We start from the raw sequence: 51,326 nt of genomic DNA, 5'->3' as shown, positions 1-51,326 counted from the left end.
CAACCCGTTACGACAGATGCCCAAAGGTCTTCCTGTCAGCCATAGCTCTCGCAGCTCTTGTCATCTACTGGCTTTGATAGACAATGAGTCCTGACCCTAAGCTTCCAAAAAATCCGCTGCACCAATTTGGGTATAAATATTTTCAATTATTGGATGTCAATCCCTCCTATCTCTTCGCCACCAACAGCTTGGCGGTGAAGTTCACCGTATCGGCCGGGCGCACTCCGTCGTCCTGGAAATTGTGCTCATAGCTCACGGTGAACTGCCAGGGGTTGCCGCCGATCGGAACCAGCTTGTTGACCCCGATGCCCAGAGGCAGGCTTGCCCAGTCCCCGTTCTCCCAGTCGTAGGTGACCAGCATCTCGGATGGCCCGACCGACCAGCCGTCGCCAAGCTGATAGTTCAGGATCGGCTGAAGAATGGAGATGTTCACGTCCGGGCGCGCATTGTCGCCTCCGACGGAAAAGATGTTCTGGTTGAACAGACCCCAGATGCCCCAGGATTTGTTGACCACTAAACCGGCTGCCGGCCCCAGCCCCCATTTCTCGGCGCTCAGCCCGCTGCTGCCGGTCGGCAACAATGCGACCGCCCCGACGCCGAAACGCCCCCATTCCCTGTCGAAGGTCACGAGGTCGAATATCGTGATGTCACCCCAACCGCTGCCGCCGTTAACCGTCTCTGTCTGGTAGGGGATTGTGATCCGGAAGATGTGATTCAAATCGCCGGTCGAGAACGGGATGGCCGAGCGGAACTGCAACAGGTTTGCCGTCGCGTCCGAGTCATTGTGGAAGTTGTAGGTGTAGTAGTTCTGGAACATGTAACTCGTGATCGCCGCGGTGGGGTCGTTCGCGGCGTTGCCGAGGCTTTGTTCAGCGTGAGTTGTGCCCGCGGCGCAGATGCACAAAGTCGCGCAGAGAGTTATCGCCTTTGTGTTGATCATGGCTGCCACCCAATCAGGAAATCAAAAAAATTTGCTTGAACTGTGCCGGAGTAAAGGTGGTCCGGCAAGAGCTTGGGCAGGCGGCGGGGTCAAAGCCTGTCGCACATAAGCAGGAAATGGCAGGGGCACGGCCCCTGCCATGCCATCTTCAGCCGAGAATTGCTGGCAGGCGCAGCCCGTGTTCGCGGGCACATTCCTTGGCAATCTCATAGCCTGCATCGGCGTGCCGCCAGACGCCCGAGGCCGGGTCGTTCCACAAGACACGCTCGAGCCGTTTGGCGGCATCTTCGGTGCCATCGGCGCAGATCACCACGCCGGCGTGCTGCGAAAAGCCCATGCCGACGCCGCCGCCATGGTGCAGCGACACCCAGGTCGCGCCCGAGGCGGTGTTGATCAGGGCGTTCAGCAGCGGCCAATCGGACACGGCATCCGAGCCGTCCAGCATCGCCTCGGTCTCGCGGTTGGGCGAGGCAACCGAGCCGCTGTCGAGGTGGTCGCGCCCGATCACCACCGGGGCCTTCAGCTCGCCATTGGCCACCATCTCGTTGAAGGCCAGCCCCGCCCGGTGCCGGTCGCCCAAACCGATCCAGCAGATCCGCGCCGGCAGACCCTGGAACGAAATCCGCTCCTGCGCCATGTCGAGCCAGTTGTGCAGATGCTCGTTCTCGGGGAACAGCTCCTTCATCTTGGCGTCGGTCTTGTAGATGTCCTCGGGGTCACCCGACAGAGCACACCAGCGGAACGGGCCGATGCCCTTGCAGAACAGCGGGCGGATATAGGCGGGAACGAAGCCGGGGAAGGCAAAGGCGTTTTCCAGCCCCTCCTCAAAGGCCATCTGGCGGATGTTGTTGCCGTAATCCACCGTGGGCACCCCAGCCTCGTGAAAGCCCACCATCGCTTCGACCTGCACCCGCATCGAGGCGCGGGCGGCTTTTTCGACCACCTTGGGCTCGGTCTGGGCGCGGGCGCGCCATTCGGCGACGGTCCAGCCCTGCGGCAGATATCCATTCACCGGATCATGGGCCGAAGTCTGGTCGGTGACGATGTCGGGGCGGATGCCGCGCTTGTAGATCTCGGGGAACACATCCGCCGCGTTGGCGATGAGTGCGACCGATTTCGCCTCGCCCGCCTGGGTCCAGCGCCGGATCATCTCCAGCGCCACGTCCAGCGAATGGGTCTTTTCGTCCACATAGCGGGTGCGCAGGCGGAAATCGGCGCGGGTCTCATCGCATTCCACGGCCAGACAGCAGGCCCCGGCCATCACGGCGGCCAGAGGCTGGGCCCCACCCATACCGCCAAGACCGCCGGTCAGAATCCATTTGCCCGTCAGGTCACCGCCGTAATGCTGGCGGCCAGCCTCGGCAAAGGTCTCATAGGTGCCCTGAACGATGCCCTGGCTGCCGATGTAGATCCACGAGCCCGCAGTCATCTGGCCGTACATCATCAGGCCCTTCCGATCGAGCTCGTTGAAATGATCCCATGTGGCCCAGTGCGGCACCAGGTTCGAGTTCGCGATCAGAACGCGCGGCGCGTCCTTGTGGGTGCGGATGATCGCCACCGGCTTGCCCGACTGGACGATCAGCGTCTCGTCCGCCTCGAGCGACTTCAGGCTGTCGACGATCAGGTCGAAATCCTTCCATGTGCGCGCCGCGCGCCCGATGCCGCCATAGACCACCAGTTCGTGCGGATTCTCGGCCACGTCTGGATGCAGGTTGTTCATCAGCATCCGCAAGGGCGCCTCGGTCAGCCAGCTCTTGGCGTTCAGTTCCGGGCCGGTGGGCGGAAAGATGTCGCGGATGTTCTTGCGCGGATCGTTCATTTCGAGGTTCCTTTTTCAGTCAATGCGCCCGACAGGGCGAGGTCGCTGAGCCGTTCCAGCATCGCTTGCAGATGTGGACGCAGGGTGGCGGCGCGGTCGTCGCGCCAGCTCCACGGCGGGGTTTCTTCCATGTAGGCGCGCTGGGCGATCTCCATCTGGATCGCGTGCCAGCCTTCGTCCGGGCGGCCATAGTGGCGCGTGGTCCAGCCGCCCTTGAAGCGGCCATTGAGGACCGAGGAAAAGCCCTCCGCCTGCTGGGCTGTGCCATGCACCGCCTGTTCCACCAGCGGGTGGCAGGTTTCGCCGTTGTTGGTGCCGGTGTTGAAGATGGGCAGCTCCCCTTCGAACAGGAAAGGGATCAGGGACCGGATCGAGTGGCAGTCGAACAGGATTGCCACGCCATGCCTGGCCCGTACCCGTTCCAGCTCTTCCTGCAACGCGGCGTGGTAGGGGGCGTGGAACTTTTCGCGCCTCTCCTCGATTTCGTCCTCGGAGGGCTCCTGCCCCTCCAGCCAGATGGGTTGCCCGTCGAAATCGGTCAGAGGCACCAGAGTCGTCGTGTTCTGCCCCGGATAGAGCGACACGCCCGCCGGATCGCGATTGGCGTCGATGACGTAGCGGTGGATGTTGGACTGAACCACCGTCACATCGGCTAAAACCCCTTGATAGAGTCTGTTAATGTGCCAATCCGTGTCCGCCAGACGATGTCCGTTGGCATTCAGGCGACCGGCGATTGCTTCTGGCACGTCGGTGCCGCCGTGCGGCTGGCCCAGAACGATCGGGCCGCCGCCGCGGTGAACGTCGAACACATGCATCAGCCCAACTCCGGCATGGGCGTGCTTGCCGCCTGCAGGATCGCACCCTCGGCCACGAGGCGCTTTGCGGTTTCGAGTTCCGGGGCCAGGTAGCGGTCTTCGGCCAGTTTCGGAATTTCCGCCCGCAGGCGGTCGATGACCCGTTGCAAGGTCGCAGAGGTTTTCAGCGGCGCGCGGAATTCGACCCCCTGCGCCGCACAGATCAACTCGATGCCGAGTATGTAGTTGAGGTTCTCGACCATCCGGCCCAGACGCCGCGCGCCATGGGCGGCCATCGAAACATGATCCTCCTGGTTGGCCGAGGTGGGCGTGCTGTCGGTGACGCAGGGATTGGCCAGATGCTTGTTCTCGCTCATCAGCGCGGCGGTGGTCACTTCGGCGATCATCATGCCCGAGTTGAGGCCCGGCTCGGGCGTCAGGAAGGGCGGCAGGTCAAAGCTCAGCGTCGGATCGACCATCAGCGCGATGCGGCGCTGGGCGATGGCGCCGATCTCGGACACGGCGAGCGCGATCATGTCGGCGGCGAAGCCCACCGGTTCGGCATGGAAATTGCCGCCTGAGACGATGATCTCGGGGTCCGACAGCACCAGCGGATTGTCGGTGGCGGCATTCGCCTCGGTAACCAGGGTCGCCGCAGCCTGACGCAGAACATCCATCGCGGCCCCGGTCACCTGCGGCTGGCAGCGGATGCAGTAGGGGTCTTGCACACGGGTATCGCCCTCGCGGTGGCTTTCGCGGATCTCGGACCCGTCCAGCAGCGCCCGCATGGCGCTTGCCGCCTCGATCTGGCCGCGATGGCCGCGCAACTCGTGGATTTCCGGCTGCAGCGGGGCCGTCGAGCCCATGATCGCGTCGGTCGAGGTGGCCGCGATGATTAGGGCATTCTGCGCCGCCCGCCAGGCTTCGAACAAGCCAGCCAGGGCAAAGGCGTTCGAGAACTGGGTGCCGTTGATGAAGGCCAGACCCTCCTTGGGGCCAAGCTGAATAGGCTCTAACCCGACGGATTTCAGGGCTTCGGCGCCCGGCAGGACGGTGCCGTTCACCTCGGCCTCGCCCTCGCCGATCACGACGGCGGTCATATGCGCCAACGGGGCCAGATCGCCGGACGCGCCGACCGAGCCCTGCGCCGGGATCACCGGGGTCACGCCGCGCGCCAGCATTTCCTGCAGCAGTTCGACCAGCTCCCACCGAATGCCAGAGGCGCCCCGACCGAAGGACAACAGTTTCAGCGACATCATCAGCCGAGTCAGACGGCGCGGCACCGCTTCGCCCACGCCGCAGCAATGGCTGAGGATCAGGTTGCGCTGCAGGTTGGACGTGTCCTCCGGCGCGATCTTGAGGCTGGCCAGCTTGCCGAACCCGGTGTTGACGCCATAGACCGCCGCCTCGCCTGAGGCGGCTTTGGCGATCCGCGCGGCGGCGGCCTCGATATGGGGCCTGCAATTGTCGTCCAGAACGATCGGGGTTTCGTTCCAGTAGATCTCGGCCAGCTCGGGCAGGGTGACCTGACCCGGAGTCAGCTTGAGAGCGCTCATTCGGTGCCTCCAAAGATGCGTTTGCAAAGGGGATTGAAGCCGATGCGATAGGACAGCTCGGCCGGGTGTTCGACATTCCAGATCGCCAGATCCGCGCGTTTGCCGGCGGCGATGGTGCCCGTGTCGTCAAGGCCCAGTGCGCGGGCGGCATTGCAAGTGACACCGGCCAGAGCCTCGAGCGGCGTCAGGCGGAACAGGGTGCAGGCCATGTTCATCGTCAGCAGCAGCGACGTGAGCGGCGATGAGCCGGGGTTGCAGTCGGTGGCCAGCGCCATCGGCACGTTGTGGCTCCGCAGCAGGTCGACCGGGGGAATCTGCGTTTCATGCAGGGTATAGAACGCGCCCGGCAGCAGGACTGCGACCGAGCCTGCCTCGGACATGGCGCGCACGCCGTCCTCGTCCAGGTATTCGATGTGATCGGCGGACAGGGCACCATAGGACGCGGCAAGTTTCGTGCCGCCCAGATTCGACAGTTGCTCTGCGTGCAGCTTGACCGGCAGGCCCAATTCCTGCGCCGCGTCGAAGACGCGGGCGATCTGGGCCGGGTCGAAGGCGATGCCCTCGCAGAAGCCGTCCACCGCATCGACGAGTCCCTGCTCATGCGCGACCCGCAGCGTCGGGATGCAGACCTCGTCGATATAGGCGTCGGCCTTGCCCTTGAACTCGGGTGGCACCGCATGGGCGCCCAGGAAAGTGGTTTTGACGCGCACAGGGCGTTCCGTTTCGATCCGGCGCGCGGCACGAAGCATCCGCAACTCGGTATCCCGGTCCAGCCCATAGCCCGACTTGACCTCGATACAGCTGACACCTTCGGCCAGCAGGGCATCTACCCGCGGCAGGGCATCCGCCAGCAGTTCCTCCTCGCCCGCTGTGCGGGTCGCGTTGACGGTCGAGAGGATGCCGCCGCCCGCGCGGGCGATTTCTTCGTAGGAGGCGCCGTTCAGGCGCATCTCGAACTCCACTGCGCGGTTCCCGCCAAAGACGACATGGGTATGCGCGTCGATCAGGCCGGGCGTGATCAGGCGCCCACCCAGATCCTCGCGGGGCCAGTCCCGGAACCGGTCGGGAAGGGCGTCTTGTGCCCCGACCCAGGTGATCTGACCGTTCTCGATGGCCGCAGCACCCTTGGCGATCATCCCGTAAGGCTCCGAACTGCCGTCCATCGTCGCGACCCGCGCAGCCGCGAGAACGAATTTTTTTGTCATGGCGATTCTTTTGGGCTCCCCTTTCGAATGGATTTTTCGTATACGGCTAATAATTAAAAGTCTACACAAAAGAAGAAGCCATGAAAATCCACGCCAAAACTGCCTTGTTAGGCTCTGTTTGGGTTCAGAATCTGAGGGTGAGCGTTTCGGAAGGACGCATCGTCGGACTGGAACAAGAGGTATCGCCGACGGCCGATGACCTGTGCGTGGACACGTTGCTGCCGGCGCTGGGCAACCTGCACAGCCATGCCTTTCAGCGCGCAATGGCGGGGATGACGGAAACGCGCGCGGCCGGAAAGCAAAGCTTCTGGACCTGGCGCAACCTGATGTATCGGTTCCTGGAACGGCTCACGCCCGAGCATGTCGAGGCCATCGCCGCGCTGGTCTACATGGAGATGCAGGAGGCAGGTTACGCCTCGGTGGGAGAGTTCCACTATATCCACCACCAGCCGGGCGGTGCTCCCTATGACCGGCTGTCCGAGTTGAGCCAGCGCATCTTTGCGGCAGCCGGGCAGACCGGGATCGGCCTGACCCACCTGCCGGTTCTCTACACCTACGGCGGCGTCAACCAGGAGCCGCTTGCCGGCGGGCAGCTGCGCTTCGGAAATGGCGTAGACCGGTTCCTCAAGCTGCATGGGGAGTGCCGCGCGGCCTTGTCCACAGCGACCGAGGATACTCTTGTCGGAATTGCCCCACACTCTCTGCGGGGAACGTCTCCTGCAGATCTGGCGGAAGTGCTGGCGCAAGTGTCCGAGGGGCCGATTCACATCCATATCTCGGAGCAGGTGAAAGAGGTTGCCGACGTCGAGGTCAGGCTGGGCAAGCGCCCGGTCGAATGGTTGCTGGACAATGTGGACTTGGATGGCCGTTGGTGCCTGATTCACGCGACTCATATGGCCGACGACGAAACAACTCGCTTGGCGCGGTCGGGTGCGGTGGCCGGCTTGTGTCCGATTACCGAGGCCAATCTGGGCGACGGGATCTTCAACGGCGCGGTCTATGTCGAAAACGGCGGGGTGTTCGGCGTGGGATCAGACTCTAATGTGAGGATTTCGCTGACCGAAGAGCTGCGCACGCTGGAATATTCGCAGCGCCTGCGCGACATGGCGCGGACCGTTCTGGTGCCGGGCGAGGGATCTGTCGGGCATACGCTTTACACCGGGGCCGCGCGCGGTGGGGCGCAGGCCCTGGGCCGCGACGCGGGGCAGATCGCGGTCGGCAAACTGGCCGATCTCGTGGCCATCGACCGCAGCCACCCGGCGCTCTGTGCGCTCAGCGATGAACAATTGCTGGACGGGCTGTGTTTCGCCGCGCCGGATTCGGTCGTCACCGACCTGTGGTCGGCGGGCCGCCACATGGTGCGCCAGGGCCGGCACGTGGCGCGGGATCGCATCATCGCGGACTATCGAAGGGCAGTGACCGATCTGCTGGACCGCTGCTGATCGCCAATGCACCAAAAAGCCCAAATTAGAGCCTGATATCTTCATGACCCAACCCAGTGAAACCACCAGCTACCGCGACATCAAGCGCATCGTGCTCGAACGGATACGCTCGGGCACATGGCAGCCCGACTCCCTGTTGCCGAACGAGCAGGAACTGGCAGCAGAGTTCTCCTGCACCCGCACGACGGTCAATCGCGCGTTGCGCGAACTGGCCGAAGAGGGGTTCCTGGAACGGCGGCGCAAGGCCGGAACCCGCGTGCTGAGCTCGCCACAGAGACAGGCACGTTTCACCATACCGCTGGTCCGGGACGAGGTCGAAGCCGCGGGCGGGCGGTATCGCTATGCGTTGGTCTCGGCCGAATTGCAGCCCGCGCCGGAATGGCTGAGCGCGCGGCTGCAACTGCTGCCCGGCCAACAGATGATGCATGTCCGCTGCATGCACTATTCGAACAACACGCCCTTTCAGTACGAGGACCGCTGGATCGTGGTCGACAGCGTGCCCGAGGTGACGCAGGCGGATTTCTCGGCCATCGGCCCCAATGACTGGCTGGTTCAGACGGTTCCTTTCACCAATGTCGAGCTGACTTTCCTCGCCAGTCGCGCCGATGCGACGTTGGCCGGGTTTCTTGACGTGCCCGAGGGTGAACCGATTTTCACCGCCGAGCGGATCACATGGCTGCAAGAGCGCCCGGTCACCATCGCAAAACTTTATTTTGCCGCAGGTTACCGGATGACGACGCAGATCTGAGGCTTTTGGGGGTGCGCCGTCGCGCGCTCTTTACCATCGCGGCAATCCGAGACAGTTTCAGGGGCAGCAACATCCGGTTGTTCCGGCCCTTTCCCTGAAGGATCGCATGATGACAAACCCGCTTTACGACCGTCTATTTGGCATCCATGCCGGCAAGGACACGCCGTTCCTGCATCTGCCGGATGGCACCGTGATCAGCCATGCCGAGTTTCTTGATACCGCCGCCCGGATCGCCAATGCGCTGACTGGGCTTGGGCTGGAGCCCGGTGACAGGGTTGCGGTGCAGGTTCAGAAATCGCCCGAGGCGCTGGCGCTCTATGCGGCCTGTGTCCAGGCGGGGCTGATCTTTCTGCCGCTCAACACGGCCTACACGGTCGATGAGCTGACCTATTTCATCGAAAACAGCGGTGCCTCTCTGGTCGTCTGCGACGGGGCCAGCGAAGCGGCGCTTGCCCCGATCGCGCAAAACGCCGAGGCGCAGCTGCTGACGCTGAACGCCGACGGATCGGGCAGCCTGATGCGCCGTGCGCTGGGCATGTTGCCGGCCTTTGCGCCGGTTGCCCGTGACGAAGAGGATCTCGCGGCTTTCCTCTACACCTCCGGCACCACGGGCCGGTCGAAAGGCGCGATGCTGACGCAGAAGAACCTGCTGTCGAATGCCGAGATGCTGGCGCGGGAATGGCGCTTTACCGAGAATGACGTTCTGCTCCACGCCCTGCCGATCTTTCACACCCACGGCCTGTTCGTGGCGACGAACGTGGTGCTGGCGACCGGCGGCAGCATGATCTTTCTGCCGAAGTTCGACCTGGACGACATACTGCGCCTCATGCCCGGGGCGACGACGATGATGGGGGTTCCAACCTTTTACACCCGCCTGCTGGACGATGAGCGGTTCACCCGCGACCTGGCCTCGCACATGCGCCTGTTCATTTCCGGCTCGGCGCCTCTGCTGGCCGAAACCCACGCGCGGTTCGAAGAACGCACCGGCCACCGTATCCTCGAGCGCTACGGCATGACGGAAACCAACATGAACACTTCGAACCCCTATGACGGCGAGCGCCGGGCGGGCACGGTGGGCTTTCCGCTGCCGGGGGTCGAACTCAAGATCACCGATCCGGAAACCGGAGAGGAGCTGCCGCAGGGCGAAATCGGCCTGATCGAGGTGCGCGGGCCGAACGTGTTCAAGGGCTATTGGCAGATGCCTGAAAAGACGGCGGCCGAACTGCGCGAAAACGGGTTCTTCATCACCGGCGATCTCGGCATGATCGACGAGGACGGCTATGTCACCATCGTCGGACGCAACAAGGATCTGATCATCTCGGGCGGTTACAACATCTATCCCAAGGAGATCGAACTGGTCCTGGATGAACAGCCCGGCGTGCTGGAAAGCGCGGTGATCGGCGTGCCGCATCCCGATTTCGGCGAAACCGTGCTGGGCATCATCGTCCCCGAAGCCGGTGAGACCCCGGATCTGGATGCGATCATGGAGGCCGTCGGCGGCAGCCTTGCCCGCTTCAAGCATCCCCGCAAGCTGATCCTGCTGGACGAGTTGCCACGCAACACGATGGGCAAGGTGCAGAAGAACGTCCTGCGCGAGGCCTACAAGGACCTGTTCCAGAAGGCGTGACGCCTAGGGTTTCAGCGGAACGCGACCCTCGTCCGTCAGCAGCCAGCAGTCGCGGCCCTCGAACACCGCTGCGGCCAGCGGCCTCCCGTATCCTGCGCCTGCATCGAGGTTGACACGGTTGCCCCGGTGCTCGGGCCGGGGCGCAGGCGTGTGGCCATGCACCACCAACCAAGGGTGCGGGCGCGGGTCGTCGAGAAACTCCTGCCGGATCCAGATCAGGTCATCCTCGGTCTGCTGGTCCAGGGGAATGCCGGGGCGGATTCCCGCATGAACGAACAGCAGATCACCCTCTTGATGGAATGTCGGCAGCGATTCCATGAAGTCCCGATGCTCCTCGGGTACTGCCGCGCGGGCCTTTTCGTGGACCTGGTAGATCCGGTCGCCCTCGGCCACCGAAACGCCGTAGGAGGCAAGGGTTTCAATACCGCCCAGCCCGTGATGCAGCCAGTGATAGCCGACCAGCAGGCGGTGGTCGTTGGCCGGATAGTCGCGCAGGAACAGGGCGAACATGCGGTCGTGGTTGCCCTTGAGCGTGATCCAGTCGCGCCCGGCACGCTTTCCCGCGACCAGAATGTCCAGCACGCCGCGGCTGTCCGGCCCCCGGTCGGTGTAATCGCCCAGGAACACCACCCGCGCGTCAGCCCCGCCATCCGCCTCGACCCGGGCGAGGGCGGCCTCGAGCATCTCGCGCTGGCCGTGGATATCGCCGATGGCGTAAATGGGGCGCGTCATGTGGTTCCTCCGGAATCGTGCCCCTGTTCTGTCGCATCAATTGGGCTGGGGAAAGGTGCGCGGTCGAGTGGCTCCATCAGCATTGCAATCTGGTCACGCAACCAGGAATGAGCCGGTGCTCTGGTCGATCGTTTGTGCCAGATCAGCATGAGTTCCGCAGGCTCGATCCTGATCGGCGGTCGGAAGATATCCAGGCCGACGCGCGGTGCCACCCGTTCGGCAAGTTGATGCGGCACGAGCGCGATCAGGTTGCTTTGCGCAACCGCGTTGTAGACGCCGGAAAAGACCGGCATGGTCATGGTCACGTTGCGTTTCCGTCCGATGGTTTCGAGGGCCGCATCCGCCATGCCCCTGTGATTTCCCTCGGGCGAGAAAAGGACGTGTTGCAGGTTGCAGAACAGATCCAACGGGATCGCATCACCGGGCTTCACACCGGCGCCCTGCAGGCGCGGATGGCCGCGCCGGGCGATACTCACGAAGTGAGAGCGGTGCAAAAAGCGGCTTTCGACCCAGTCCGGGAACTCCGTGCGGGGCAGAATCGCCATGTCGACGCCGAATTGATCCAGCGAATGAACGTAGTTGTCCGGCACCAGGTCCACCAACTGGACCCGCATGCCGGGCGCGTTACGGGACAGGTGGTCGGCCAGAGCGGGCAACAGCAACTCGGCGTAGAAATCGCTGCCGGATATCTTGAAGCGGGCGTCCGAGCGCGCGGGGTCGAACTCTCCGGGGCCGGACAACAGGCTTTCGGTCTGTTCAAGGATCTCGCGCAACGGCGTCCTGAGGCCCTGTGCGTAGTCGGTAGGGACAAGCATTCGCCCCTTGCGCACGAAAATCGGGTCGTCAAGCGCGTGGCGCAACCGGCTCAGGGCGGCCGAAACAGCGGGCTGAGACAGGCCGATGCGCTTTCCGGCAAGGGTTGTCGAGCCGGTTTCAAGAAGGGCATCCAGAACGCGCAGCAAGTTCAGGTCGAAGGTCATGAAATTCATGCCATGGATAAATATCATGAAATTTATCAATTTCCTATATTTCGCGGGCTCGTGCAAAATCCTGTCAGCATTCAGAAAACATGGAGGAGTCATGAGGGGAGTTGCACTTTGGTTCATGGCAATGGCCGTCATCGCTGCGTTGTGCGGAATGGTCTGGGGGATCCAGATGTCAGCAAGTCATGACCACACTCTTTCGCCCGCGCATGGGCATTTGAATCTGTTGGGTTGGGTCAGTTGCTCGATTTTCGCGCTCTATTACCACGCGGTGCCTGACGCGGCCGAGGGAATGCTGCCGCGTGCGCATTTCGCCTTGTCCGTTTCTTCGGTCGCCTTGCTGGCGCCGGGGATTGCGATGGCGATCCAAGGACAGGGTGAGCTTCTGGCCAAGTTCGGCTCGGTTCTGGCACTGTTGTCGATGGGTTTGTTCGGTTTGATCGTGCTGCGCGCCTCACGCGTCGCTCAGGCGAACGCGCGCCGGCAAGGGGTCGCCTAGGCGCCGAAAAGTGCATTTGGAAATGAAAACGCCGCCCGGAAGGGGCGGCGTTTCGCGTTGTCTCAAAGGCGATCAGGCCACGTCAAACTCCAGCGGCTTGATCTGCGTGAACAGCCCGGTTTCGGCCAGTTTGGCGCGGGCCTCGGCCGGAACCGGCTCGTCAACGTAAAGCAGCGCGATCGCCTCACCGCCCGCATGGGTGCGGCCGAGGGTGAAGTTCGCGATGTTCACGCCATAGTCGCCCATCGTGGTGCCCAGGGTGCCGATGATGCCCGGCACGTCCTCGTTGGTGGTATAGAGCATGTGCGCCCCGACCTCGGCGTCGATGTTGATGCCCTTGATCTGGATGAAGCGCGGCTTGCCGTCCGAAAACACCGTGCCCGCGATCGAGCGTTCGCGTTTGCCGGTCACAACGGTCACCTTGATATAGCCGTCAAATGCGCCGGACTTGTCCTGGCTGGTGGTCGAGATCTGGATGCCGCGTTCCTTGGCCACGACCGGAGCCGAAACCATGTTCACCTCGGGGTTCACCTTTTTCATGATGCCGGCGACCAGCGCGCAGTTCAGCGCGGCCAGGTTCATTTCCGCGGCGACGCCATCGTAGAGAATGTTGATCGCCTTGATCGGCTCGTCGGTCATCTGGCCGATGAAGCTGCCCAGATGGCCGGCCAGCTTGATCCACGGCCCCATCACCTTGGCCTCTTCGGCGGTCACGCTGGGCATGTTCAGGGCGTTCTCGACCGCGCCGGTCAGCAGGTAGTTCGAGATCTGCTCGGCCACCTGAATCGCCACGTTTTCCTGCGCCTCGGTGGTTGCCGCGCCCAGATGCGGAGTGCAGACCACGTTGGGCAGGTGGAACAGCGGGTTGTCCTTGGCCGGCTCCTCGCTGAACACGTCGAACGCGGCACCCGCGACATGGCCCGATTTCAGCAGTTCGGCCAGGGCCTCTTCGTCAACCAGGCCACCGCGGGCGCAGTTTATGATCCGCACGCCCGGCTTCGTCTTGGCAAGGTTCTCGCGGCTCAGGATGTTGCGGGTCTGGTCGGTCAGCGGCACGTGCAGGGTGATGAAATCCGAACGCGCCAGCAACTCGTCCAGTTCCACCTTCTCGACGGCCATCTGGTCGGCCTTTTCCTGGCTCAGATAGGGGTCGTAGGCGATGACCTTCATCTTCAGGCCCTGCGCCCGTTCGCAGACGATGCCGCCGATATTGCCGGCCCCGATCACGCCGAGCGTCTTGTTGGTCAGCTCGATCCCCATGAACTTGGACTTTTCCCACTTGCCTTCGTGGGTCGAGGCGCTGGCCTCGGGGATCTGGCGCGCCACGGCGAACATCATCGCGATGGCGTGTTCCGCGGTGGTGATCATGTTGCCGAACGGCGTGTTCATCACGATCACGCCCTTTTTCGAGGCCGCTTCCTTGTCGATGTTGTCGGTGCCGATGCCGGCGCGGCCGATGACCTTGAGCTTGTCGGCCTTCTCCAGGATCTTCTCGGTGACCTTGGTGGCCGAGCGGATGGCAAGCCCGTCATAATCGCCGATGATCTCGGCGAGCTTTTCCTTGTCCTTGCCCACGTCGGGCATGAAATCGACGTCGATGCCGCGGTCGCGGAAGATCTGGACCGCTGCTTCGCTGAGCTTGTCGGAAACGAGTACTTTCGGAGCCATGGTGTTTTCCTTTGGCGTGGTGGCGGGCGGGGCCCGCCTGATGTCATCTGATTGGAAAAGGGTCGTGGGAGGGGCGGGAAGGCTCCCGCCTCTCACCGGTCAGGCTGCTGCGGCCTGCGCCTCGATTTCGACCTGGAAGGCCCATTCGAGCCACGGCAGCATCGCCTCGATGTCCGAGGTCTCGACCGTGCCGCCGCACCAGATCCGCAGACCGGCGGGCGCATCGCGATAGGCGCCGATGTCATAGGCCACGCCTTCGGCTTCCAGCCGCTTGGCGACCGACTTGGCGAATGCGGCGCCGTCCTGGATGCGCTCGTCGGTGAATTTCAGGCACACGCTGGTGTTCGACACGGTTGCCGGGTCATGGGCCAGGAAGTCGATCCAGTCATGCAGTTCGACGAAATCCGCGACCGCCTTGGTGTTGGCATTGGCGCGGGCGATCAGGCCCTGCAGGCCGCCCACCGAGCGGGCCCAGTCGAGGGCGAAGAGGTAGTCCTCGACCGCCAGCATCGATGGGGTGTTGATGGTCGCGCCCTCGAAGATGCCCTCGATCAGCTTGCCGCCCTTGGTCAGTCGGAAGATCTTGGGAAGCGGCCAGGCGGGCGTGTAGGATTCGAGGCGTTCCACCGCGCGCGGGCTGAGGATCAGCATGCCATGGGCGGCCTCACCGCCCAGAACCTTCTGCCAGCTGAAAGTGGTCACATCCAGCTTGTCCCAGGGCAGGTCCATCGCGAAGGCGGCGCTGGTGGCGTCGCAGATGGTCAGGCCCTCGCGGTCATCGGCGATCCAGTCGCCGTTCGGAACCCGGACGCCCGAGGTGGTGCCGTTCCAGGTGAAGACGACGTCATTTTTGAAATCGACGGTGCTCAGATCGACGATTTCGCCGTATTCGGCGGTCTTGACGGTGGCGTCCAGCTTGAGCTGCTTGACCACGTCCGTGACCCAGCCGGCGCCGAAGGATTCCCATGCCAGCATCTCGACGCCGCGCGCGCCCAGCAGGTTCCACAGCGCCATTTCGACGGCGCCGGTATCCGAGGCAGGCACGATGCCGATGCGGTAGTCTGCCGGGATGCCCAGAATTTCGCGGGTGCCTTCGATCGCGGCCTTCAGCTTGTCCTTGCCGACGGCGGCCCGGTGCGAGCGGCCCAGAGCGGCGCCTGAGAGCTTTGTCAGATCGAATGTGGGGGGTTTGGCGCAGGGGCCCGAAGAAAACCGCGGATTGGCCGGCCGCGTCGCCGGTTGTTCGATGGTCATAGGTGTTACCCTTCCAGATATGCGCCCCTCGTTGGGGAGGGGTGTCCCACCGCCAGAGCTATTCTGCCGCGATGCGGCAGGCAAGCGGGAAATGGCCTGATTTCGCCGCTTTGGTGTTCAAATCCGACGCATCGTGCACATGATCGGAAACTTGTGTTCCGCGTTGCCAAAGCAAGCCGTAGGGATTGGAGTAGCGGGCGCGCTGATTGAGTATTTGGAAAAAGGTGAGGATTTTCAGTTTCTTGCAAAGGACTGGCCGCGGCAACTGACGTCAGGCGTCCGAATTGCGGGATTTCGGAATCGGATTGAAGCGGCGGCTGGCGGTTTTTCTGCGTCTGCGCTATGCGCGAGGGGCAAGACAGGAGAATTCGAATGTATGTTGCCACTCTGCTGACCAATCCCGGCACGCCTTCGCTGGAGCACTCGCTGGTCGATTCGCTTCGCAATGCCTGGGGCGGCGGCGACGCGATCTGGTTGAACCCGGACGTGGCGGCGGAATTCGAACTTGCCGCCATTCCGGCGAACCGCTGGGAGGTCTGGGCGGATCTGCAGGCCATGGGCGTGGACCTTGTCGTTCAGCCGGCCGCGGGGCGGCGCAAGAAGATGCTTCTGGCCGACATGGACAGCACCATGATCCAGCAGGAATGTATCGATGAACTGGCCGACGAGGCGGGCGTCGGTGAGCGTGTCAAGGACATCACCGCGCGGGCGATGAATGGCGAACTGGATTTCGAGGGCGCCCTGCTCGAGCGGGTCGGGTTGTTGAAGGGGCTGGATGAGGGGGTGATCGCCAAGGTCCTGGACGAGCGGATCACGCTGATGCCGGGCGGCCGGGAACTGGTGGCGACGATGCGGGCCAATGGCGCTTATGCCGCGCTGGTGTCGGGCGGGTTCACCGCGTTCACGGCCCGGGTCGCCGAAGAGCTGGGTTTTGACGAGAATCGCGCGAACACCTTGCTTGTCGAGAACGGCAAGCTGAATGGCGACGTGAAACGCCCGATTCTGGGGCGCCGGGCCAAGGTCGAGGCGCTGGAGCGGATCTCGGCACGCCTGGGCATTTCAGAGTCCGACGTGATCGCGGTCGGGGACGGCGCCAATGACCTCGACATGCTCGGCCGGGCCGGAACCGGGGTGGCGCTCCATGCCAAGCCCTCGGTCGCGGAAAAATGCGACGTGAGGGTCAATCACGGTGATCTGACGGCCTTGTTGTACTTGCAGGGCTATACACGAGACGAGTTCAAATTGGCCTGATCTTTTCCGTATCGTTGCGGCACTCCGGATTTGTGGGGGTTCACAAATTTAACATTTGTGTTAAATTGAGCCCCATGACGAATCTTCTGGCCGCCTTTTCCGCGCTTTCCGACCCAACCCGATTCTCGATCGTGGAACAGCTCATGGAGCAGGGCGAATTGCCCGCCGGTGACCTGATCGAGGGCAAGGGCATGTCCGGTGCCGCGATTTCGCGCCACCTGAAGGTGTTGCGCGAGGCGGGGCTGGTCCGGCAGCGCGCCAAGGGAACGCAGCGGCTTTATTCGGTGCAACCCGAGGGGCTGCGCGCCATAGCCGAATGGACGATTTCCAGGCGGCAGTTCTGGGAAGGCAGCCTCGACCGGCTGGATGCATTGCTGAAAAAGGAAAACACATGGCCGACCTGAGACTGGAACGCGACTTTCCCGTCAGCCCCGAAACCCTGTTTGCCTGGATCAGCGATGGGCCCCGGCTGCTGCAATGGTGGGGGCCTGAGGGGATGCATGTGCCCGAGCACGATCTGGATTTCTCGCGCACCGGCCCGTGGTTTTCAGTGATGGAAAACGGCGAAGGGCAGCGTTTCAAGGTCTCGGGCCAAGTGACCCATGTGAAACCTCCCGTCTCGGTGGGCTTCACTTGGGCTTGGCATGACGAGAACGACAAGCGCGGCGACGAAAGCCATGTGACATTCACGGTCGAAGCCACGGACAGTGGTGCGCGTCTGGTGCTGGATCACCGTGACTTGGGCGATGACGAGATCGGCAGAAGCCACGAAAAGGGCTGGACCTCGTCGCTGCGCAAGCTCGTCGCCGCTTTGGGATGACATTTCACCAGCGGAGGAAAGAAGATGCCTGAATTCATTTTTGCCTATCACGGCGGCAAGGCCCCCGAGAGCCCGGAAGAAGGCGAACAGGTCATGGCCGCGTGGCAGGCCTGGTTCGCCGACATGGGCGATGCGGTGGTGGTGCCCGGTGCGCCGGTGGGATTGTCCAAGACGGTCAGCGCCAGTGGTGTCGCCGATGACGGCGGGGCCAACCCGCTGTCCGGTTACTCGGTGGTCAAAGCCGCCGATATCGGTGCCGCCACGGAACTGGCGAAGGGTTGCCCGATGGTCGTGTCGGGCAACGGTTCGGTCGAAGTGGCCGAAATCATGGAAATGTAAGAGTCGGCAGACCGGCCGTCAGGGGAACCCGGCGGCCGGTTTGATGATGCCGCAATCGATGTTGCGGCGGTTCAGCACCGGGGCGTTCATGAATTTGCGGGTGGCCGGATGCTCGGGGTCGAGAATGCCCAGGCTCACCAGGATCGCCGCGATTGCACATTCGCTGGCACGCGTGGCCCCGTCGGCGATCTTGAGCGCAACGCCCATCCGCCTTTCGGGAATGATGGCGACGAACACCGCCTCGGCTCCGGTCTTGATGGCGGCGCGTCCGTTCATGGCGCGCATCAGTTCGGTGCAGGCGCGGCCCTCGCCAGCGACCAGTTCCGGGTGGTGCATCATCGCCGCCGTCAGCTGTTGGGCCGCCTCGCTCTGCCGGTCGGATCGATCCGCCGCCGAGGCAAACCACGCCATCGCCCGCGCCAGACCATGCAGCGACGTCGCGAAATTCGGCGCTGAGCAGCCGTCAATGCCATAGCAGGGGCTTTCCTCACCGGTGACTTCTTCGAACGCGGCCAGGCAGGCCTGTTGAACCGGATGGTCGATGTCGATGTATTCCGGCCCCGCGCCCATGTGCTGGGCCACCGAGAGAAATCCCGCATGTTTGCCGGAGCAATTGTTGTGCATCTGGCAGGGAACAGTATCGGCAAGGATCAGCGCATCGCGCGCGGCCATGTCACTGGGTTCCTGCGGGCCGCAGCGAAAGTCGTCGTCGCCAAGGCCCAGGTGATCGAGCCAGGCGGAGACCCGATCAGTGTGAATCGCCGCGCCCGAATGCGAGGCGCAGGCCAGCGCAAGGTGTTCCGAGTTCAACCCGTATCTGGCCGCCGCCCCGGACGTGATCAACGGCAACGCCTGGATCATCTTGCAGGACGAGCGCGGATAGATCGTTGCATTCGGATCGCCCCAGCTGCGCACGATCTGCCCGGTATCATCACAGATGACAGCATGCCCCAGATGCAGGCTCTCCAACAAAGACCCGCGCCATACTTCGGTCATCGGCACCGGCTGCGTCATGACGTCCCCTCGCTGAGTGCGCAAAATTCTGCCAACCGCACTTTCGCCCATGGCGAAACCTGCGATACTGTGTGTATGTCGGCAAATGACCGGGTGCGCAACATCAGACGGGTCGACAAATCCCGCAGGCGCCCGGGACAATTGAGGTTTTGGTCGAGCTAGGAGGCTGGACAAATGGGATCGAAGCTCGTCCGCGTCATCGCGGGCCTGTGCATGGCCACAATGGCCACTACCGCTACCGCACAACAGGCGACAAGCAGCAACCGGGTCGCGGCAAAGACCGATTGGAGCGTGTTCGTCGAGGACGATCCGACCGAATGCTGGAGCGTTTCGGCACCTAAGGAAACCGTCAACACGCGCGGCGGGCGCGTCGTGTCGGTTCGGCGGAGTGACATCTTGCTGTTCGTGTTCTTCCGACCCAAGGCGGGCGTGAAAGGTCAGGTTACCTTTACGGGCGGTTATCCGTTCGCACCAGGGTCGACCGTGAACCTTGCCGTCGATGGCAGCGAATTCGAGCTTTTCACCGAAGGCGAATGGGCATGGCCGGCGACCGAATCCGATGACGCCAAGATCATCGCCGCCATGAAACGTGGCACCGAGGCGGTGCTGACCGCCCGGTCTCAACGCGGAACACAGACCAAGGATACGTTTTCGCTGCTGGGGTTCACTGCAGCCGTCGAGGACGCAGAGAAGCGCTGCGCGAACAACTGATCCGAAACCCGGTTTCTCGCAAGGCCCCGACCCTGCAGGCGGGGCCTTTGTCGTTCCCGAAGGCAAGGGCGACATTTCTCAACGAAAGAATTTCGTGCCTTTTCCGAACTTTGGTGATACGATAACCACCTTGATTTCCAGTGTTTTCTGCTTCAGCGGTCCGGGGCCGCGAGGAGTGTGGCGTATGATTGAGTATGGTATAGCTGCGGGCGGCGTATCCGGCGGCGGACGGAGTTTCGGAGGGCCGAACTTTTCCGCCTGGACCGATGCGGTTGTCAGTAACCCGGTTGTTCTTGTGATCGTGATTGCGGTCTCTGTGCTGTTCATCAAGGTTGCATTCTTCCGCTGACACATCGATGTAGCGCCTTCCCGGGCGCGTGCCCAATAGCGTGATGCACCGTGCCGATCGGAAGCCTGCGCAGGCATCGCATCGGCACGCCCGCGAACGATTTTGCCCGAAATCTTTTGATCTTTGCCTGCTTTCCTATATAGAGGCGCATTCCAAGCCCGAATCCGAGTTCTGCCATGTCCGCGAAAGCGCCGATCACCCAAGATGTCGTGACCATCCCCCGCAAGCTGGCCGAGGGGAAGATCAACCTTGTCGGCCTCACCCGTGACCGCCTGCGCGAGGTGCTGATCGAACATGGCACGCCCGAGCGGCAGGCCAAGATGCGGGTGAACCAGATCTGGCAATGGATCTACCAGTGGGGCGTGCGCGACTTTGCCGAAATGACCAACCTCGCCAAGTCCTACCGCGCGCAACTGGCCGAGAATTTCGTGATCGAGATTCCCGAAGTGGTGACCCGGAAGGTTTCCGAGGACGGCACCCGCAAATATCTTGTCCGCATCGCCGGCGGGCATGAGGTCGAGGTCGTCTATATCCCCGAGGAAGATCGCGGCACGCTCTGCATCTCTTCGCAGGTGGGCTGCACGCTGACCTGTTCGTTCTGTCACACCGGCACCCAGAAACTGGTGCGTAACCTGACGACGGCCGAGATCGTCGGGCAGATCATGATGGCCCGCGACGACCTGAACGAATGGCCGGTGCCGGGTGAGCCGAAGAACGAGACGCGCCTGCTGTCGAACATCGTGCTGATGGGCATGGGCGAGCCGCTCTACAATTTCGAAAACGTGCGAGATGCGATGAAGATCGCGATGGACCCCGAGGGGATTTCCCTGTCGCGTCGCCGCATCACTCTGTCCACGTCGGGCGTGGTGCCGGAAATCGCGCGCACGGCGGAAGAGATCGGCTGCCTGCTGGCAATCTCGTTCCATGCCACCACCAACGAAACCCGCGACGTTCTGGTGCCGATCAACAAGCGCTGGAACATCGAGGAACTGCTGCAGGCGCTGGCGAACTATCCCAAGGCGTCGAACTCCGAGCGGATCACCTTTGAATACGTGATGCTGGATGGCGTGAACGACAGCGACGAGGACGCGCACCGCCTGATCGAACTGATCCGCAGCCACGACATCCCGGCCAAAATCAACCTGATCCCGTTCAACGAATGGCCCGGCGCGCCCTACAAGCGCAGCTCGAACAACCGCATCCGCGCTTTTGCCAACATCATCTACCAGGCCGGTTACGCCTCGCCCATCCGCACGCCGCGTGGCGAGGACATCATGGCCGCCTGCGGCCAGCTGAAATCGGCGACCGAGCGCGAACGCAAGTCGCGCAGGCAGATCGAGTCCGAAGCGGGGCTTTGAAAATTCAGGTGAAATCAGGCTGAGACCGGTTTAGGCTCGCATTCAATACCAACGTAGATTGAATGCGAGGTTCAGGATGTACCGGTTGTTTCTGAGGGTCGTTGCCCTGCTGATCGGCAACGCAGTCGGCTTGTTGCTTGCCGCGACTTTGCTCGACGGCTTTTCGATTGCGCCGCTCTATTTTGTCGTGGTGGTGGCCGTCTTTACCTTGGTTCAGGTGATCGCCGAGCCGCTGATTTCCAAGGTTGGTGAAAAGAGCTTGCCCGCCATCCAGGGCGGTATCGCGCTGATCGTGACTTTCGTCGGCCTGCTGATCACCGACGCGGTGACCGAAGGTCTGCAAATCGGCGGCGTGACCAACCTGTTCCTGGCGACCCTGCTGGTCTGGCTGGGCGCGCTGATCGCAGGGATCCTTTTGCCAATCTACGTGTTCAAGGAACTGCGCGAGAACCGCAAGCAGGGCTGATCGCGGGTCTCAGGTCAGGCCATCGAGGCTTGTTTCGATGGCCTGCCACAATTCCTCGACCGGCTCACACCCCACGGACAGGCGGACAAAACCCGGGTCCACGTCGTCGCCCCAACGGGCGCGGCGCTCTGCCGAGCTGTGAACGCCCCCGAGCGAGGTTGCGGGCCGGATCAGCGGGCAGGAGTTGATGAAGCGTTCGGCCCGTTCTTCGCTGTCCAGCGTGATCGACAGCAAGAAGCCGAACTTCAGGGTCTGCGCCTTGGCCAGCTCATGCGAGGGGTCGCCGGGCAGTCCCGGATAGCGGATCTCTTGCACCGCCGGATGTTCCACCAGCCGTGCGGCCAGAACGCCGGCCGAGTTGCACATGCGCTCGAACCGGACATCCAGCGTCTCCAGCCCGCGGTGAAGCAACCAGGCTTCGTGCGGGCCGGGGATCGCGCCGGAAACCTTCCGCCACTCTTCGACGGCGGCCATGAGGTCGGGATTGCGGCTGGCCACATGCCCCATCAACAGGTCGGAATGCCCGCCCATCGCCTTGGTGTCCGACGCGACGACCATGTCGATGCCCAGATCCAGAGGGCGCTGGCCCAACGGGGTCAGCGTCGTGTTGTCGGCGATGGTGATGCCACCCGTCGCCCGCACCTCTTGGGCCACGGCGCGCAGGTCGATCATGTCTAGGCCCGGGTTGGAAGGGCTTTCGACGAAAACAATGTCAAACCTGTCGAAACCGCCTTCTTCGAAGGTGACCGTAGGCCGCTGTTCAACCGTGACGCCGAGGTTCGCCAGAAAGCGTTCGGCCAGAAGCCGGGTGACGTAATACCCGTCCGATGGGATCAGTATGCGTTGTCCGGCCCTCACGGTCGCGAACAGCGCCGCCGAGATCGCCGCCATGCCCGAGGGAAAGGCCAGACACGGCGCGCCTTCGAGATGGCCGAGGACATGCTCCAGATGTTCCCAGGTCGGATTGTTGACGCGTCCATAGTTGGGGAAACCTTCGGGAGAACCGGGCAGGTGAAACATGCTGCTCTGCGTCAGCGGCAAGGCGACTGGCTCGCCCTTTTGCAGCGAATTGCCCCGCAGATGCAGCATCTCGCCCAGCAACGGCTGCTTTGCTTTGCTTTCGTCCATTCCGGCTTCTCCTCCATCCGACCCAGCCGCCATAACATTCAATCTCTGACACGAAAAGCGACCGGCCCGCCCGAATCTTTCCCCAATCCCGGCAAAACCCTGCCCTGATCAACAATCAGTTTCCAATTCGATGACAACGCCAAGGAGAATTGAACGATGGCACATGCTGATATCGGAGGGAGCGGGATCGAGGCAGGCGTTCTGGACCTGCTGCAAAGAGAGCGGGACAAGTCCCTGAGCGACCGCGAGTGGAAATTCCGGCTGGCCGGCTATGGCTATGCGATCAAGGACGTGAAAGGCGCGCGGATCGTAACCAAGCTGCCCCAAGGCCACGAACTCGGTGTTCTGCCGACCCACCTGGACTGACCCGCGAGGGGCTTGATCTGCTGTTCAGACCGACACGATGGCAGGGCCGCTCATCGCGCCGGTGAACACGCCGCCCTCGGCGGGACTCGTATCCTTGCGCATATGCTGCACCGACTCGCGGACGCGGTTCCACGATCCTTCGTCGGGGTAGACCATGACGATCAGGCCCTCCGAGGGGCTGACCCGAACCAGATAGCCATTGGTGGCACCCATGGCCTTGAGCTGGTTCAGTTTCTCCTTGGCCGTTTCAATCAGAGCCGCCTCGTTCAGGCTGTCGTCATAGGTCCAGTTGGAAACCGTTACGTACGCCATGCGCCCCTCCCTTGGATGTGGTCGGGGCTCAGTGTAGCACGAATCGCCTCATCTCCCCGGAATCTCGTCACGCGGCGGAGCCGGCTCCCAGTTTTCGATGATGTGCACCGCTTCCTGGGCAGTATCCACGAAACGGAACAGGTCCAGATCCTCTTTGGAAATGGTGCCCGCATCCGCCAATGCCTGCCAGTTTATGATGGAGTCCCAGAACTCTCGGCCAAACAGCAGAAACGGCACCCGATGCATCCGGCCGGTCTGGATCAGGGTCAGCGATTCGAACATCTCGTCCATCGTTCCGAAGCCGCCGGGAAAGATGGTGATGGCGCGGGCGCGCATCAGGAAATGCATCTTGCGGATGGCGAAATAGTGGAAGTTGAAGCTGAGTTCCGGGGTCACGAACAGGTTGGGCGCCTGTTCGTGCGGCAGCACGATGTTGAGGCCGATCGAACATCCCCCCGCCTCGTGCGCGCCGCGGTTTCCCGCCTCCATGACGCCGGGACCGCCGCCGGTGACGATCACGTTTTCCCGGCAGCCGCTTTCCTTGGACTTGTTGGTCATCAGCCGGGCGAACTCGCGGGCCTCGTCGTAGTAGCGTGACAGGTCCGCCAGCGTCTGCGTGCGGGCCCGGTGCCTTTGCGAGGGCTCCGGGATACGGGCGCCGCCGAACATGACGATGGTCGAGGTGATCTCGCGCTCGGCCATCAGCATCTCGGGCTTGAGCAATTCCAGCTGCAGGCGCACCGGGCGCAACTCGTCGCGCAGCAGGAACTCCTGGTCCGCGAAGGCCAGCTTGTAGGACGGGGATCTGGTCTGCGGGGTTTCGGGAACTTCCTGCGCTGTCGAACGGTCTGTCTGGGCATCCCGGAACGGGCTGGGTCGGTCTTCTCTCATTGCTGGGTGATCCCTGCTTGCGTGTTTTCTCAACAGCTATAGGGTTCACGAGCGGAGCGCCAGAGACGGGAAGTCGAGAATGAATTGGAAGTCGGAGATTGCGGCGGCAGCCGAGCGCATCAAAGGTCACGTGCAGGTGACGCCGGTGATAGAAACCCGTGGTTTCGGGCTGGATTTCCCATTGGAGATGAAGCTGGAGCACATGCAGCACACAGGCAGCTTCAAGGCGCGGGGCGCGTTCAACACCCTGCTGAGCTGCGATGTTCCGTCCGCGGGTGTCGTGGCGGCCTCGGGCGGGAATCACGGGGCGGCGGCGGCCTTTGCGGCACGGGCGCTCGGGCTTCCGGCCAAGATTTTCGTGCCCGAGATGGCCGGTCCCTCGAAGATTGCCTTGATCGAGGGCATCGGCGCCGACCTTACCGTCGTGCCCGGCGAATATGCCAATGCGTTGCAGCAGGCGCGCGCGCACGAAGCCGCGACAGGCGCAATGCAGATCCACGCCTATGACGCGCCGGCGACCGTTGCCGGGCAGGGCACCTGTTTCGCCGAGTGGGAGGCACAAGGGCTGCAGGCCGATACGGTTCTGATCGCGGTCGGCGGCGGGGGGCTGATCGCCGGGGCATTGGCGTGGTTGCAGGGCGCGCGCAAGGTGGTCGCGGTCGAGCCGGAAACCTCCTGCGCGCTGAACGCGGCCCTGCGCGCCGGCGCACCCGTCGATGTGCAGGTTTCGGGGATCGCCGCCAATGCGCTTGGTGCGCGGCGCATCGGCGAGATCTGTTTTGGCCTGGCGCAGGGGATCACCTCGGTTCTGGTGCCCGACGAGGCGATCGCGACCGCGCAACGGGCGCTCTGGCAGGAGCGTCGCCTGCTGGTGGAGCCCGCCGGGGCGACGGCGCTGGCGGCCTTGATGTGCGGGGCATACCGGCCGGAACCGGGTGAGAAGGTCGCCGTGCTGATCTGTGGCGGCAACATTGCCCCCGATCCCTTTGCCGGGTGAGGCAGCCGCCCCCGAATGTTGAAACTGCCGCTTGGGGTCGAATCTGCGTCGCATTGCGCATTGGCCTCCGCTTGCATATAGGCGAAACCAACGCGACGAGATTCAGCCACGGAGAAGCCCCATGTCCGACACGCAACTGGAAGCCGCCATCGAGGCCGCCTGGGAGGTCCGCGACACCATCACCCCCGCGACCACCGGGGAGCAGCGCGACGCGATCGAGGAAACGCTGAACGCGCTGGACAGCGGATCGCTGCGCGTGGCGGAAAAGATGGACGACGGCAACTGGCACGTGAACCAGTGGGCCAAGAAGGCGGTTCTGCTGGGCTTCCGCATCAAGGACATGGAGATCCAGTCGGGCGGCCCGCAGGGTGGCGGCTGGTGGGACAAGGTCGACAGCAAGTTCGCCGGCTGGGATGAAAGCCAGTGGCGGGATGCCGGGTTCCGCGCGGTGCCCAACTGCGTGGTGCGCAAGTCGGCCTATATCGCGCCGGGCGTGGTGCTGATGCCGTCCTTCGTGAACCTCGGCGCCTATGTGGACGAAGGCACCATGGTCGATACCTGGGCCACGGTCGGGTCCTGCGCGCAGATCGGCAAGAACGTCCACCTGTCGGGCGGCGTCGGCATCGGCGGCGTTCTGGAGCCCATGCAGGCCGGCCCGACCATCATCGAGGACAACTGCTTCATTGGTGCCCGCTCCGAGGTGGTCGAAGGCTGCATCATCCGCGAAGGCTCGGTTCTGGGCATGGGCGTCTATATCGGCAAATCGACCAAGATCGTCGATCGGGAAACGGGCGAGGTCTTCTATGGCGAGGTGCCGCCCTATTCGGTGGTGGTTTCGGGCTCGATGCCTTCGAAGAACGGCATCAGCCTGTATTGCGCGGTGATCGTGAAGCGGGTCGATGAGAAAACCCGTTCCAAGACCGGGATCAACGAGCTGCTGCGCGACTGATCGGGGTCTGGGCATAGAAATTTCAAGGCCGCGGGGGCAATCGCCCGCGGCCTTTTTCATTCATGGGATCGTCATTCGAATTGAACGATGACCGCCTCGAAATCCTCGTCGCCGATGACGCAGGTATGGTGGCCTTTGCCGGTCTTGTCCTCCATGTGCCAGACGTCGCCCTTCCGGATCTCGCGGGCTTCACCATCGCTGGCGGTCACCCGAACTGCCCCGGACAGGCAGACCAGTCGCTGTCGCACCGGAGTCGGATGGATCGGCTCATCCCAACCCGCGCGCAGCCTCAGAAACATCATGCGTTTCACCGGTTCCGGTTCGGAAATCTCGATCTTCTGGGCGGGCGGGGCAAAGCTGCGCTCGACAAGGTTCACGTCAATGTCCGTCCACCGGCTTTCTCCATCCGTGTCGGCAAACAATTTCTGAAATCTCATTTCGGTTTCCAATCCTTGAGCAGGGCGGAAAGGTTAGACCGGATTCCCGAAAATGCCCAATCCTTCGCATTTCGAACCGAAGGTTGGCTTTGGCCGGAAGGCGGATGCAGTTGACCGGGATGGGCCGCAGGTTTATGGCGACGCCATGGACAAGAAGAAAAAACCCTCGCGCCAGCAGGTCTATACGCTGCTGGTCCAGATCGGTCGCAAGGACGGCGACGGACTGCCCGAAGGCGCGACCGGCGCGGCGCTGATGTGCTATGCCAGCGGCGTGGACGAGGCAGAGGCCGTGCGCGAAACGGTGGCCATCCTGAAACAGGCCGACACCGCGCCGCTGGACGTGACCGGCTACGGCACGTTGGCCGAGCGCGAGGCCGCAGGGCACGAGATCAGCGAGGAAGAACGCGCGTTGATGCAGCGGGCGCTCGAGGAGAACGCGGTGATCGTGGCCCAGATGACCCCGTTCTTCGGGGACGAACGCCAGGACTGAATCCCGGTCGCGCAGGTGTCCGGGTTTCGCGCCGGAAAGAAGAACACCCCCAAGGTCGCCCAGGTTTTTTCCTTCGCGGGGTTGGCATTCGCGGCAATTCCATGAATCTGTGCGCAGCCAATCGCACCGGAACGAAAGAGACGGAACAATGACCGACGCCGCCCAACTGACCGCCGACCTGATCCGTTGCCCCTCGGTGACGCCGGAAGAAGGCGGCGCGCTGATCCTGTTGGAAAAGCTGTTGTCTGAGGCGGGGTTCGAATGCGTCCGCGTGGATCGCGGCGAGGTCAGCAACCTGTTCGCGCGCTGGGGGGCCAAGGGCCACGCGCGCAGCTTCGGTTTCAACGGGCATACCGACGTCGTTCCGGTCGGTGACGAGGCGGCATGGACGGTTGCGCCCTTCGGGGCCGAAATCCGCGATGGCGTCCTCTATGGCCGGGGAGCGACTGACATGAAGTCGGGGGTCGCGGCCTTTGCCGCCGCCGCCGTGGATTTCGTGCGCGAGACGCCGCCCGATGGTGCCGTGATCCTTGCCATCACCGGCGACGAGGAGGGCGACGCGATCGACGGCACGACGGCCCTGCTCGACTACATGGAGCAGGCCGGTGAACGCATGTCGGTCTGCCTGGTAGGAGAGCCGACCTGCCCGAACACCATGGGCGAGATGATGAAGATCGGCCGGCGCGGCTCGATGTCCGCGTGGTTTACCGTGACCGGCGTGCAGGGACACTCGGCCTATCCGCACCGCGCCAGGAACCCGCTGCCAGCAATGGCACGGCTGATGGACCGGCTGGCAAGCCATGAGCTGGACAAGGGGTCGGAACATTTCGATGCTTCGACCCTTGCGGTGGTGACCATCGACACCGGCAATCCGGCAACGAACGTCATCCCCGCCCAATGCTCGGGCGCGGTGAACATCCGGTTCAACGACCTGCATTCCGGCGCCAGCCTGACCGAGTGGCTGCAGGCCGAAGCCGACCGGGTGGCCGAGGAGTTCGGCGTCGCGATCGAGATGAAGGTCAAGGTGTCCGGCGAGAGCTTTCTGACGCCGCCGGGTCCGCTGTCCGATCTGGTCGCAAGCGCAGTCGCCGCCGAAACCGGCGTGACGCCCGAGCTGTCGACGACCGGAGGTACCTCGGATGCGCGGTTCATCAAGGACCATTGCCCGGTCGTGGAGTTCGGGCTGGTGGGCCGCACCATGCATCAGGTGGACGAGTGCGTGCCGGTCGAGCAGATCCACCAGCTCAAGGCGATCTACGGCCGGATCCTGCGGGACTTTTTCGCCTGATCCATGCGTCGCACCCTGATCATCATGGTCAAGGAACCGCGCCCGGGCCGGGTCAAGACACGGCTGGGGCGCGATATCGGTCATGTGGGTGCCGCCTGGTGGTTCCGGCACCAGACCCGTGCCCTGATCCGGCGTCTGCGCGATCCGCGCTGGCAGATCGTGCTGGCGGTGTCACCCGACCGCGAGGGGACGACGAGTCGCGTCTGGCCCGCTGACCTGCCACGGATCGCCCAGGGGCGCGGCGATCTGGGGCGGCGTATGGGCCGGGTCTTGCGGTCGGTGCCGAAAGGCCGGGTCTGCCTGATCGGCGCGGACATTCCCGGGGTCACTTCCGCCCATGTGGCGCGAGCTTTTGCGGCGCTTGGGCGCGCCGAGATGGTATTTGGTCCGGCAGAGGACGGGGGCTATTGGCTGGTCGGCGCACAGGGCCGCCATGTTCTGCCCAAGGGGCTGTTTCAGGGCGTGCGCTGGTCCACCGAACATGCCTTGGCCGATACGCTGGCCTCGGTTGCGGGCAGGCGCGTGGCCACCGTGGACCTGTTGCGCGACGTGGACAGCCTGTCCGATCTGGCGGCGACCCGCACGCCATCCTCGATGTCGTCGCTTTTGCGATGACGGGCCTTCGCGGTCGTGCTACGGCAAAATCATGACACGCATTCCGACCAAGCAGGAGATCCTCGAATGGATCTCGGCGCATCCGACCCTTACCTCCAAGCGCGACATTGCCAAGGCCTTTGGCATCAAGGGCGCAGACCGGATCGACCTCAAGCGAATCCTCAAGGAGCTCGAGGCCGAGGGGCATCTGGCGAAACGCAGGCGCAGCTATCACGACCCCGACCGCCTGCCGCCGGTCAGTGTTCTGCAGGTCAAGGCACCCAATGCCGACGGCGATCTTTTCGCCCGCCCGCTGGAGTGGCACGGCGAGGGGGTCGAGCCCATCATTCTTGTTCTTCCGCGCGCCAGCGATCCCGCGCTGGGCGAGGGGGATCGTATTCTCGCCCGGCTGACGCTGGTGCATGAAGAGGATCACAACTACGAGGCCCGGCTGATCCGGCGCATCGCCAAAAGCCAGCGCCGCGTCGTCGGCATCTTCCGCAAGGGGGCCGAAGGCGGCCGGGTCGTGCCGATCGACAAATCCGCCAACCTGGAGTGGCTGGTGCCCGATGGGGCGACCCTTGGGGCGAAGGACGGCGAGTTGGTCGAGGCCGAGCAGTCGGGGCCGAAGAACCATATGGGCCTGCCGCGTGCCCGTATCGTCGAGCGTCTGGGCGATCCATCCGCGCCCAAGGCGGTTTCGCTGATCGCCATTCATCAGCACGGTATCCCGGACGAGTTTCCCGAAGAGGTCATCGCCGAGGCCGACAAGGCAAAACCTCTGGGCCTTGCCGGGCGCGAGGATCTGCGCGATCTGCCCCTGCTGACCATCGATCCGTCGGATGCGCGCGACCATGACGATGCCTGCTATGCCCATGCCGACGATGATCCCAAGAACCCCGGCGGCCATGTGATCTGGGTCGCGATTGCCGACGTCGCCGCCTATGTGCGCCCCGGCACGGCGCTGGATCGCGAGGCGCGCAAGCGGGGCAACTCGACCTATTTCCCCGACCGCGTGGTGCCGATGCTGCCCGACCGTCTGTCTGGCGATCTGTGCTCGTTGCACGAGGGCGTTCCGCGCGCCTGCATCGCGGTGCGGATGCAGATCGACGCAGACGGCAACAAGATCGGCCATCGCTTCGTGCGGGGGCTGATGCGGTCGGCGGCCTCTCTGAACTATGCCGAGGTTCAGCAGGCGATCGACGGTCACCCGAACGACCGCACCGGCCCGTTGCTCGAGGATGTGCTCAAGCCGCTTTACGCCGCCTACGGGGCCCTGAAAAAGGCGCGCGAGGCGCGGCAGCCGCTGGATCTGGACCTGCCCGAACGCAAGATCGTTCTGAGCGATGACGGACATGTGGAAAGCGTCGCCTTCCGCGAAAGGCTGGACGCGCATCGCCTGATCGAGGAATTCATGATCCTCGCCAATGTCGCGGCAGCAGAGACGCTGATCGCCAAACGCAGCCCGCTGATCTTTCGGGTTCACGAAGAACCGGCCCCGGAAAAGATCGAATCTCTGCGGGAAACCGCGCAGGCGGCCGGGCTGAACCTTGCCAAGGGGCAGGTGCTGAAAACCCGGCACCTGAACGCGCTGCTGAACGCGGCGGCAGGCACCGAGGATGCCGAGCTGATCAATCTCAGCACGCTGCGGTCGATGGCGCAGGCCTATTACAGCCCCGAGAATTTCGGCCATTTCGGGTTGGCGCTGCGCAACTATGCCCATTTCACCTCGCCGATCCGGCGCTATGCCGACCTGATCGTGCACCGGGCGCTGATCTCGGCCCACGGTTGGGGCAAGGACGGCCTGACCGCCGATGAGATCGAGCGGCTGGAAGAGACCGCGAACCATATCTCGGACACCGAGCGGCGCTCGATGATGGCCGAACGCGATACGGTGGATCGCTATCTGGCGGCCTATCTGAGCGAACGCGTCGGCAACGAGTTCACCGGCCGCATCAGTGGCATCGCCCGTTTCGGCGCCTTCGTGAAGCTGGATGAAACCGGCGCCGACGGTTTGGTGCCGGTTCGGTCGCTGGGGCGCGAATTCTTCCATTTCGACCGCGAGGCCGGAACCCTGATGGGCTCGGATACCGGGCTTCTGATCTCGATCGGCCAGCGCGTGACCGTGCGCCTGACCGAGGCCGCGCCGGTCACCGGGGGGCTCGAACTGGAGCTGCTGTCGATCGAGGATCAGGCCCTGCCGCGCGGTCGTTCCTCCGGTGGCCGCGGGCCAAGGCGCAAGGCCGCCAGCACCAAGCGCAAGAAGGCCAAGATCAAGCGCAAGGTCGAACGCAAGCGCCGCCAGCGGTGACGCTTTGGGCACGGCGGGCGGCGAAAGACCGCGAGTCCGTACCCGGCCCGCTTTGTGATCAAGCGCATCTGCGCTATTCTGGGGCCGAGCAGACAATCGGGAAACCCGGAATGCGAACATGCGTGAGTGGCGCCGTCCTCGCCGTGATTTGGGCTACAGGCGTGTCAGCAGACACGAATCTTCAGTCATCAGAGCCTGCCGAGGCGGGCGCGTATCAGTTGGCCTCGGCCGACGTGGTCGTTTCCATGAGGCCGGTGTTGCGCCCTTCGGCTGAGGAGCAGAAAGTGGCGGCACAGGGGTCGAATGCGCGGTTCGAGGCCTGGATCAGGGCCTTCAGGGACCGGGCGCAGGAACAGGGCATTTCTCCGACCACGTTCGAGCGGGCGTTTCAGGGCGTGAGCTATGACCCCGAGGTCGTGAAGCGGGACCGCAACCAGTCGGAATTCACCAAGACGATCTGGGAATATCTCGACACTGCCGTTTCGGATGCCCGGATCAGGAACGGCAAGGCGGCGCTGGACAAGCACCGGCGCACGCTTGAGCAGATCGAGGCCAAATACGGTGTCGAGAAAGAGATCGTGGTGGCGATCTGGGGGTTGGAAAGCGCCTATGGCAGCTTCCGCGGCAGCGACAGCACGATCCGCTCTCTGGCGACACTGGCCTTTGATGCACGCCGGGCGCGGTTCTTCGAGACCCAGTTGATCGCGGCCCTGCGGATTCTTCAGGCCGGTGACGTATCGCCGGCCAGGATGCTGGGCAGTTGGGCGGGCGCAATGGGTCATACCCAGTTCATGCCGACCTCGTATCTGGAACATGCGATTGATTTCACCGGTGACGGCAAGCGAGACATCTGGTCGGATGATCCGACCGATGCGCTGGCCTCGACGGCGGCCTACCTGGCCGGCTTCGGCTGGACCAGGGGCCAGCCCTGGGGCGTCGAGGTGCGGCTGCCCAAAGGTTTCGACTATGCCTCGGCCCGGCGCGACGTGACCCGGATGCCGTCGGAATGGGCGGCGCTGGGCGTCAAGGATATGTCCGGCAACCCGGTGCCGGACCATGGGAAGGCCTCGATTCTGCTGCCCGCGGGCGGGCAGGGCGTGGCCCTGATGATCTTCGACAATTTCGAGGTTCTCGAACGCTACAATACTGCGGATGCCTATGTGATCGGCGTTGGTCATCTGGCCGACCGGCTTGCCGGGCGCGGCCCGTTCAAGGCGGACTGGCCGCGCGGGGACCGCGCGCTGACCTTCACCGAGCGCAAGGAGTTGCAACTGCGCCTGACACAGGCGGGTTATGACACGCAGAAGATCGACGGGCGGATCGGGCCTCTGACCGTGAACGCCGTGCGCGCCTATCAACTCGCCGAAGGTTTGCTGCCGGATGGGTACGCGTCACTCAAGTTGCTTGAAAAGCTGAGATAAGCAAAAACCTGGCTTGGCCGCTTGCCTGGAGGCCGCCGCGCAAAGAAGAGCGTGGCGCTTCAGGCCGTATGGTCCCGCAGACGAATTTCGGCGGCGCGGGCGTGGCCTTCCATGCCTTCGATGCGGCTGATCCTTGCGGTTCGCAAGGCCAGTTCATGGGAGGCCTCGGCATTGCAGCGCTGCCAGGTCACGGTCTTGGTGAACTTGTGCACCGACAACCCGCCGGTGTAGCGCGCAGCACCGCTCGTGGGCAGCACATGGTTGGGGCCCGAGGTCTTGTCGCCGAAGGATACAGTGGTCTCTGCGCCCAGGAACAGCGAACCATAGGCCGACAAACGGTTCAGCCACCAATCCAGGTCCTCGGCCTGCACCTGCAGATGCTCTGGCGCATAGCAGTCTGCGACCTGCGCTGCTTCTTCGCGGGTGTCGCACAGAATGACCTCGGCGCGTTCATTCCACGCGGTGCGCGCGGCCGAAGCATTGGGCTCGGGAAGCTCGTCGATCAGCGCAGGCACCCGGTCGAGAACTCCATCGGCCAATGCCTTGTCGGTCGAGACAAGCCAGACGGGGCTGTCGGCGCCGTGTTCGGCCTGGCTGACCAGATCCCAGGCCACAGTGTCGACCGAGGCGGAGTGATCGGCGATCACCAACGAATCCGTGGGACCCGCAAACATGTCGATCCCGACCTTGCCGAACAGCATCCGCTTGGCCTCGGCCACGTAGGAATTGCCGGGCCCCACCAGAATGTCCGCAGGTTGCGCGCCGAAAAGCCCCTGCGCCATCGCGGCGATGCCCTGCACGCCTCCGAGGTTCAGGATCAGGTCCGCGCCACTGAGGTCCATCGCATAGATGATGGCATCGGGAATCCCCGTTCCGGGACGGGGCGGCGAGACGGCGGTGATATGAGGAACCCCGGCAACCTTGGCCGTGGTGATCGTCATGAGCGCGCTGGCGATATGGCTGTAGCGGCCCCCGGGCACATAGCAGCCCGCGCTGGATACCGGGATCTGCTTTTGCCCCGCGATCAGGCCGGGGAGCAGCTCCACTTCGCATTCGCCCATCGTGCTCTTTTGCGCTTCGGCAAAACGGCGGATGTTCCGGTGGGCAAACTGAATATCTTCTTTCAGATCCCGGGGTACGCGATCGCAGGCGGCCTTGCGATCGGCATCCGACACCACGATGTTGCCGCTCCAGCGATCCAGCCTTTCGGCATAGTTGCGCACCGCCTCTTCGCCGACGCGCTCGATATTGGCCAGCATGATGGCAACGGTGTCCCGGATGTCTCTGTCTTCCGAGGCGGGGCGTCGTGGGGCCTTTTTCAGGTAGGTGACTGCCATGGGATCAACTCACTTCGCCAAGGTGTGGTCATGGATCGCGCGCGCCAGAACATCGACCGTGTCGATGATCGGGACGGCATCGGGCAGGGAACCCGCGATCAGGGAGAATTCCGAACAGGCCACCAGCAACAGTTCGGCTCCCCTGTCCGACAATTCTGCGGCGGCATCTGCCAGAATCCGGCGCGGTGCGGGCGTTGCGCCATCGGCCTTGATCGCCCGGATCGCTTCGAGCATCCGGCCTTCGTCGCCCGGCCAGAGCGGTGTGAGGCCGGCGCGCTCCAGAGCCGCGTCGAAGAGGCCCGCAAGGCGCACTGCCGGTGACGCGAGAATGCCGACGCAGGCACCGCGTTCCAGCCTCTGCGCCGCTTCGGCGACCGACAGATCGACCATGTTCAAAAGCGGGATGGACACCGCGGCCTCGATCACCGGCGCGTAGTGATGCGCGGTGTTGCAGGGCATCCCCAGCGCGGTTGCCCCGGCCTGCTCCAGGCGCCGCGCCATCTCGGCCAGAACCGGACCGGGATCGCGGCCGGTGCCTTCGATCAGATGTGCGATGCGCGAGGGAACCTGCGGGTTCATGTCGATCAGCAGCGGCAGATGGTCCGAGTCATCGCGGGCCTGCACTGTCGCCAGAACCCGCTGCTGCAGCAGGATCGTCGCTTCGGGCCCCATGCCACCCAGAATGCCAACCACGCGCCGGGTCATGTCGCCCCCTACAGGTTGACCCAGCGGTCGGAGTGGTCGAAGGCGAAATCATATCCCCCCAAGGCCGCCGCGCCGCCGGTGTGCAGGAACACGACACGCTCATCCTTGAAGGCGCCTTTTCGGGCCAGATCGATCAGGCCGGCCGCGCCCTTGGCGGAATAACAGGGGTCCAGCAGGATGCCTTCGAGTTCCGCGAACATCCGGATCGCCTCGATGCCGCTTTCGGTCGGGATGCCATAGCCCTCGCCCACATAGTCGGTGTTGGCCATGACGTCTTCGCGACGGACGACCCCGGCGCAGCCCAGCTTCTCGGCCGTGCGGCAGGCCAGATCGAAGACCATCTGTTCCTGTTTCGCCTGCGGCGCGCGGGTGCCGATACCCAGCACCGGGATCTGCGCGTTCATGGCGCAAAGCCCGGTCACCAGCCCGGCCTGGGTGCCGGAAGAGCCGGTGGCATGAACCACGCGGTCGATCTGCAACCCCGCATCATTGGCCTGCCCCAAAAGCTCGAAGGCGCAGTTCACATACCCCAAGGCGCCCGTCGGGTTCGACCCGCCGCCCGGGATGACATAGACGTTGCGCCCTTCGGCGCGCTTCTTTTCGGCCGCGCGCCCCATTTCGGCCACCATGTCATGGCCGCCGGGGAATTTCTGGGTGGTGGCGCCGTGCAGATGGTCGAGCAGCACGTTGCCATTGTGGTTGTAATTGGCATCGTCATAGCCGGTGCGGTCTTCCAGCAGGATATGGCAATCCAGCCCCAGCTTGGCGGCATAGGCGGCAGTCTGGCGGCCGTGGTTGGTCTGGGTCGCGCCTTGGGTCATCACCATGTCGGCGCCCTGCTCCAGCGCCTCGGCCATCAGGAATTCCAGCTTGCGCGTCTTGTTGCCGCCCGTGGACATGCCGGTGCAGTCGTCGCGCTTGATCCAGATCTCGACGCCGAGTTCCTTGGATAGCCGTTTCATCGGCTCCAGCGGAGTGGGCAAATGCGCCAGGCGAATACGGGGAAATCGGGATAGATGCATTTCGTCGTCCTTGTGTTCGTTTCCAGATTAGCAGAGCCTAACCGCGCATCCGGCTGTGTTCGGGGTCGTAAGGTGACGGTGCAATCACCGTAGCACCAACCAGTTCACCGCATAGGTCCAATTCCATGCCATTGCCTTGGTCTGCCAGGTCGGGCTCGATGAAAGCATAGGCCAGGTTCATGCCCACCCGATGCCCCCAGTCGCCCGAGGTCACGGTGCCCACCACCTTGTCGCCACGCATCAGCGACGCGCCGCCATGGGCCGGGGCGTGAGTCGCGTCGATCTTCAGCGGCACCAGTTTCCTGCGCGGACCGGCAGCCTGGCGCGCAAGCAACGCATCCTTGCCGACGAAATCGCCCTTGCCGAGCTTCACGAACCGGTCGAGACCGGTCTCAAACGGATCGAACTCGGTGAGCAGATCGGCCTTCCAGTGCAAGAAGCCCTTTTCCATCCTCATCGACTCGATCGCCCGGGCACCGAAGAGTTTCATGCCATGCGGCTCACCCGCCTTGCGCAGCGCCAGATAGGCCGCGTAGAGCGAAGCGTTCGGGACATGGATCTCATAGGCCAATTCGCCCGAGAAGCTGACACCTAAGACCGTGGCGGGCGCAAAGCCGATGAAACATTCGCGCACCGACAGCCAGGGGAAAGCCTCGGCCGACCAGTCCCCGCGGGAACAGGAGGACAGAACCTCGCGCGCCCGGGGGCCCGCCAGAACGAGGATGGTCTGATCATTCGTCAGGCTGCGGATCTGCACGTCCTCGCCGTCGCGAATGTGCTGGCTCAGCCAGTCCATGTCGTGAAATTCACTGGCCGCCGCCGAGCCGTACCAGACCCGCTCGGGGCCTCGGTCGCTTGCGGGCAGGTTCGCGACGGTCGCCTCGCACTTGATCATGCCCTGGTGGTTGAGCAGGTAGCCCAGACCGACGCGGCCCGCCCTTTTCGTCACATTCCCGCAGAACATGCGGTCGAGAAAGGCATGGCGATCGGCGCCGGTGATCTCGAACCGGTTGAAGCCGTTGACCTCGGCCAGACCGACATTCTGCTGCACGTTCTTCACCTCGGCCGCGACCACGTCGAAAGCTTCGTCAAAGTTGAAGCTCAGCGAGGGGTGGAAGTCGGGCGAGGGTTTGAAATAGTCCACCCGTTCCCAGCCGTTGACGACGGTGAATTCCGCACCCTCGGCCTGCATGACCGGCGTCAGCGGCGTGGTCTTTGCCGGACGCCCGGCGGGGCGGTGTTCGTGCAGGAAGTGAAAGCGGAATTCGTTCTGGTAATCCTCGATCGCCTTCAGCGCCGTCAGTTCGACATTGGCGTGACCGGAGAACCGGCGCGGGTCGAGACACCAGGTGTCATAGCAGGCCTCGCCATGCACGATCTGCTGCGCCAGAAGCCAGCCGTGGCCGCCGCCCTCGCCCAGCCCGGCCCGCAGGCCGATGATGCAATAGGCGTTGCGCTTGCCGGGGATCGGCCCCACCAGGGGCGCGCCGTCGATCGTATAGGTGATCGGGCCGTTGACGACCGTGTGGATCCCGACCTCCATCAGCGCGGGCATGCGGGCAAAGGCGCCTTCCAGCACATCGGTCACCCGGTCCAGATCGTCGGGGCAGAGCGCGTTGACGAAATTCGGGTCGATCCCATCCATGCCCCAGGTCTTGCAGTCTTGCTCGTAGAAGCCCAGCAGCAGCCCGTTCTTTTCCTGCCGGCAGTAATAGTCGGAGATCGGGCAGCGCAGTAGTGGCATACGGTGGCCGGCGTCACGGATCGCGGGGATTTCCTCGGTCAGGAAATACTGGTGCTCCATCGAGGCGACGGGATGGTGCACCCCCATCATCGCGCCGACCTCGTTGACGCGGTATCCGCAGGCGTTCACCACGATATCGCAATCGATATCGCCATGCTCGGTATGAACGGTCCAGGTGTCGTCCTTGTGCTGGGTCAGCCCCGTGACCGGCGTGTTGCGATAGACCTTGGCCCCGGCCTTGCGGGCGCGCCGCGCCAGCGCCTGACACAGCTGCGCCGGGTCGATATCCCCATCCAGCGGGTCCCACAGCCCCCCCAGCAGGTTTTCGGTGGAAATCAGCGGGTGGCGGCGGGCGCATTCCTGGGCGTCGATCACCTCGAAATGCACGCCCATCCCCCGCGCCATCGAGGCGAAGTGGCGATAGCCCTGCATCTGCGCTTCGGTGTTGGCCAGCCGGATACCCCCGTCGCCGTGATGATAGTTGATCGGATAGTCCGGGTCCTCGGCCAGTTCCTTGTAGAGGTTGATGGAATGGGTCTTGAGCCCGACCATCGTCTGGTTCATGCCGAAATTCGTCACCTGAGCCGCAGAATGCCATGTGGTGCCGCTGGTCAATTCGTTGCGTTCGACCAGAACAACATCGCTCCATCCCTCGCGGGTGAGGTGGTAGAGTGTCGAACATCCGGCAATGCCGCCACCGATGACCACAACCTTGGTACGGGATTTCATGGAATGCGCCCTCAATTGACGTGCCCCGAGATAAGGGGGCGGTTTGCGTGTTGGTGCAACGACGCAAGGCGTTCTTGCAAAAATTCGAAAAACGGATACGAATTTCTGAAAACAAGCAGCGCATTGCCACTTTGGGCCGCCTCTCGACAGGGGCGTTCCGCGCAGCCTCAATCGATGAGCGTGAAACTGTCGGCCAGCCACGGCGTGTGCTGGTGAAAGGGCTTGATCACATGTTTTGAGATCAGGGCGCGCGTCTTGCTGTCAACGAGGTCGAGCAGCGACCGGGAACAATCCGGCGTGGAAACGATGGCCAGTGTCCGCGAAAAGCTCTTGCCCGGAAAACGGTACATCCTCAGCTTGGGCTGAAATCGCCTGGCCCGGGAAAACAGAAGCGGTGTGGTGATGGTCCAGCCGGCCCCGGCGGCGACCAATGCCATCAGGGTCAGATTGTTTGTGCATTCGAACCGGTGCGGTGTGGATATTCCCATGCGCCGCAGCTGGGAGTCTATCTGCCGGGCAATGATCAGACTGCTGGAAAAGCGCAGGAACGGGAGTTTCGTGCGCCCTTCGACGATGTCCGACAGAGATGCCTCGGCCTCCAGAGGCAGGACCACGACGAACGGGTCCCGCATCAGCGGCCGGTCGTTCAGGTCACGCAGATGCTCGGGCGGGCTGGTGGTGATGCCCATGTCCAGCTGCCGGTTTCGCAGCATTTCGATGATCTCGTGGCTTGTGTCGGTGTGATACATGAAATCGCAGCGCGGCATGTTCGCGGACAAAAACACCGCCAGTTCGGGCACGATATCGCTGTCGAAATCCTGAATCGTGCCCAGCCGCAGATAGCTGGCCTCGGCAATGCTGCCTGCCGATGCCTCGGCCTCGGCCTTTCGGATGGCAAGCAGCGGATCCCCGATGTCGCGCAGAAACGCCCGGCCCTTGGGGGTCAGAACCATCGGCCTGCGGGCGTGGTTGAACAGTTCCACGCCCAGGTGATCTTCGAGACCGCGCAGATGGTGCGAGACGGTGCTGACGGACAGGCCTGTCTTTTCGGCCACCGCCTGAAGCGATCCCTTTTCCGCGGCGATCTGGAACAATTCCAGAGATTTGAGGCTGAGATCCTTGCGTGAAGACTGTCGTGACATCCAGCGAGTCTTTCAAAAAACCGACGTTTCGGATCACGATACATCGCAAAATATCCAAAAGTCATTTGCAATTCTTGAGAAAAGAAAGTCGCCCGTGAACCTGCGCTCACGGGCGACCGACTCGTCCCGGACAAGGCCGGAGTGATCGTTCAGCTGCGGCCCTTCCAGGGCACAAGGTAGTTCTCGGCCTTGCGCATCAAAATGTCGATGCCAAAGCCGATCACGCCAATGAGGATGATCCCCATCAACACGATGTCGGTCAGCTGGAACTTGGAGGCGACCATGATCATCATGCCGGCGCCTTCCGAGGCAGCAACCAGTTCGGCGGCGACCACGGTGCCCCAACAGACGCCCATCGCAACCCTTGCGCCGGTGAAGATTTCCGGCAGCGAATTGGGCATGATCACATAGCGCATGATCTGCAGCTTGCTGGCGCCCAGGGAATAGGCGGCGTGAACCTTCGAGATGTTCACCCCCGACACCCCTGCCCGCGCCGCGATTGCCATGATCCATAGCGAGGCAAGGAAGAGCAGGATGATCTTGCCGGTCTCTCCGATCCCGAACCAGATGATCACCAGCGGGATCAGGGCCAGCGGCGGAACCGGTCGCATGAATTCGACGATCGGTTCGAACCAGCCGCGGAACCAGTTCGACAGGCCCATGGCATAGCCCAGCGGAATGCCCAGAAGCGCGCCAAAGAAGAACCCTGCGATGACGCGGAACAGCGAATAGCCCAGGTGCTGCCACAGGGTGCTGTCGCGATAGCCTTCGCTGGCGATCTCGACCATGCGGGCGACGACGGCTTCCGGCGGCGGAAGCCAGATCGGCTCCATCTGCAGGCCCGCCGGGGGTGCGAAACTGATCGCGCCCTTGTCGGTCAGCGTGAAACGTCCCGCGTCGGTCTTGACCTCGTCGCCCGGCGCGATCGGAGTCCCGTCTATGGCGACGACGCGGGCACCGTCCTTGCGGGTGGCCTCGTCGTTCTTGTCGAACAGGATCGTGGTCGAGCGCGAGGCGGGCATTGCCACGGCGTCGTTGCGGGCGATGCCTTCGCCCGGATCGACCTCGAACTTCTCTACCTCTTCGCCGAAATCGACAACGCGCACGAAAACGGTTGCATCATCACGTTCGCCATCGGCGGTCTCCAGCGTATAGGTAAAGGATGTCTCTCCCACGAACGGGCCCGGTGCATGCAGGAAACCCGGCACCCAGGCCGACCCGGTGAACGATCCCCATATCAGAAAGATCGTCAGAACCGAAACGACCGAGGCAGTCCGGTTTGACGTAACCGCGCTTTCGTCGCCGAAAGTAACGGTTTTGAGCGACGTGAAATCGCGTGTCGCCTTTTTGACAAGGAAACGCACGATAAGGAACGATCCGGCAAAGATCGCAATGTAGACGAGGAGAATTGCGAAACCGATCATTTTTGCTCCTCCATACGTCCCATGATTTCTTCTTCCATGTTCCAGATCATCTCAAGGATCTCTTCACGGGTTTCGGCGTAGCCATCGGCGTGCTTGACCGCTCGCAAATCGCCGCCCACGCCCATGTCGGCGAAGGGCAACCGGTATTCCTTGTGGATGCGGCCCGGACGCGGCGCCATGACCAGCAGCCGTTCGCCCAGCAGGATCGCTTCTTCCACCGAGTGGGTGATGAGGATGATCGTCTTGCCGGTTTCCTTCCACAGCTTCAGCACGAGGCCCTGCATCTTTTCGCGGGTCAGCGCGTCGAGCGCCCCCAGTGGTTCATCCATCAGGATCACGTCGGGATCGTTGGCAAGGCAGCGAGCCAGCGCAACCCGCTGTTGCATCCCGCCCGACAGTTCGTAGATCGCCTTGTCCTTGAAATCCCCCAAGCCGGTGACGTCCAGCAGGTGGTCAACATTGTCGCCCCACTCGGCTTCTTTCTGGCCCTTCATCCGGGGCCCGAAGCTGACGTTCTCGCGGACGTTCATCCACTCGAACAGCGCGCCTTGCTGAAAGACCATTCCGCGCTCGGCGTCCGGGCCGGTCACGGTGTGGCCATTCATCACGACCTGGCCTTCGGTCGGAGCGAGAAAGCCTGCAACGATATTGAGAAGCGTGGTCTTGCCGCAGCCCGAGGGGCCCAGCACGCTCATCAACTCGCCTTCGTTGAGATGGAGCGATACGTCCTTCAACGCCTGCACCGAGGTGCCGTTTGGTAGATCGAAACGCATCGATATGTTTTCGATGGACAGTCCCGTCATGGTCTGCCTTTCAAGTTCGCGTGAGAGTTCAGAGGTTCCTTGGCCAGCCCCCGGGGGCCGCCTGGCTGGGACGGCGGGCCGAAGCCCGCCGCCATTGCAGCGGCTTACATGCCGGCTGCAGCCTTGAGCGGGCCAGTGTTGACCGCGTTCTCATAGGTGTCGAGTGCAGCGTCGATCGAGCCGGCCTGCACGAACACATCCGCCACGCCCTTCATGAAGTCCTGGGCATTGCCACCGAGCCAGGCTTCGCTGAGTTGCTCTTCGATGGTCGGGAAGCTGAAGGTCGAGATCGTCGCCATGGTAGCCTCTTCGTCCATCCCCGCATCCTTGGCGATCAGCGGCAGCATCTCGGCACGGTTGGCCTCGTCCGCCCACATGGCGTTTGCATCGGCGGTCACCTTGAGGAACTTGGCCACCAGATCGCCATTCTCGGCCACCCAGTCGGCCGGGCCGGAGGTGACGTCGAACACCAGAATACCCAGTTCAGTCTTTTCATCGCCCGTCAGCAGCACGTTGCCATGCTCGAGCGCCCGGCGCAGCGAACCGCCCCAGCCGCAGAACATGTCGACAGCACCCTGCGCGATGGCAGCGGCGCCATCGGGCGGATCCATGTCAACCACGTCCATCGAGCCCACATCGACGCCAAAGTGCTCCATCTGCTTGAGGAAGCCGTAATGCGCCGCGGTGCCGAGCGGCACGGCGACCTTCTTGCCGGCCAGTTCGCTCGCATTGGTCTTGTCGATTTCCAGTTCCGAGCGCACGACGCAGTTGTCATTGTCGGCATAGCTGACGGCCACGTCCAGGATCTGCAGATCCTGCCCGGCCGAGGTCGCGACGACGAAGGGTGGCACACCCTGGCTGACGGACAGCTGCACATCGCCCGAGGCCATGGCTGCGGACATCTTGACGCCGGATTCAAAGCTCACCCAGTTGATGTCGACGCCCAGCTCTTTTTCATAGGTGCCCATCTGCTTGGCATATTCGAAGGGCATCGGCCATTCGAGGAAATAGGCCACCGTGATGCTTTCGGCCATGGCCTGCGAGGCCGCGAAAATGGCTGTGCTGGCGGTAATCGCCGCGACGGTTTTCTTCATGGATTTTGACTTCATTTCTTTGCGCTCCCTGTTGATTCAACGGCCGGGCCCTGTTTTTGATCCCGGCTTTGACACTCGAATCGTAACAATCACGAAACTACAGAGGGCATTCTGTCAAAAAAAAACGCTATTTCTAACCTTTTGGCACTATCGTTTCGAAAAATTGGCATTAAGGAAAAGGCGGCGAAGCGAGCGCCGGACAGGCCTTGACGGACCTCGGCGCTGCCGGGAGGAAGCGGATAGGTGAAAATCGTCTGCCTATGCAGGGTTAGTGAAATCCGCCCTTGATGCTCTCGCGGCCGATCATGGCTTTGCCGGTCGGTTGTCCCGCTCTTGACCGGTCCGTGCGGGGGTCTGACCGCACCGCAGGGAACGGGGCCTGATTTTGGCTGTTGAGGGCGCGAATCCCATCCGATTTCACCTTGCGCGATTCGAACTGAACATCTAAATGGTCGCCTTGTGCCGACGCAGCCCAGCCGGTGGAGCGCAACCAGTAGGGGTTTGGTGGGGCCGCGACAGAGAAGGATGCCGGTGTAGCTCAGCTGGTAGAGCACGTCATTCGTAATTAGCGGGTCCCCGCTAGAATGACTTGCAAAACCAAAGGGTTCGCGGCAAAAGTATAGAATTAGTAGGGCCATAGTAGGGCCTGAAGGCCTCAATAGCTCAGCTGGTAGAGCAGGTCCTTCGTAAGGACAAGGTCGGGGGTTCGAGTCCCTCTTGAGGCACCACTATTTTTCTATTGTCTATCGGCCGAATTGTAGTTTCCGGCCCCAACCAGACTTTGACCGTGCTATAGGTTGCTGCACTGCAGCTTCCCAGAAGCGGACATAGACGAGCGGTGGCTAGTCCACAGCCAGTTGGTGACCTAACCTGAATCTAATCCTCAAATGACTTGAGAGTGAAGGGGTACTCCACTCAAGCAGAGCAGGCTGGACAAGTTTTTGCTCGTTCAACGTTTTTGAATGGAACTTGAACAGTAGCTGACGGGACTACCTGAAGGGGTAGCCAAACAGCGCTACATACCAATCTAAACATAAGGGCGCTTACGCGCCATGGAGCTCAAATTCGCTAAACAGGGCTACCGCGCCTCCGATGCGATCACTCGTACGGAAACGATGAGTTCCACAATAGTAGCGGTTGATCGAGGTGCTGAATTACCGTCATTCTCGAATGGGGGAAGCGTGTTCGCTGTTGCTTTCGGCGATGTCTCGCGCCCGTTGGTGTATGCCGCCAGAGATCATAATGGAGCGTTTTTTTGCAGGGGCAGTTCAATCTTCTCAAAAGTCTTGGAATAACAGGATACACGCTGGAGACCGCGATCCAAGTAGGGCCGCTATTTGTAAGACCTAAAGAACTTCAAAAGCACCTTGGTCGCTACGCACTGCGGTTCGTCAACTGCACCGACGACAGTGTCTATCAATTCCAGCACCTGGGAAGCGCGTCAGGCATCAAGTATAGAGGGCGCTATTTTGCAATTTCCACTGACCACCAACGAAAACTCGGTGAAACTGGTCAGCTAGGGATAGTCTGCGATCCTGGTCAGTCGGTGATCACGCCCAGCACAATGTGGACCGTCGATGTGGAGTTGCCCCCTGAAAGTGGTCCACCAACTGGGATAGATTTGTCCCGCAATTGGAGGATCACCGGCACCATCCTTCTCAGAAAGCCCCGAGAATGTCCGAAATGGTCGCGATTTGCGGGTGATTGCAAGTTGATCCTTCACTGGTTGACGTTTTCTGCTGGCCGCAGCCCCTTCGATTGAAGCTGGACTCATGGAAAATCCCGTTTTTCCAGTAGACTGGCAGAAAAAACTGCCCCTTCGCCATTTCGGCTAGAACGGATCAGTTCCCCTTGAGTCAAACAAGCCGAGCTTGATTGCCCCCGCGTCACTTGCCCGCACGTCCCGAAAATATCGTGCAAAGTTTGGGAAAAATTCAGATATTTGAATGGCATTTTTGGAGGATATGTACTCAGGGGAGGGTTTGATGGCACATATCGTAGTACTCGGTGCAGGGCTCGGAGGGTCGATCATGGCCTACGAGATGAGCGATCAGCTGCGGCCCGAAGATCGGATCACTGTTGTAACCAAAGACCCCAAATACCACTTCGTACCTTCGAATCCGTGGGTTGCCGTGGGTTGGCGCCAGCGCGACAACATCTCGGTCGACCTGTCCAGCGCGATGTCGAAAAAGAATATCGACTTCATCCCAGTGGCCGCCAAAAAGCTGCATGCCGACGAAAATCGACTGGAACTGGAAGACGGCCAGACGGTCGACTACGACTTCCTGATCATCGCGACCGGGCCGGAACTGGCCTTTGACGAGATCGAAGGGCTGGGGCCGTACGGCGGCTACACTCAATCGATCTGCCATGTCGATCATGCGGAACAGGCGCGAGAGGCTTTCGAGGAGTTCTGCAAGAACCCGGGGCCGATCGTCGTGGGCGCCGTGCAGGGTGCCTCCTGCTTTGGTCCGGCCTACGAATTCACCTTCATTCTCGATACCGAGCTTCGCCGCCGCAAGATTCGCGACCAGGTCCCGATCACCTTCGTCACCGCAGAGCCCTATATTGGCCACCTTGGGCTTGATGGGGTTGGCGATACCAAGGGGCTGCTCGAGTCGGAAATGCGCGAGCACCACATCAAGTGGATCACCTCGACCAAGGTGAAGAAGGTCGAAGAAGGCAAGATGACCGTCGAGGAAATTGCCGAAGACGGCTCGGTCAAGAACGAGACCGAACTGCCCTTCGGGTTCTCGATGATGCTGCCCGCCTTTCGTGGCATCGATGCGGTGACGGGTATCGACGGGTTGGTGAACCCGCGTGGCTTCATCGTCGTGGACAAGCATCAACGCAACCCGAAATACCCCAACATCTTCGGAATCGGCGTCTGCGTGGCGATTCCCCCGACCGGGCCGACCCCGGTCCCCTGCGGTGTGCCCAAGACCGGCTTCATGATCGAATCCATGGTCACCGCGACGGCAATGAACATCGGGCAACTGCTGCGCGGGCAGGAGCCGGATCACGTCGGTAGCTGGAACGCGGTCTGCCTGGCCGATTTCGGCGACAGCGGTGTGGCCTTCGTGGCGCAGCCGCAGATTCCGCCGAGAAATGTCAACTGGGCATCATCGGGCAAATGGGTGCATGTCGCCAAGGTGGCGTTCGAGAAATACTTCTTGGGCAAGCTGCGCAAGGGCACCAGCGAGACCATATATGAAAAGGCAGTTCTCAAGGCGCTCGGCATCAACAAGCTGAAAGACGTTCAGCGACTTGGATGAGCCAGGGCCGGTCGCTGGGCCGGCCTTTCCTCAAAGCATGGTGCTCGGGCGGCACTCGCACGAATGTGGCGATGGTGTCGTTGGCTTTGCGCCGTCAGTTCACTTGAATTCAGCTTGAAAAGCTGAATGAAATGAAGCCCCTCATGGCTGCGGGAAATCCTCCCCGGGCGAGAGGCCGGGGCCGAAAGGCGCGCCCAGAACACGAAGACACGAGGAGTCCATGACCGGGGGTCTTGACCAATACGCCTTGCTGAGCGGACTGGTGGGCGGTCTCGCGCTGTTCCTGTTCGGCATGGACATTCTGACCCGCAGCCTCAAGCAGGTCGCCGGCGACTACATGAAAGCCCTGCTCGCCCGGTTCACCGAAAACCGTTTTCTCGGTCTGGCCACAGGCGCGACGGTGACCGCGATCATCCAATCCTCTTCGATCACCACCGTTCTGCTGGTCGGGTTCATTTCGGCCGGTCTGATGACCTCGGCACAAAGCGTCGCAGTGATACTGGGCGCCAATATCGGCACGACGATCACCGCGCAGGTTCTCGCCTTCAAGGTGACGAAACTCGCACTGCCACTCCTGTCGCTCGGCTTTTTCACGTCTTTCGTGGCCCAGCGGCAGGAAACACGCGAATATGGCCGTATCCTGCTGGGGCTCGGCATGGTCTTCTTCGGCATGGTGATCATGAGCGAATCCATGGCGCCGCTGCAGAGCTACCGGCCATTCTTCGATTTCATGCGGTCTTTGGAAAACCCGTTGCTGGCTGCCCTGACCGGAGCAATTTTCACCGCGTTGGTGCAATCCTCTTCGGCGACGACCGGGATTCTCGTGGTCATGGCGGGCCAGGGGCTGATCGGGCTGGAAACCGCGATCGCGCTGGCATTGGGCGCCAATGTCGGAACCTGCGTGACCGCCCTGCTGGCCGCGATCGGAAAGCCGCCCGAGGCCGTTCGCGCGGCGGTCGTCCACACCCTGTTCAATGTCGCCGGCGTCATGATCTGGATCGGCTTCGTGGACCAGCTGGCGGAGCTTGCGCGCCTGATCTCGCCTTCTTACCCGGAACTGGACGCCGCCGCGCGAGGTCGCGCCGAGGTCCCTCGGCAGCTTGCCAACATTCACACGTTCTTCAACGTCGCGAACGCCCTAATCTGCATCGGTTTCACCACGCAGATCGCGCGTCTTGCGGAATGGCTTGTTCCGGATCGTCCGGCAGAGGTCACTCCTTCCTTTGCGCCACGTCACCTCGACCCGGAGCTGCTCAAGGTGCCTGCCATTGCGCTGGACGCGGTGCGCCTGGAGGTTGTGCATCAGGGCGAACTGGTCCGGGATATGCTGGCCGCCGCCATTCCGGCAGTGACCTCGGGCACCCTGATGCAGATCGAGCGGTTGCATGTGATGGATCGCCCCGTGGATCTGCTGCATCGCGAGATCATCGGATACCTGCGCAAGATCAGCCTTGGGAAACTGTCGGCTGATCAGTCCGAACTGCTTATGGCCCTTGCGAGGATTTCCAACGACCTCGAACATATCGGGGACCAGATAGCCACAGGAATGGTCACGTCGGCCCGCAAGCGGATAGACGAGAACGTCGTCATCAGCCCCCAGACCGAAGCCGCGATTGCCCGGCTTCATGCAAAGGTTCTCGAGGCCTTTGACGGAAGTCTGCGGGCCTTGAAAGAGCAGGATACCGGCATTGCTGCGAATGTTCGGAAAATGAAGTCGGAATTCTCCGGGATGGTCGAACAGATCGGCCGGCATCAGGTGGATCGCCTTCGGGCCGAAGCGCCGAGACGCCAGCACACCTATGCCCGCGAGATCGAACTGACGGAAACGTTGGACGACATTTTCAAGATTACCCGCCGAATCGCCCGAACCCAGATCGCTGCATTCGGTTCGCCGCCTGAAGCGGGGGGGTGAGGGCGCCGGCGAACAGTTCGTTCGGCCTGCTCTCGGGCGCGTTCGAAGCCATGATCATGATAGACTCGGTTCGGATGGGTGATTTGCTTGTGTTGATGCGGCGATGAAATTCTATTGCGATGCGATGTTGGCGGGCCTCGCCCGATGGCTACGGGCCGCGGGCCACGATACCTGTCTGGCGAGTTCCGAGGATGACAAGAGCCTGCTGCGAACCGCCTTGGCACAGGACCGGATTCTGTTGACCCGGGACCGCGATCTGGCAAGGCGAAACGAGGCTAATGGCCGGGTTGTGCTTCTCGAAAGCGACCGGGTCCCGGATCAGGCCCGGGAACTGAAACGGAAGCTTGATGTCGACTGGCTGCACGACCCTTTCTCAAGATGCGTGGTTGACAACTCGCCACTGCGGGACGCCACGGGCGACGAGGTCGCGGCCGTTCCAAAAGGCGTCCGCGAGATCCGCGAACATTTCACGGCCTGCCCGGCATGCGGGCGCATCTATTGGCGCGGGGATCACCACCGGCGCATGCGCGAACGTCTACGGAACTGGCAGAAGGGCGGGTGACCGTATCCAGCGGTCATGCACTGTTTTGGCCCCGCAAAAAAGCGGCCTTGCCGATGCTCTGAGGGCGATAGGTTTTTCTAATGAAATTGATTGAAAAACAAAACTTATTTTAATTGCCGGGATTTGCTACACCAGTTGTCGTAGAGACGTGGAGATGGCGCCAAGATCGCAACGCGGTTCGGGGCGTGCCAAATCGGGGTGCCGTTCGCGGTCAGTGACTGATCGAAAAGAGATCGGGGCCGCATCCGATCGGGTCTTCACGGCTTTCAGAGAGCGATTTCGGAAATATGGCGAAGATTGGAGACGAAAATGGACGGAAGCGACACCGGAACCGTCGGAAAGTGCCCGGTAATGCACACGACACAAGCGGCCAGATCGAACCGCGATTGGTGGCCCAATCAGCTGAACCTGAAAATCCTGCATCAGCATTCCGCGCTCTCAGATCCGATGGGGGCTGATTTCAACTATGCCGAAGAGTTCAAGGCGCTCGACCTCGAGGCCTTGAAAGAGGATCTCCATACACTGATGACCGACTCGCAGGGCTGGTGGCCGGCGGATTACGGTCACTATGGCGGGCTGTTCATCCGGATGGCATGGCACAGCGCCGGGACCTACCGGATCGGCGACGGCCGCGGCGGTGCAGGAACGGGCAACCAGCGTTTTGCACCGCTGAACTCGTGGCCGGACAACGGTAACCTGGACAAGGCGCGACGTCTGTTGTGGCCAATCAAGCAGAAATACGGGAACAAGATCTCCTGGGCCGATCTGATGATCCTGGCCGGAAACTGCGCCATCGAATCGATGGGCGGGCCAATCTTTGGCTTCGGGGGCGGACGCCCGGATATCTGGGGACCGGAGGAGGACATTTACTGGGGTGCCGAGGCCGAGTGGCTGGGTGATGAACGCCATGGCGGTGACAGCGATCTCGAGAATCCCTTGGCGGCCGTGCAGATGGGCCTGATCTATGTGAACCCCGAGGGTCCGAACGGCGAGCCGGACGTTCTGGCCTCGGGCCGGGACATTCGCGAAACCTTCGCGCGGATGGGAATGAATGACGAGGAAACCGTGGCACTGGTCGCGGGTGGCCATACCTTTGGCAAGGCACATGGCGCGGGCGATCCGGCGCTGGTCGGCCCCGAGCCCGAGGCAGCCCCGATAGAGGAAATGGGGCTGGGCTGGAAGAACGCTTTCGGCACCGGCAAGGGTGACGACACCACGACCAGCGGCATCGAGGGCGCGTGGACCGCGAATCCGACCAAGTGGGACATGGGGTATTTCGACCTCTTGTTCGGATACGACTGGAACCTGACCAAAAGCCCGGCCGGCGCGTGGATCTGGCAGCCCGTAGGCGTCAACGACAAGGACATGGCCCCCAAGGCGCATGACCCGTCGAAAAAGGTTTCGACCATGATGACCACCGCCGACATGGCGATGCGCATGGATCCGATCTATGGTCCGATCTCGAAGCGGTTCCACGAAAACCCGGACGAGTTTGCCGATGCCTTTGCGCGCGCGTGGTTCAAGCTGACCCACCGCGACATGGGCCCCCGCTCGCGCTACCTGGGGCCGGACGTGCCCGAGGAAGAATTGATCTGGCAGGACGTTGTTCCGGCCGTGGATCACGACCTGATCGACGCAAAGGATGCGGCGGAGATGAAGGCCCGGATTCTGGCCTCGGGCCTGACGGTCCCCGAACTGGTCTCGACCGCCTGGGCCTCGGCCTCGACCTTCCGCGGATCGGACAAGCGGGGCGGCGCGAACGGGGCGCGGATCCGACTTGAGCCGCAGAAGAGTTGGGAGGTCAACGAGCCCCTCAAGCTTGCCAGGGTTCTGGATGCGCTGGAAGCCATTCAAAAGGAGTTCAACGCCGCGCAGTCCGGCAACAAGAGGGTGTCGCTGGCCGACGTGATCGTTCTGGCCGGATGCGCAGCGATCGAAAAGGCGGCCAAGGCCGGCGGGCATGACATCGAAGTGCCCTTTGCGCCGGGTCGCACGGACGCAACGCAGGATCAGACGGATGTCGAGGCCTTCGCGGTTCTCGAGCCGGTTGCTGACGGGTTCCGCAACTATCAAAAAAAGGACTATGCGGTTCCCGCGGAACATCTGCTGTTGGACAAGGCGCAGTTGCTGACCCTGACCGCTCCCGAGATGACCGTTCTGATCGGCGGGCTGCGCGTGCTCGGCGCGAATTTCGGTGGGTCCACGCATGGCGTGCTAACCGACCGGGTCGGAACGCTCAGCAACGACTTCTTCACCAACCTGCTGGACATGGGCACTGATTGGCAGCCCTCGGCGGAGAAAAAGGGTGTGTATGAGGGGCGTGATCGTTCCAGCGGCAAGCTGAAGTGGACAGGAACCCGGGTCGATCTGATCTTTGGCTCGAACTCCCAGCTTCGGGCGATCTCCGAGGTCTATGGGCAGGAGGACGGCGCAGGCAAGTTTGTTCGTGACTTCGCGAAGGCCTGGGCCAAGGTGATGAACGCGGACCGCTTTGATCTGACCTGATAAGACCGACGCGCCTCCCGGCTGTTTGCCTGGGCGGCGCGTCACCGTTTACCTTCCTCAGAGTTGTCATGTTCACAGGTTTTGAGGGCACGACTCGGGAAGAGTGCGGGAGCGTTGCGATGATTCCGGTTCGAGTCTCGGTTTTTGAGCCCTGCCTAGGCGCTCCCTCCCATCCTTTTTGTTTTTAACGCATTGAAAAATTTTGCTTATTTTGGATTTCCGCATTTTTTTTGATTTTTTGTGTATTGGGGGGTTGCGGGTGTTTGGAGTAATCCGTAAATAGCCCCTCACCGGCGGCGCTGAGGTGCTGCAG

The 51,326-nt window shown here is 62.6% G+C and carries 46 protein-coding genes and 1 tRNA gene; 25 read left to right on the top strand and 22 right to left on the bottom strand.

The features are described from left to right. Positions 1-166 precede the first annotated feature (166 nt). From AVO45_RS06460 to hutI, 5 genes are all read right to left on the bottom strand, one after another. On the bottom strand, positions 167-940 hold the full coding sequence (locus AVO45_RS06460; protein ID WP_240482086.1) for a hypothetical protein: 774 nt from the start codon (positions 938-940) through the stop codon (positions 167-169). Positions 941-1,088: 148 nt separating this feature from the next. Further along, on the bottom strand, positions 1,089-2,759 hold the full coding sequence (gene hutU / locus AVO45_RS06455; protein ID WP_068345154.1) for a urocanate hydratase: 1,671 nt from the start codon (positions 2,757-2,759) through the stop codon (positions 1,089-1,091). After that, positions 2,756-3,574 carry an N-formylglutamate deformylase gene (gene hutG / locus AVO45_RS06450; protein ID WP_068345152.1) on the bottom strand — a complete coding sequence of 273 codons (819 nt, stop codon included), beginning with the start codon at positions 3,572-3,574 and terminating at the stop codon, positions 2,756-2,758. Before hutG ends, hutU begins: the two co-directional genes overlap by 4 nt. Further along, positions 3,574-5,109, bottom strand: coding sequence for a histidine ammonia-lyase (hutH, locus tag AVO45_RS06445; protein ID WP_068345150.1), 1,536 nt, complete (start codon positions 5,107-5,109; stop codon positions 3,574-3,576). Before hutH ends, hutG begins: the two co-directional genes overlap by 1 nt. Then, positions 5,106-6,314, bottom strand: coding sequence for an imidazolonepropionase (hutI, locus tag AVO45_RS06440; RefSeq protein ID WP_068345148.1), 1,209 nt, complete (start codon positions 6,312-6,314; stop codon positions 5,106-5,108). The genes hutH and hutI overlap by 4 nt, the downstream gene beginning before the upstream one ends. Before the next feature lie 80 nt (positions 6,315-6,394). Here hutI and AVO45_RS06435 point away from each other — a divergent pair, with 80 nt between their 5' ends. From AVO45_RS06435 to AVO45_RS06425, 3 genes are all read left to right on the top strand, one after another. Then, the gene (locus AVO45_RS06435; protein WP_068345147.1) at positions 6,395-7,756 is read left to right on the top strand and encodes a formimidoylglutamate deiminase; all 1,362 of its coding nucleotides are present in this window, start codon (positions 6,395-6,397) and stop codon (positions 7,754-7,756) included. A gap of 43 nt (positions 7,757-7,799) precedes the next feature. Beyond that, positions 7,800-8,504: a GntR family transcriptional regulator gene (locus AVO45_RS06430; protein WP_068345145.1), complete on the top strand. Its 705-nt coding sequence runs from the start codon at positions 7,800-7,802 to the stop codon at positions 8,502-8,504. A gap of 109 nt (positions 8,505-8,613) precedes the next feature. Next, positions 8,614-10,131, top strand: coding sequence for a malonate--CoA ligase (locus AVO45_RS06425; protein WP_068345158.1), 1,518 nt, complete (start codon positions 8,614-8,616; stop codon positions 10,129-10,131). A gap of 3 nt (positions 10,132-10,134) precedes the next feature. Here AVO45_RS06425 and AVO45_RS06420 read toward each other — a convergent pair whose 3' ends face one another. Then, the gene (locus AVO45_RS06420; protein WP_068345143.1) at positions 10,135-10,863 is read right to left on the bottom strand and encodes a metallophosphoesterase family protein; all 729 of its coding nucleotides are present in this window, start codon (positions 10,861-10,863) and stop codon (positions 10,135-10,137) included. Next, positions 10,860-11,870, bottom strand: coding sequence for a LysR family transcriptional regulator (locus tag AVO45_RS06415; protein ID WP_240482085.1), 1,011 nt, complete (start codon positions 11,868-11,870; stop codon positions 10,860-10,862). The genes AVO45_RS06420 and AVO45_RS06415 overlap by 4 nt, the downstream gene beginning before the upstream one ends. Between AVO45_RS06415 and AVO45_RS06410 the strand changes: the two genes are divergently transcribed. Beyond that, entirely contained in the window at positions 11,842-12,345 is a 504-nt protein-coding gene (locus tag AVO45_RS06410) for a hypothetical protein (RefSeq protein WP_338055958.1), read from the top strand. The genes AVO45_RS06415 and AVO45_RS06410 overlap by 29 nt on opposite strands. Before the next feature lie 72 nt (positions 12,346-12,417). Here the strand turns inward: AVO45_RS06410 and serA are convergent, their stop codons facing one another. Together serA and AVO45_RS06400 are read right to left on the bottom strand one after the other, a co-directional pair. Beyond that, entirely contained in the window at positions 12,418-14,013 is a 1,596-nt protein-coding gene (serA, locus tag AVO45_RS06405) for a phosphoglycerate dehydrogenase (protein WP_068345139.1), read from the bottom strand. Between the two features lie 99 nt (positions 14,014-14,112). After that, positions 14,113-15,267, bottom strand: a complete 1,155-nt coding sequence (locus tag AVO45_RS06400; protein WP_068345137.1) for a phosphoserine transaminase — start codon at positions 15,265-15,267, stop codon at positions 14,113-14,115. Positions 15,268-15,639: 372 nt separating this feature from the next. Here AVO45_RS06400 and serB point away from each other — a divergent pair, with 372 nt between their 5' ends. The 4 genes from serB to AVO45_RS06380 all read left to right on the top strand — a co-directional run bounded on the left by serB (position 15,640) and on the right by AVO45_RS06380 (position 17,677). After that, on the top strand, positions 15,640-16,518 hold the full coding sequence (gene serB, locus AVO45_RS06395) for a phosphoserine phosphatase SerB (RefSeq protein WP_068345135.1): 879 nt from the start codon (positions 15,640-15,642) through the stop codon (positions 16,516-16,518). Between the two features lie 74 nt (positions 16,519-16,592). Beyond that, a complete protein-coding gene (locus tag AVO45_RS06390) occupies positions 16,593-16,922 on the top strand; it encodes an ArsR/SmtB family transcription factor (protein WP_068345134.1) in 330 nt (109 codons plus the stop codon). After that, entirely contained in the window at positions 16,910-17,338 is a 429-nt protein-coding gene (locus AVO45_RS06385) for an SRPBCC family protein (protein ID WP_068345133.1), read from the top strand. Before AVO45_RS06390 ends, AVO45_RS06385 begins: the two co-directional genes overlap by 13 nt. 24 nt (positions 17,339-17,362) lie before the next feature. Beyond that, entirely contained in the window at positions 17,363-17,677 is a 315-nt protein-coding gene (locus AVO45_RS06380; RefSeq protein ID WP_068345132.1) for a YciI family protein, read from the top strand. 18 nt (positions 17,678-17,695) lie between these two features. Here AVO45_RS06380 and AVO45_RS06375 read toward each other — a convergent pair whose 3' ends face one another. After that, a complete protein-coding gene (locus AVO45_RS06375) occupies positions 17,696-18,691 on the bottom strand; it encodes an asparaginase (RefSeq protein ID WP_068345131.1) in 996 nt (331 codons plus the stop codon). 174 nt (positions 18,692-18,865) lie between these two features. On the opposite strand from AVO45_RS06375, the gene AVO45_RS06370 reads away from it, so the two are divergent. From AVO45_RS06370 to AVO45_RS06360, 4 genes are all read left to right on the top strand, one after another. Then, positions 18,866-19,402, top strand: a complete 537-nt coding sequence (locus AVO45_RS06370; protein ID WP_068345129.1) for an invasion associated locus B family protein — start codon at positions 18,866-18,868, stop codon at positions 19,400-19,402. 184 nt (positions 19,403-19,586) lie between these two features. Then, positions 19,587-19,751, top strand: a complete 165-nt coding sequence (locus tag AVO45_RS19690) for a hypothetical protein (RefSeq protein ID WP_157770119.1) — start codon at positions 19,587-19,589, stop codon at positions 19,749-19,751. Between the two features lie 176 nt (positions 19,752-19,927). After that, positions 19,928-21,109 (top strand): dual-specificity RNA methyltransferase RlmN, encoded by a 1,182-nt coding sequence (rlmN, locus tag AVO45_RS06365; RefSeq protein ID WP_068345127.1) that lies wholly within the window; start codon positions 19,928-19,930, stop codon positions 21,107-21,109. 76 nt (positions 21,110-21,185) lie between these two features. Next, a complete protein-coding gene (locus AVO45_RS06360; protein ID WP_068345125.1) occupies positions 21,186-21,575 on the top strand; it encodes a phage holin family protein in 390 nt (129 codons plus the stop codon). A 9-nt stretch (positions 21,576-21,584) separates the two neighbouring features. Here AVO45_RS06360 and AVO45_RS06355 read toward each other — a convergent pair whose 3' ends face one another. Beyond that, positions 21,585-22,703, bottom strand: coding sequence for a cystathionine gamma-lyase (locus AVO45_RS06355; RefSeq protein ID WP_068345123.1), 1,119 nt, complete (start codon positions 22,701-22,703; stop codon positions 21,585-21,587). A 156-nt stretch (positions 22,704-22,859) separates the two neighbouring features. Between AVO45_RS06355 and AVO45_RS06350 the strand changes: the two genes are divergently transcribed. Continuing rightward, on the top strand, positions 22,860-23,069 hold the full coding sequence (locus tag AVO45_RS06350; RefSeq protein WP_068345121.1) for a hypothetical protein: 210 nt from the start codon (positions 22,860-22,862) through the stop codon (positions 23,067-23,069). A gap of 24 nt (positions 23,070-23,093) precedes the next feature. Here the strand turns inward: AVO45_RS06350 and AVO45_RS06345 are convergent, their stop codons facing one another. Both AVO45_RS06345 and AVO45_RS06340 read right to left on the bottom strand, forming a co-directional pair. Continuing rightward, complete coding sequence (locus tag AVO45_RS06345; RefSeq protein WP_068345119.1) at positions 23,094-23,381, bottom strand: hypothetical protein; 288 nt, start codon at positions 23,379-23,381, stop codon at positions 23,094-23,096. Between the two features lie 48 nt (positions 23,382-23,429). Then, on the bottom strand, positions 23,430-24,272 hold the full coding sequence (locus AVO45_RS06340; protein WP_068345117.1) for an LOG family protein: 843 nt from the start codon (positions 24,270-24,272) through the stop codon (positions 23,430-23,432). A gap of 79 nt (positions 24,273-24,351) precedes the next feature. Here AVO45_RS06340 and AVO45_RS06335 point away from each other — a divergent pair, with 79 nt between their 5' ends. After that, a complete protein-coding gene (locus AVO45_RS06335) occupies positions 24,352-25,269 on the top strand; it encodes a threonine/serine dehydratase (protein ID WP_068345116.1) in 918 nt (305 codons plus the stop codon). A 121-nt stretch (positions 25,270-25,390) separates the two neighbouring features. Next, positions 25,391-26,218, top strand: coding sequence for a 2,3,4,5-tetrahydropyridine-2,6-dicarboxylate N-succinyltransferase (gene dapD / locus AVO45_RS06330; protein WP_068345114.1), 828 nt, complete (start codon positions 25,391-25,393; stop codon positions 26,216-26,218). A gap of 71 nt (positions 26,219-26,289) precedes the next feature. Here dapD and AVO45_RS06325 read toward each other — a convergent pair whose 3' ends face one another. Next, a complete protein-coding gene (locus tag AVO45_RS06325; protein WP_068345112.1) occupies positions 26,290-26,655 on the bottom strand; it encodes a cupin domain-containing protein in 366 nt (121 codons plus the stop codon). Positions 26,656-26,800: 145 nt separating this feature from the next. Here AVO45_RS06325 and AVO45_RS06320 point away from each other — a divergent pair, with 145 nt between their 5' ends. The 5 genes from AVO45_RS06320 (at position 26,801) to AVO45_RS06300 (ending at position 32,759) form a co-directional block, all read left to right on the top strand. Then, positions 26,801-27,145, top strand: a complete 345-nt coding sequence (locus tag AVO45_RS06320) for a hypothetical protein (protein WP_068345157.1) — start codon at positions 26,801-26,803, stop codon at positions 27,143-27,145. Positions 27,146-27,293: 148 nt separating this feature from the next. Then, a complete protein-coding gene (dapE, locus tag AVO45_RS06315) occupies positions 27,294-28,433 on the top strand; it encodes a succinyl-diaminopimelate desuccinylase (RefSeq protein ID WP_068345110.1) in 1,140 nt (379 codons plus the stop codon). Positions 28,434-28,436: 3 nt separating this feature from the next. Continuing rightward, positions 28,437-29,048, top strand: a complete 612-nt coding sequence (locus AVO45_RS06310; RefSeq protein WP_068345107.1) for a TIGR04282 family arsenosugar biosynthesis glycosyltransferase — start codon at positions 28,437-28,439, stop codon at positions 29,046-29,048. A 31-nt stretch (positions 29,049-29,079) separates the two neighbouring features. Next, positions 29,080-31,338, top strand: coding sequence for a ribonuclease R (gene rnr, locus AVO45_RS06305; RefSeq protein ID WP_068345105.1), 2,259 nt, complete (start codon positions 29,080-29,082; stop codon positions 31,336-31,338). Between the two features lie 110 nt (positions 31,339-31,448). Continuing rightward, positions 31,449-32,759: a lytic murein transglycosylase gene (locus tag AVO45_RS06300; RefSeq protein ID WP_068345103.1), complete on the top strand. Its 1,311-nt coding sequence runs from the start codon at positions 31,449-31,451 to the stop codon at positions 32,757-32,759. 59 nt (positions 32,760-32,818) lie between these two features. Here the strand turns inward: AVO45_RS06300 and hisD are convergent, their stop codons facing one another. The 8 genes from hisD to AVO45_RS06260 form a co-directional block, all read right to left on the bottom strand. Continuing rightward, entirely contained in the window at positions 32,819-34,096 is a 1,278-nt protein-coding gene (gene hisD, locus AVO45_RS06295; protein WP_068345101.1) for a histidinol dehydrogenase, read from the bottom strand. Between the two features lie 9 nt (positions 34,097-34,105). After that, positions 34,106-34,801: a cysteate racemase gene (gene cuyB / locus AVO45_RS06290; RefSeq protein ID WP_068345099.1), complete on the bottom strand. Its 696-nt coding sequence runs from the start codon at positions 34,799-34,801 to the stop codon at positions 34,106-34,108. 8 nt (positions 34,802-34,809) lie between these two features. Beyond that, the gene (gene cuyA, locus AVO45_RS06285) at positions 34,810-35,823 is read right to left on the bottom strand and encodes a D-cysteate sulfo-lyase (protein ID WP_068345097.1); all 1,014 of its coding nucleotides are present in this window, start codon (positions 35,821-35,823) and stop codon (positions 34,810-34,812) included. A 37-nt stretch (positions 35,824-35,860) separates the two neighbouring features. Next, positions 35,861-38,296 (bottom strand): GcvT family protein, encoded by a 2,436-nt coding sequence (locus tag AVO45_RS06280; protein ID WP_068345095.1) that lies wholly within the window; start codon positions 38,294-38,296, stop codon positions 35,861-35,863. A gap of 167 nt (positions 38,297-38,463) precedes the next feature. Then, entirely contained in the window at positions 38,464-39,438 is a 975-nt protein-coding gene (locus tag AVO45_RS06275; protein WP_068345093.1) for a LysR family transcriptional regulator, read from the bottom strand. Between the two features lie 149 nt (positions 39,439-39,587). Further along, positions 39,588-40,862, bottom strand: a complete 1,275-nt coding sequence (locus AVO45_RS06270; RefSeq protein ID WP_068345092.1) for an ABC transporter permease — start codon at positions 40,860-40,862, stop codon at positions 39,588-39,590. After that, entirely contained in the window at positions 40,859-41,665 is an 807-nt protein-coding gene (locus AVO45_RS06265) for an ABC transporter ATP-binding protein (RefSeq protein WP_068345091.1), read from the bottom strand. The genes AVO45_RS06270 and AVO45_RS06265 overlap by 4 nt, the downstream gene beginning before the upstream one ends. A gap of 104 nt (positions 41,666-41,769) precedes the next feature. Next, entirely contained in the window at positions 41,770-42,774 is a 1,005-nt protein-coding gene (locus tag AVO45_RS06260) for a taurine ABC transporter substrate-binding protein (protein ID WP_082688692.1), read from the bottom strand. 637 nt (positions 42,775-43,411) lie between these two features. On the opposite strand from AVO45_RS06260, the gene AVO45_RS06255 reads away from it, so the two are divergent. From AVO45_RS06255 to katG, 5 genes are all read left to right on the top strand, one after another. Continuing rightward, positions 43,412-43,487 (top strand) — tRNA-Thr (locus AVO45_RS06255). 1,257 nt (positions 43,488-44,744) lie between these two features. Further along, a complete protein-coding gene (locus tag AVO45_RS06250) occupies positions 44,745-46,034 on the top strand; it encodes an NAD(P)/FAD-dependent oxidoreductase (RefSeq protein WP_068345156.1) in 1,290 nt (429 codons plus the stop codon). 220 nt (positions 46,035-46,254) lie between these two features. Next, positions 46,255-47,946: a Na/Pi cotransporter family protein gene (locus AVO45_RS06245; protein WP_068345089.1), complete on the top strand. Its 1,692-nt coding sequence runs from the start codon at positions 46,255-46,257 to the stop codon at positions 47,944-47,946. Between the two features lie 103 nt (positions 47,947-48,049). Continuing rightward, positions 48,050-48,508, top strand: coding sequence for a DUF5615 family PIN-like protein (locus AVO45_RS06240; protein ID WP_068345088.1), 459 nt, complete (start codon positions 48,050-48,052; stop codon positions 48,506-48,508). Positions 48,509-48,817: 309 nt separating this feature from the next. Then, positions 48,818-51,013: a catalase/peroxidase HPI gene (gene katG / locus AVO45_RS06235; RefSeq protein WP_068345087.1), complete on the top strand. Its 2,196-nt coding sequence runs from the start codon at positions 48,818-48,820 to the stop codon at positions 51,011-51,013. The last annotated feature ends 313 nt before the right edge of the window (positions 51,014-51,326 follow it).

It is taken from the genome of Ruegeria marisrubri, assembly GCF_001507595.1.
In the GTDB taxonomy this organism is placed as follows: domain Bacteria; phylum Pseudomonadota; class Alphaproteobacteria; order Rhodobacterales; family Rhodobacteraceae; genus Ruegeria; species Ruegeria marisrubri.
This window is presented reverse-complemented; position numbering and strand designations above follow the sequence as displayed.

What these genes read in the sequence shown, in the direction of transcription:
- AVO45_RS06410 (WP_338055958.1), top strand. Translation starts at nt 11,842, where the DNA reads ATGAAATTCATGCCATGGATAAATATCATGAAATTTATCAATTTCCTA.
- AVO45_RS06415 (WP_240482085.1), bottom strand. Translation starts at nt 11,870, where the DNA reads ATGATATTTATCCATGGCATGAATTTCATGACCTTCGACCTGAACTTG.
- AVO45_RS19690 (WP_157770119.1), top strand. Translation starts at nt 19,587, where the DNA reads ATGATTGAGTATGGTATAGCTGCGGGCGGCGTATCCGGCGGCGGACGG.
- AVO45_RS06245 (WP_068345089.1), top strand. Translation starts at nt 46,255, where the DNA reads ATGACCGGGGGTCTTGACCAATACGCCTTGCTGAGCGGACTGGTGGGC.
- serA (WP_068345139.1), bottom strand. Translation starts at nt 14,013, where the DNA reads ATGGCTCCGAAAGTACTCGTTTCCGACAAGCTCAGCGAAGCAGCGGTC.
- hutI (WP_068345148.1), bottom strand. Translation starts at nt 6,314, where the DNA reads ATGACAAAAAAATTCGTTCTCGCGGCTGCGCGGGTCGCGACGATGGAC.
- AVO45_RS06345 (WP_068345119.1), bottom strand. Translation starts at nt 23,381, where the DNA reads ATGGCGTACGTAACGGTTTCCAACTGGACCTATGACGACAGCCTGAAC.
- AVO45_RS06380 (WP_068345132.1), top strand. Translation starts at nt 17,363, where the DNA reads ATGCCTGAATTCATTTTTGCCTATCACGGCGGCAAGGCCCCCGAGAGC.
- AVO45_RS06430 (WP_068345145.1), top strand. Translation starts at nt 7,800, where the DNA reads ATGACCCAACCCAGTGAAACCACCAGCTACCGCGACATCAAGCGCATC.
- AVO45_RS06260 (WP_082688692.1), bottom strand. Translation starts at nt 42,774, where the DNA reads ATGAAGTCAAAATCCATGAAGAAAACCGTCGCGGCGATTACCGCCAGC.
- cuyA (WP_068345097.1), bottom strand. Translation starts at nt 35,823, where the DNA reads ATGCATCTATCCCGATTTCCCCGTATTCGCCTGGCGCATTTGCCCACT.
- AVO45_RS06250 (WP_068345156.1), top strand. Translation starts at nt 44,745, where the DNA reads ATGGCACATATCGTAGTACTCGGTGCAGGGCTCGGAGGGTCGATCATG.
- hutG (WP_068345152.1), bottom strand. Translation starts at nt 3,574, where the DNA reads ATGCATGTGTTCGACGTTCACCGCGGCGGCGGCCCGATCGTTCTGGGC.
- AVO45_RS06360 (WP_068345125.1), top strand. Translation starts at nt 21,186, where the DNA reads ATGTACCGGTTGTTTCTGAGGGTCGTTGCCCTGCTGATCGGCAACGCA.
- cuyB (WP_068345099.1), bottom strand. Translation starts at nt 34,801, where the DNA reads ATGACCCGGCGCGTGGTTGGCATTCTGGGTGGCATGGGGCCCGAAGCG.
- AVO45_RS06420 (WP_068345143.1), bottom strand. Translation starts at nt 10,863, where the DNA reads ATGACGCGCCCCATTTACGCCATCGGCGATATCCACGGCCAGCGCGAG.
- AVO45_RS06460 (WP_240482086.1), bottom strand. Translation starts at nt 940, where the DNA reads ATGATCAACACAAAGGCGATAACTCTCTGCGCGACTTTGTGCATCTGC.
- AVO45_RS06355 (WP_068345123.1), bottom strand. Translation starts at nt 22,703, where the DNA reads ATGGACGAAAGCAAAGCAAAGCAGCCGTTGCTGGGCGAGATGCTGCAT.
- AVO45_RS06400 (WP_068345137.1), bottom strand. Translation starts at nt 15,267, where the DNA reads ATGACCATCGAACAACCGGCGACGCGGCCGGCCAATCCGCGGTTTTCT.
- rnr (WP_068345105.1), top strand. Translation starts at nt 29,080, where the DNA reads ATGACACGCATTCCGACCAAGCAGGAGATCCTCGAATGGATCTCGGCG.
- hutH (WP_068345150.1), bottom strand. Translation starts at nt 5,109, where the DNA reads ATGAGCGCTCTCAAGCTGACTCCGGGTCAGGTCACCCTGCCCGAGCTG.
- AVO45_RS06350 (WP_068345121.1), top strand. Translation starts at nt 22,860, where the DNA reads ATGGCACATGCTGATATCGGAGGGAGCGGGATCGAGGCAGGCGTTCTG.
- AVO45_RS06275 (WP_068345093.1), bottom strand. Translation starts at nt 39,438, where the DNA reads ATGTCACGACAGTCTTCACGCAAGGATCTCAGCCTCAAATCTCTGGAA.
- dapE (WP_068345110.1), top strand. Translation starts at nt 27,294, where the DNA reads ATGACCGACGCCGCCCAACTGACCGCCGACCTGATCCGTTGCCCCTCG.
- AVO45_RS06265 (WP_068345091.1), bottom strand. Translation starts at nt 41,665, where the DNA reads ATGACGGGACTGTCCATCGAAAACATATCGATGCGTTTCGATCTACCA.
- AVO45_RS06340 (WP_068345117.1), bottom strand. Translation starts at nt 24,272, where the DNA reads ATGAGAGAAGACCGACCCAGCCCGTTCCGGGATGCCCAGACAGACCGT.
- AVO45_RS06390 (WP_068345134.1), top strand. Translation starts at nt 16,593, where the DNA reads ATGACGAATCTTCTGGCCGCCTTTTCCGCGCTTTCCGACCCAACCCGA.
- AVO45_RS06300 (WP_068345103.1), top strand. Translation starts at nt 31,449, where the DNA reads ATGCGAACATGCGTGAGTGGCGCCGTCCTCGCCGTGATTTGGGCTACA.
- AVO45_RS06280 (WP_068345095.1), bottom strand. Translation starts at nt 38,296, where the DNA reads ATGAAATCCCGTACCAAGGTTGTGGTCATCGGTGGCGGCATTGCCGGA.
- AVO45_RS06320 (WP_068345157.1), top strand. Translation starts at nt 26,801, where the DNA reads ATGGACAAGAAGAAAAAACCCTCGCGCCAGCAGGTCTATACGCTGCTG.
- serB (WP_068345135.1), top strand. Translation starts at nt 15,640, where the DNA reads ATGTATGTTGCCACTCTGCTGACCAATCCCGGCACGCCTTCGCTGGAG.
- AVO45_RS06385 (WP_068345133.1), top strand. Translation starts at nt 16,910, where the DNA reads ATGGCCGACCTGAGACTGGAACGCGACTTTCCCGTCAGCCCCGAAACC.
- AVO45_RS06370 (WP_068345129.1), top strand. Translation starts at nt 18,866, where the DNA reads ATGGGATCGAAGCTCGTCCGCGTCATCGCGGGCCTGTGCATGGCCACA.
- AVO45_RS06335 (WP_068345116.1), top strand. Translation starts at nt 24,352, where the DNA reads ATGAATTGGAAGTCGGAGATTGCGGCGGCAGCCGAGCGCATCAAAGGT.
- AVO45_RS06325 (WP_068345112.1), bottom strand. Translation starts at nt 26,655, where the DNA reads ATGAGATTTCAGAAATTGTTTGCCGACACGGATGGAGAAAGCCGGTGG.
- hutU (WP_068345154.1), bottom strand. Translation starts at nt 2,759, where the DNA reads ATGAACGATCCGCGCAAGAACATCCGCGACATCTTTCCGCCCACCGGC.
- AVO45_RS06375 (WP_068345131.1), bottom strand. Translation starts at nt 18,691, where the DNA reads ATGACGCAGCCGGTGCCGATGACCGAAGTATGGCGCGGGTCTTTGTTG.
- AVO45_RS06240 (WP_068345088.1), top strand. Translation starts at nt 48,050, where the DNA reads ATGAAATTCTATTGCGATGCGATGTTGGCGGGCCTCGCCCGATGGCTA.
- hisD (WP_068345101.1), bottom strand. Translation starts at nt 34,096, where the DNA reads ATGGCAGTCACCTACCTGAAAAAGGCCCCACGACGCCCCGCCTCGGAA.
- dapD (WP_068345114.1), top strand. Translation starts at nt 25,391, where the DNA reads ATGTCCGACACGCAACTGGAAGCCGCCATCGAGGCCGCCTGGGAGGTC.
- AVO45_RS06310 (WP_068345107.1), top strand. Translation starts at nt 28,437, where the DNA reads ATGCGTCGCACCCTGATCATCATGGTCAAGGAACCGCGCCCGGGCCGG.
- AVO45_RS06270 (WP_068345092.1), bottom strand. Translation starts at nt 40,862, where the DNA reads ATGATCGGTTTCGCAATTCTCCTCGTCTACATTGCGATCTTTGCCGGA.
- AVO45_RS06425 (WP_068345158.1), top strand. Translation starts at nt 8,614, where the DNA reads ATGACAAACCCGCTTTACGACCGTCTATTTGGCATCCATGCCGGCAAG.
- AVO45_RS06435 (WP_068345147.1), top strand. Translation starts at nt 6,395, where the DNA reads ATGAAAATCCACGCCAAAACTGCCTTGTTAGGCTCTGTTTGGGTTCAG.
- katG (WP_068345087.1), top strand. Translation starts at nt 48,818, where the DNA reads ATGGACGGAAGCGACACCGGAACCGTCGGAAAGTGCCCGGTAATGCAC.
- rlmN (WP_068345127.1), top strand. Translation starts at nt 19,928, where the DNA reads ATGTCCGCGAAAGCGCCGATCACCCAAGATGTCGTGACCATCCCCCGC.